The 57,183-nt window shown below is 69.2% G+C and carries 52 protein-coding genes and 1 pseudogene (1 of these 53 only partly in view); 39 read left to right on the top strand and 14 right to left on the bottom strand.

Translation table 11 applies throughout. The annotated features are described in order from the left end of the window. Nucleotides 1–1,233, top strand: the 3' portion of a protein-coding gene (gene ffh, locus ABD357_RS42680; protein WP_344397009.1) for a signal recognition particle protein. The gene continues 321 nt to the left of window position 1, outside the view; 1,233 of the gene's 1,554 nt are visible here — the last part of the coding sequence; the start codon falls outside the window, past its left edge; its stop codon occupies nt 1,231–1,233. 79 nt (nt 1,234–1,312) lie between these two features. Here the strand turns inward: ffh and ABD357_RS42675 are convergent, their stop codons facing one another. Beyond that, the gene (locus ABD357_RS42675) at nt 1,313–2,197 is read right to left on the bottom strand and encodes an SAM-dependent methyltransferase (protein ID WP_344397008.1); all 885 of its coding nucleotides are present in this window, start codon (nt 2,195–2,197) and stop codon (nt 1,313–1,315) included. A gap of 232 nt (nt 2,198–2,429) precedes the next feature. Between ABD357_RS42675 and proS the strand changes: the two genes are divergently transcribed. The 18 genes from proS (at nt 2,430) to ABD357_RS42585 (ending at nt 17,343) form a co-directional block, all read left to right on the top strand. Continuing rightward, complete coding sequence (gene proS, locus ABD357_RS42670; RefSeq protein ID WP_344397006.1) at nt 2,430–3,845, top strand: proline--tRNA ligase; 1,416 nt, start codon at nt 2,430–2,432, stop codon at nt 3,843–3,845. A gap of 250 nt (nt 3,846–4,095) precedes the next feature. Further along, the gene (locus tag ABD357_RS42665; protein ID WP_344397005.1) at nt 4,096–4,692 is read left to right on the top strand and encodes a hypothetical protein; all 597 of its coding nucleotides are present in this window, start codon (nt 4,096–4,098) and stop codon (nt 4,690–4,692) included. 226 nt (nt 4,693–4,918) lie between these two features. Next, nucleotides 4,919–5,347, top strand: a complete 429-nt coding sequence (rpsP, locus tag ABD357_RS42660; protein ID WP_344397004.1) for a 30S ribosomal protein S16 — start codon at nt 4,919–4,921, stop codon at nt 5,345–5,347. Nucleotides 5,348–5,349: 2 nt separating this feature from the next. Then, on the top strand, nt 5,350–5,589 hold the full coding sequence (locus ABD357_RS42655) for an RNA-binding protein (protein ID WP_014176063.1): 240 nt from the start codon (nt 5,350–5,352) through the stop codon (nt 5,587–5,589). Nucleotides 5,590–5,671: 82 nt separating this feature from the next. Then, complete coding sequence (rimM, locus tag ABD357_RS42650) at nt 5,672–6,262, top strand: ribosome maturation factor RimM (RefSeq protein WP_344397003.1); 591 nt, start codon at nt 5,672–5,674, stop codon at nt 6,260–6,262. Then, complete coding sequence (gene trmD, locus ABD357_RS42645; RefSeq protein ID WP_344397001.1) at nt 6,262–7,095, top strand: tRNA (guanosine(37)-N1)-methyltransferase TrmD; 834 nt, start codon at nt 6,262–6,264, stop codon at nt 7,093–7,095. The genes rimM and trmD overlap by 1 nt, the downstream gene beginning before the upstream one ends. Nucleotides 7,096–7,229: 134 nt before the next feature. Next, entirely contained in the window at nt 7,230–7,580 is a 351-nt protein-coding gene (gene rplS, locus ABD357_RS42640; RefSeq protein ID WP_019760519.1) for a 50S ribosomal protein L19, read from the top strand. Between the two features lie 44 nt (nt 7,581–7,624). Beyond that, nucleotides 7,625–8,365 (top strand): signal peptidase I, encoded by a 741-nt coding sequence (lepB, locus tag ABD357_RS42635; RefSeq protein ID WP_344396999.1) that lies wholly within the window; start codon nt 7,625–7,627, stop codon nt 8,363–8,365. After that, entirely contained in the window at nt 8,358–9,419 is a 1,062-nt protein-coding gene (lepB, locus tag ABD357_RS42630; protein WP_344396998.1) for a signal peptidase I, read from the top strand. Before lepB (ABD357_RS42635) ends, lepB (ABD357_RS42630) begins: the two co-directional genes overlap by 8 nt. Continuing rightward, on the top strand, nt 9,328–10,299 hold the full coding sequence (lepB, locus tag ABD357_RS42625) for a signal peptidase I (protein ID WP_344396996.1): 972 nt from the start codon (nt 9,328–9,330) through the stop codon (nt 10,297–10,299). The genes lepB (ABD357_RS42630) and lepB (ABD357_RS42625) overlap by 92 nt, the downstream gene beginning before the upstream one ends. Nucleotides 10,300–10,379: 80 nt before the next feature. Further along, the gene (gene lepB, locus ABD357_RS42620) at nt 10,380–11,126 is read left to right on the top strand and encodes a signal peptidase I (protein WP_344396995.1); all 747 of its coding nucleotides are present in this window, start codon (nt 10,380–10,382) and stop codon (nt 11,124–11,126) included. Between the two features lies 1 nt (nt 11,127). Further along, nucleotides 11,128–11,658 (top strand): NUDIX hydrolase, encoded by a 531-nt coding sequence (locus ABD357_RS42615; RefSeq protein WP_425585254.1) that lies wholly within the window; start codon nt 11,128–11,130, stop codon nt 11,656–11,658. Nucleotides 11,659–11,713: 55 nt separating this feature from the next. Next, the gene (locus ABD357_RS42610; protein ID WP_003993268.1) at nt 11,714–12,022 is read left to right on the top strand and encodes a DUF2469 domain-containing protein; all 309 of its coding nucleotides are present in this window, start codon (nt 11,714–11,716) and stop codon (nt 12,020–12,022) included. A gap of 152 nt (nt 12,023–12,174) precedes the next feature. Beyond that, nucleotides 12,175–12,546, top strand: a complete 372-nt coding sequence (locus ABD357_RS42605; RefSeq protein ID WP_344396994.1) for a YraN family protein — start codon at nt 12,175–12,177, stop codon at nt 12,544–12,546. Beyond that, nucleotides 12,546–14,180 carry a YifB family Mg chelatase-like AAA ATPase gene (locus tag ABD357_RS42600; RefSeq protein ID WP_344396993.1) on the top strand — a complete coding sequence of 545 codons (1,635 nt, stop codon included), beginning with the start codon at nt 12,546–12,548 and terminating at the stop codon, nt 14,178–14,180. The genes ABD357_RS42605 and ABD357_RS42600 overlap by 1 nt, the downstream gene beginning before the upstream one ends. Nucleotides 14,181–14,196: 16 nt before the next feature. Further along, complete coding sequence (gene dprA, locus ABD357_RS42595; RefSeq protein ID WP_425585238.1) at nt 14,197–15,387, top strand: DNA-processing protein DprA; 1,191 nt, start codon at nt 14,197–14,199, stop codon at nt 15,385–15,387. A 317-nt stretch (nt 15,388–15,704) separates the two neighbouring features. Continuing rightward, nucleotides 15,705–16,541 (top strand): RNA polymerase sigma factor WhiG, encoded by an 837-nt coding sequence (gene whiG, locus ABD357_RS42590; RefSeq protein WP_344396991.1) that lies wholly within the window; start codon nt 15,705–15,707, stop codon nt 16,539–16,541. 244 nt (nt 16,542–16,785) lie between these two features. Continuing rightward, nucleotides 16,786–17,343: a TetR/AcrR family transcriptional regulator gene (locus tag ABD357_RS42585; protein WP_344397618.1), complete on the top strand. Its 558-nt coding sequence runs from the start codon at nt 16,786–16,788 to the stop codon at nt 17,341–17,343. A 138-nt stretch (nt 17,344–17,481) separates the two neighbouring features. Here the strand turns inward: ABD357_RS42585 and ABD357_RS42580 are convergent, their stop codons facing one another. Further along, nucleotides 17,482–18,072 carry a M23 family metallopeptidase gene (locus ABD357_RS42580; RefSeq protein WP_425585252.1) on the bottom strand — a complete coding sequence of 197 codons (591 nt, stop codon included), beginning with the start codon at nt 18,070–18,072 and terminating at the stop codon, nt 17,482–17,484. Between the two features lie 360 nt (nt 18,073–18,432). Between ABD357_RS42580 and rpsB the strand changes: the two genes are divergently transcribed. The 10 genes from rpsB to ABD357_RS42530 all read left to right on the top strand — a co-directional run bounded on the left by rpsB (nt 18,433) and on the right by ABD357_RS42530 (nt 29,357). Beyond that, nucleotides 18,433–19,377, top strand: a complete 945-nt coding sequence (gene rpsB / locus ABD357_RS42575; RefSeq protein ID WP_344396987.1) for a 30S ribosomal protein S2 — start codon at nt 18,433–18,435, stop codon at nt 19,375–19,377. A 190-nt stretch (nt 19,378–19,567) separates the two neighbouring features. Further along, complete coding sequence (tsf, locus tag ABD357_RS42570) at nt 19,568–20,404, top strand: translation elongation factor Ts (protein ID WP_344396986.1); 837 nt, start codon at nt 19,568–19,570, stop codon at nt 20,402–20,404. Between the two features lie 188 nt (nt 20,405–20,592). Beyond that, nucleotides 20,593–21,363 (top strand): UMP kinase, encoded by a 771-nt coding sequence (gene pyrH, locus ABD357_RS42565; RefSeq protein WP_328768351.1) that lies wholly within the window; start codon nt 20,593–20,595, stop codon nt 21,361–21,363. A gap of 155 nt (nt 21,364–21,518) precedes the next feature. Beyond that, nucleotides 21,519–22,076: a ribosome recycling factor gene (gene frr, locus ABD357_RS42560; RefSeq protein ID WP_033321128.1), complete on the top strand. Its 558-nt coding sequence runs from the start codon at nt 21,519–21,521 to the stop codon at nt 22,074–22,076. Continuing rightward, nucleotides 22,076–23,209: a phosphatidate cytidylyltransferase gene (locus ABD357_RS42555; protein WP_344396985.1), complete on the top strand. Its 1,134-nt coding sequence runs from the start codon at nt 22,076–22,078 to the stop codon at nt 23,207–23,209. The genes frr and ABD357_RS42555 overlap by 1 nt, the downstream gene beginning before the upstream one ends. 101 nt (nt 23,210–23,310) lie before the next feature. After that, nucleotides 23,311–24,417, top strand: a complete 1,107-nt coding sequence (gene rlmN, locus ABD357_RS42550) for a dual-specificity RNA methyltransferase RlmN (protein WP_344396982.1) — start codon at nt 23,311–23,313, stop codon at nt 24,415–24,417. A 294-nt stretch (nt 24,418–24,711) separates the two neighbouring features. Beyond that, complete coding sequence (locus ABD357_RS42545; protein ID WP_344396981.1) at nt 24,712–25,797, top strand: thiamine ABC transporter substrate-binding protein; 1,086 nt, start codon at nt 24,712–24,714, stop codon at nt 25,795–25,797. Beyond that, the gene (locus ABD357_RS42540; protein WP_344396980.1) at nt 25,773–27,455 is read left to right on the top strand and encodes an ABC transporter permease; all 1,683 of its coding nucleotides are present in this window, start codon (nt 25,773–25,775) and stop codon (nt 27,453–27,455) included. Before ABD357_RS42545 ends, ABD357_RS42540 begins: the two co-directional genes overlap by 25 nt. Nucleotides 27,456–27,511: 56 nt before the next feature. Then, a complete protein-coding gene (locus ABD357_RS42535; RefSeq protein WP_344397616.1) occupies nt 27,512–28,543 on the top strand; it encodes an ABC transporter ATP-binding protein in 1,032 nt (343 codons plus the stop codon). A 10-nt stretch (nt 28,544–28,553) separates the two neighbouring features. Then, the gene (locus ABD357_RS42530; protein WP_344396979.1) at nt 28,554–29,357 is read left to right on the top strand and encodes a maleylpyruvate isomerase family mycothiol-dependent enzyme; all 804 of its coding nucleotides are present in this window, start codon (nt 28,554–28,556) and stop codon (nt 29,355–29,357) included. Nucleotides 29,358–29,389: 32 nt separating this feature from the next. Here the strand turns inward: ABD357_RS42530 and ABD357_RS42525 are convergent, their stop codons facing one another. The 6 genes from ABD357_RS42525 to ABD357_RS42500 form a co-directional block, all read right to left on the bottom strand. Next, nucleotides 29,390–30,523, bottom strand: coding sequence for an LOG family protein (locus ABD357_RS42525; protein WP_344396977.1), 1,134 nt, complete (start codon nt 30,521–30,523; stop codon nt 29,390–29,392). Nucleotides 30,524–30,571: 48 nt separating this feature from the next. Beyond that, complete coding sequence (locus ABD357_RS42520) at nt 30,572–30,979, bottom strand: VOC family protein (RefSeq protein ID WP_344396976.1); 408 nt, start codon at nt 30,977–30,979, stop codon at nt 30,572–30,574. Between the two features lie 102 nt (nt 30,980–31,081). Beyond that, a complete protein-coding gene (locus ABD357_RS42515) occupies nt 31,082–32,332 on the bottom strand; it encodes a hypothetical protein (RefSeq protein ID WP_344396975.1) in 1,251 nt (416 codons plus the stop codon). Beyond that, complete coding sequence (locus ABD357_RS42510) at nt 32,314–33,057, bottom strand: ABC transporter ATP-binding protein (protein WP_344396973.1); 744 nt, start codon at nt 33,055–33,057, stop codon at nt 32,314–32,316. The genes ABD357_RS42515 and ABD357_RS42510 overlap by 19 nt, the downstream gene beginning before the upstream one ends. A 284-nt stretch (nt 33,058–33,341) precedes the next feature. Beyond that, a complete protein-coding gene (locus ABD357_RS42505; protein ID WP_344396972.1) occupies nt 33,342–34,721 on the bottom strand; it encodes an aspartate aminotransferase family protein in 1,380 nt (459 codons plus the stop codon). Next, complete coding sequence (locus tag ABD357_RS42500; RefSeq protein WP_344396971.1) at nt 34,706–35,227, bottom strand: Lrp/AsnC family transcriptional regulator; 522 nt, start codon at nt 35,225–35,227, stop codon at nt 34,706–34,708. The genes ABD357_RS42505 and ABD357_RS42500 overlap by 16 nt, the downstream gene beginning before the upstream one ends. A gap of 161 nt (nt 35,228–35,388) precedes the next feature. On the opposite strand from ABD357_RS42500, the gene ABD357_RS42495 reads away from it, so the two are divergent. Beyond that, nucleotides 35,389–36,825 (top strand): gamma-aminobutyraldehyde dehydrogenase, encoded by a 1,437-nt coding sequence (locus ABD357_RS42495; protein ID WP_344396970.1) that lies wholly within the window; start codon nt 35,389–35,391, stop codon nt 36,823–36,825. 65 nt (nt 36,826–36,890) lie between these two features. Here the strand turns inward: ABD357_RS42495 and ABD357_RS42490 are convergent, their stop codons facing one another. Then, nucleotides 36,891–38,045 (bottom strand): serine hydrolase domain-containing protein, encoded by a 1,155-nt coding sequence (locus tag ABD357_RS42490; RefSeq protein WP_344396969.1) that lies wholly within the window; start codon nt 38,043–38,045, stop codon nt 36,891–36,893. A gap of 276 nt (nt 38,046–38,321) precedes the next feature. Between ABD357_RS42490 and ABD357_RS42485 the strand changes: the two genes are divergently transcribed. After that, on the top strand, nt 38,322–39,605 hold the full coding sequence (locus ABD357_RS42485; RefSeq protein ID WP_344396968.1) for an alginate lyase family protein: 1,284 nt from the start codon (nt 38,322–38,324) through the stop codon (nt 39,603–39,605). Nucleotides 39,606–39,628: 23 nt separating this feature from the next. Continuing rightward, nucleotides 39,629–41,302, top strand: a complete 1,674-nt coding sequence (locus ABD357_RS42480; protein WP_344396966.1) for an RNA polymerase sigma factor — start codon at nt 39,629–39,631, stop codon at nt 41,300–41,302. Between the two features lie 13 nt (nt 41,303–41,315). Here the strand turns inward: ABD357_RS42480 and ABD357_RS42475 are convergent, their stop codons facing one another. Both ABD357_RS42475 and ABD357_RS42470 read right to left on the bottom strand, forming a co-directional pair. Next, entirely contained in the window at nt 41,316–41,996 is a 681-nt protein-coding gene (locus ABD357_RS42475; RefSeq protein ID WP_344396964.1) for a glycerophosphodiester phosphodiesterase, read from the bottom strand. Between the two features lie 18 nt (nt 41,997–42,014). Further along, nucleotides 42,015–43,203: pseudogene (locus ABD357_RS42470) on the bottom strand (adenosine deaminase). A 346-nt stretch (nt 43,204–43,549) separates the two neighbouring features. On the opposite strand from ABD357_RS42470, the gene ABD357_RS42465 reads away from it, so the two are divergent. The 6 genes from ABD357_RS42465 to ABD357_RS42440 all read left to right on the top strand — a co-directional run bounded on the left by ABD357_RS42465 (nt 43,550) and on the right by ABD357_RS42440 (nt 50,340). Further along, a complete protein-coding gene (locus tag ABD357_RS42465; RefSeq protein ID WP_344396962.1) occupies nt 43,550–44,212 on the top strand; it encodes a DUF4190 domain-containing protein in 663 nt (220 codons plus the stop codon). A 611-nt stretch (nt 44,213–44,823) separates the two neighbouring features. Next, nucleotides 44,824–46,017 (top strand): polyamine ABC transporter substrate-binding protein, encoded by a 1,194-nt coding sequence (locus ABD357_RS42460; protein ID WP_344396961.1) that lies wholly within the window; start codon nt 44,824–44,826, stop codon nt 46,015–46,017. Between the two features lie 5 nt (nt 46,018–46,022). Further along, nucleotides 46,023–47,186: an ABC transporter ATP-binding protein gene (locus ABD357_RS42455; protein ID WP_344396959.1), complete on the top strand. Its 1,164-nt coding sequence runs from the start codon at nt 46,023–46,025 to the stop codon at nt 47,184–47,186. Next, on the top strand, nt 47,183–48,109 hold the full coding sequence (locus tag ABD357_RS42450; RefSeq protein ID WP_344396957.1) for an ABC transporter permease: 927 nt from the start codon (nt 47,183–47,185) through the stop codon (nt 48,107–48,109). Before ABD357_RS42455 ends, ABD357_RS42450 begins: the two co-directional genes overlap by 4 nt. Further along, entirely contained in the window at nt 48,110–48,910 is an 801-nt protein-coding gene (locus ABD357_RS42445; RefSeq protein WP_344396955.1) for an ABC transporter permease, read from the top strand. 26 nt (nt 48,911–48,936) lie between these two features. Continuing rightward, nucleotides 48,937–50,340, top strand: a complete 1,404-nt coding sequence (locus ABD357_RS42440; protein ID WP_344397614.1) for an NAD(P)/FAD-dependent oxidoreductase — start codon at nt 48,937–48,939, stop codon at nt 50,338–50,340. Between the two features lie 11 nt (nt 50,341–50,351). Here the strand turns inward: ABD357_RS42440 and ABD357_RS42435 are convergent, their stop codons facing one another. From ABD357_RS42435 to ABD357_RS42425, 3 genes are all read right to left on the bottom strand, one after another. Further along, nucleotides 50,352–51,032 (bottom strand): phosphatase PAP2 family protein, encoded by a 681-nt coding sequence (locus tag ABD357_RS42435; RefSeq protein ID WP_344396954.1) that lies wholly within the window; start codon nt 51,030–51,032, stop codon nt 50,352–50,354. A gap of 352 nt (nt 51,033–51,384) precedes the next feature. After that, entirely contained in the window at nt 51,385–53,067 is a 1,683-nt protein-coding gene (locus tag ABD357_RS42430) for a PucR family transcriptional regulator (RefSeq protein ID WP_344396953.1), read from the bottom strand. Nucleotides 53,068–53,235: 168 nt separating this feature from the next. Continuing rightward, nucleotides 53,236–55,347, bottom strand: a complete 2,112-nt coding sequence (locus ABD357_RS42425) for an ATP-binding protein (RefSeq protein ID WP_344396952.1) — start codon at nt 55,345–55,347, stop codon at nt 53,236–53,238. A gap of 287 nt (nt 55,348–55,634) precedes the next feature. On the opposite strand from ABD357_RS42425, the gene gabT reads away from it, so the two are divergent. After that, nucleotides 55,635–56,984: a 4-aminobutyrate--2-oxoglutarate transaminase gene (gene gabT, locus ABD357_RS42420; protein ID WP_344396951.1), complete on the top strand. Its 1,350-nt coding sequence runs from the start codon at nt 55,635–55,637 to the stop codon at nt 56,982–56,984. Nucleotides 56,985–57,183 lie beyond the last annotated feature (199 nt).

Genomic DNA, 57,183 nt, shown 5'->3' with positions numbered 1-57,183 from the left:
CTGCAGGGTGCCGGTAAGACGACCCTGGCCGGAAAGCTCGGCAAGTGGCTCCAGAGCCAGGGCCACGCCCCCGTGCTCGTCGCCTGCGACCTCCAGCGCCCGAACGCCGTGAACCAGCTGAGCGTCGTCGCCGAGCGCGCGGGCGTCGGCATCTTCGCGCCCGAGCCGGGCAACGGCGTGGGCGACCCGGTGCAGGTCGCCAAGGACTCCATCGAGTACGCGAAGCAGAAGCTGCACGACGTCGTCATCGTCGACACCGCCGGCCGCCTCGGTATCGACACCGAGATGATGCAGCAGGCCGCCGACATCCGTGACGCGGTCTCGCCGGACGAGGTCCTCTTCGTCGTCGACGCGATGATCGGTCAGGACGCGGTCAACACCGCGGAGGCCTTCCGTGACGGCGTCGGCTTCGACGGGGTGGTCCTGTCGAAGCTCGACGGCGACGCCCGCGGTGGTGCGGCGCTGTCGATCGCGCATGTCACCGGCCGCCAGATCATGTTCGCCTCGAACGGCGAGAAGCTGGACGACTTCGACGCGTTCCACCCGGACCGCATGGCGTCCCGCATTCTCGGCATGGGCGACATGCTCACGCTGATCGAGAAGGCCGAGCAGACCTTCTCGCAGCAAGAGGCCGAGAAGATGGCCTCCAAGCTGGCGTCCAGCAAGGGCAAGGACTTCACGCTCGACGACTTCCTGGACCAGATGGAGCAGGTCAGGAAGATGGGTTCCATCTCCAAGCTGCTCGGCATGCTCCCCGGCATGGGCCAGATCAAGGACCAGATCAACAACCTCGACGAGCGCGACGTCGACCGTACGGCCGCGATCATCAAGTCGATGACTCCGGCCGAGCGCCAGGAGCCGACGATCATCAACGGCTCGCGGCGCGCCCGTATCGCCAAGGGTTCCGGTGTCGAGGTCAGTGCGGTCAAGGGCCTGGTCGAGCGGTTCTTCGAGGCCCGCAAGATGATGTCCCGCATGGCCCAGGGTGGCGGTATGCCGGGCATGCCCGGGATGCCGGGCACGGGAGGCGGCGCCGGCCGGACGAAGAAGCAGGCCAAGAAGGCCAAGGGCAAGCAGCGCTCCGGCAACCCGATGAAGCGCAAACAGCAGGAGCAGGAGGCCGCCGCCCGCCGGGAGGCCGCGAGCCAGGCCGGGGGCGCCCTGGGCCTGCCGGGCGGTCAGCAGCCGCAGGACTTCGAACTGCCCGACGAGTTCAAGAAGTTCATGCGCTGACGGCTTTTCCGTACGCCTTTTCTCGTACGTCGCTGGGGGCGTCCTTCTCCGGGAGGGCGCCCCCAGCGACGTATCGGGTCTAGGGCGTACGCGCGATGAGGTACCGGAACACATTCGGCATCCACACCGTGCCGTCGTGCCGCTGATGCGGATGGAGCGCTTCCGTCAGCTCCTTGTCGACCTGGGCCTGGTCGGTCGCGGCGGCGGCCGCGTCGAAGAGCCCGGTGGACAGCAGTCCGCGAACGGCGTTGTCCATGTCGGCGTACCCGAAGGGGCATGCCACCCGTCCGGAGCCGTCGGGCCGCAGGCCGGCGCGCTGGGCGACCTCCTCCAGGTCGTCGCGGCGGGCCGGACGCCAGCTGCCCGTGCTGCGCAGGGGGTCCGCCAGTTTGGTGGCGACCCGCAGCACGGACGAGGTCGTGCAGCGTTCCGGCGGGCCCCAGCCGACGAGAACCACCGGGGTGCCGCGGGCGGCGAGCGGTGTTGCGGCCTCCAGGAGTTCACCGAGTCCCTCTGAGTCGCCGGCCATGCAGCCGATCGGTTCGAAGGCCGTCACCAGGTTGTACGTGGGGGTCTCCGCGTCGGCGGCATCTGCGCCGTCTGCGGCGTCTTCAGGGGTCCCGTCGACCAGCCGTACGTCTCGTAAGCCGGCACGCGCGCGCGTACCCCACGCTTCGGGCAGCAGACGTTCCCGCGCGAGGGCCAGCCGTTCGGGTGTGCACGAGTCGACACCGGTGACCGTGGCGCCCCGTGACGCCGCCATCAGGAGCGCGAGGCCGGATCCGCAGCCGAGGCCGAGCAGGTTGGTCGAGTGGCCTACTTCGAGTCGTTCGTAGACGGCTTCGTAGAGCGGGACGAGCATCCGTTCCTGGATCTCGGCCCAGTCACGCGCGCGTGAGCACGGGTCCACGCGGGACGTGGGTCCTGCGTGAGGCAGGTGCTGCCGCACGAGCGTAGGTGTCATAAAGCGCCCCAATCCACCGAGAGTTGCTGCTGTGCCCCGTTTCCTTTGCCCCCGTGCAATGCGCTCTTACTCCCCCCGTATGCCAGGAAACTCCGCGCTCGTCGTGGCGTCCAGGGGTTGCGGGCCTCTGCTTGAGTGCCACCTGTGTGCGCCTCAATGCGCCCTGGCCGCTTCGCGTGCGGAGGAATAATTCATTCACGATCGGGACAGTGGCCGCCCTACCCTTCGCACCATGGCAAAGGCACCTGTTCTCACTCCCCGGGCGGATGATTTCCCCCGCTGGTACCAGGATCTGATCACCAAGGCCGAGCTGGCCGACAACGGTCCGGTGCGCGGCACCATGGTGATCCGACCGTACGGGTACGGGCTGTGGGAGCGGATGCAGCAGGACATGGACGCCCGCATCAAGGAGACGGGCACCCAGAACGCGTACTTCCCGCTCCTGATCCCGCAGTCGTACCTCGCCAGGGAAGCCGATCACGTCGACGGTTTCGCGCCCGAGCTGGCAGTGGTCACCCATGGCGGCGGCAAGGAGCTCGAGGAGCCCGCCGTCGTACGCCCCACCTCAGAGATGATCATCAACGCTTCCTTCTCGAAGTGGGTGCAGAGCTACCGCGATCTGCCGCTGCTGATCAACCAGTGGGGGAACGTGGTGCGCTGGGAGCTGCGCCCGCGCCTGTTCCTGCGGACCACCGAGTTCCTGTGGCAGGAGGGGCACACCGCGCACGCTACGTACGAGGAGGCGCGTGACTTCGCGGCCCGCATCCAGCGCCACGTCTACGCGGACTTCATGGAGAACACCCTCGCGATGGATGTCGTCCTGGGCCGCAAGACCGTCAAGGAGCGTTTCGCGGGCGCCATCAACACCCTCACGCTCGAGGGCATGATGGGCGACGGCAAGGCCCTCCAGCTGGGCACCAGCCATGAGCTCGGCCAGAACTTCGCGAAGGCGTTCAACACCCGCTTCCTGTCGAAGGAAGGCACGCAGGAGCTGGTCTGGCAGACCTCCTGGGGATCGACGACCCGCATGGTCGGCGCCCTGGTGATGATGCACGGCGACGACGACGGACTGCGGATCCCGCCCCGTCTCGCCGCCGTCCAGGCCGTTGTTCTCGCCGTGAAGGGCGATGACGCGGTTCTGGCCAAGGTCCGGGAGATGGGCGACCGGCTGAAGGCAGGGGGTGTACGCGTCCAGGTGGACGACCGCACGGACGTGCCGTTCGGCCGCCGCGCCGTGGACTGGGAGCTCAAGGGCGTACCCGTACGTATCGAGGTCGGCCCCCGTGACCTGGAGAGCGGCACCGCGATGCTGGTCCGGCGGATTCCCGGTGCCAAGGAGCCGGTGGCGATCGACTCTCTCCCTGGCCTGCTTCCCGCTGTCCTGGACCAGGACCAGATGCTGCTTCTGCGGCAGTCGCGCGAGCGCCGCGAGTCCCGTACGGCTGAGGTGTCGACGATCGAGGAGGCCGTCGAGGCGGCGGCGTCGGGTGGCTGGGCGCGGATCCCGTGGGCCGCACTTGGTGCGGAAGGTGAGGCCAAGCTGGCCGAGCACGCGGTGACCGTACGGTGTCTGGTCGCGGAGGACGGGTCGGTTCCCGAGTCCGAGGACGCACCCGGTAACGTCGCCGTTGTCGCGCGCGCCTACTGAGGCCAGCCGAGAGCGGCTGAAACGCCTCTTGCGCAACTGATGACTCCAGGTGCCCCGACGTGCGGACATCGTCTACGCGTCGGGGCGTACGTATTACTACGTACCGGCTTGGTATGAGCTGTGAGGCTTCTCCGCAGATCAGCGCACCCGCCCTCGTCCGGACGTATCAGCGGCAACTGACGGGTACGTGCAAATTATTTGGGATGCCCCGGAATAGGAACACACGGGCACTCAGGCTCGTTGTCACGACGTGAGCACGACACCACCTGTTCTCGCCGCAGAGCTGGCAGGGGCGTGGGCCGACATTCAGCGGCACCACCCCGAACTGCCGGATCTTGCCGCGCCCGAGTCCCTGATCGGAGAATCGTCGTCCGCCTACGGACGCGAACTCTCCTTCGAGCGACTGCTTCACGAGGCAGTCCACGGCATCGCCGCCGCCCGAGGAGTCCGAGACACCTCGCGCGCCGGCCGATACCACAACCGCAGATTCCTCGCTATTGCCGAGGAGCTGGGCCTCGACCACCCCGAGGAGCCGCATCCCAGCAGTGGCTTCTCGCTGGTCACGCTCAGCCCCGAGGCGAAGCGGCGCTACCGCCCGACGATCGAGCGGCTGACGCGCGCCCTCAAGGCGCACACCGCCGCGACCACCACCGACACGGCTCGCAGCTTCCGGGGCCCTGCCGCCCGGCACGGCTCCTCCGGAGGAGGCGTCCGGGTCAAGGCGGTCTGCGACTGCGGGCGTAACGTCCGCGTCGTCCCGTCGGTCCTCGCCCAGGCACCCATCGTCTGCGGCGGCTGCGGGAAGCCGTTCCGCATCCCCGAGGTGGTCGGCGCCGCAGCGGGCTGAGCGGCGTCCCGCACGGGGCCGGTGACGCCCGTGGCCGTCCTGGTGACGGCCACGGCCCCGGTTCGGCATGCCCGTCCACGTATGGCAGAATGGCTGGCTGTACTCGACAGCCGCACAGGACCCCTCTCTCCTCCGGCTGACGCGTCCATCGGGCACTCGGGTACCGCAACCCCACGCGGCAATCTCGCCGTGCCCAACCACGTCAAGACCAGGAGACACCACTTCCGTGGCAGTCAAGATCAAGCTGAAGCGTCTGGGCAAGATCCGTTCGCCTCACTACCGCATCGTCGTCGCCGACTCCCGTACCCGCCGTGACGGCCGGGCCATCGAGGAGATCGGCCTGTACCACCCGGTACAGAACCCCTCGCGCATCGAGGTGAACTCGGAGCGCGCGCAGTACTGGCTGTCCGTCGGCGCCCAGCCGACCGAGCCGGTTCTCGCCATCCTGAAGAAGACCGGCGACTGGCAGAAGTACAAGGGCGAGCCCGCCCCGCCACCGCTGCTGCAGCCGGCCGAGAAGGCTGCGCGTCCGTCGTTCGAGGCCCTGGGCGGCGACGACGAGGGCAAGGGTGAGGCCATCACCCAGAAGAAGAAGGCTGAGAAGAAGGACGAGGCCAAGGCCGAGTCGTCTTCGTCTGAGTCGACCGAGGCCTGAGCATGCTCGAGGAGGCTCTCGAGCACCTCGTGAAGGGCATCGTGGACAACCCCGACGATGTGCAGGTCGCCTCGCGCAACCTGCGCCGTGGGCGCGTCCTCGAGGTCCGGGTGCACCCCGACGACCTCGGCAAGGTGATCGGTCGCAACGGCCGCACCGCACGCGCACTGCGCACCGTCGTGGGCGCCATCGGCGGCCGTGGTGTCCGCGTCGACCTGGTCGACGTGGATCAGGTTCGCTGACGTATACGCAACACCGGCTCGGGCCGGGGAGGGCCACTGGGCCGTCCCCGGCCCGTAGTCGTACGACAGGAGATCAAGCACTGTGCAGCTGGTAGTCGCTCGCGTCGGCCGCGCCCACGGCATCAAGGGCGAGGTCACCGTCGAGGTACGCACCGACGAGCCGGAGCTGCGGCTCGCGCCCGGCGCCGTACTGGCCACGGACCCCGCCTCGGCCGGCCCGCTGACCATCGAGACGGGCCGTGTGCACAGCGGTCGGCTGCTGCTGCGCTTCGAGGGCGTACGCGACCGGAACGCCGCCGAGGCGCTGCGCAACACCCTGCTGATCGCCGAGGTCGACCCGGACGCGACGCCCGAGGAGCCGGACGAGTACTACGACCACCAGCTGATGGACCTGGACGTCGTCACGAAGGACGGCGCCGAGGTCGGACGGATCACGGAGATCTCGCATCTGCCCTCGCAGGACCTCTTCGTGGTGGAACGGCCCGACGGCAGCGAGGCGCTTATCCCCTTCGTCGCGGAGATCGTCGTGGAGATCGACCTGGAGGAGCAGCGGGCGGTCATCGACCCGCCGCCGGGCCTGATTGACGACCAGGCGGCCCGCGACGAAGTCGCTGATGGACACAGCGTCTCCTCCAGGGACGCCGAAAACGCGTCCTCCGGAGAAGAGGCGTAATGCGGCTCGACGTCGTCACGATCTTCCCCGAGTACCTGGAGCCCCTGAACGTCTCCCTGGTCGGCAAGGCACGCGCGCGTGGACAGCTGAATGTGCACGTGCATGATCTGCGGCAGTGGACGTACGACCGGCACAGCACCGTCGACGACACCCCCTACGGCGGCGGCCCCGGCATGGTCATGAAGACCGAGCCCTGGGGCGACGCCCTGGACTCCGTGCTCGCGGACGGCTACGAGACCGGCTCCCACGAGCCCGCCCTGGTCGTCCCCACGCCCAGCGGGCGGCCTTTCACCCAGGAACTCGCCGTCGAACTCTCCGAGCGGCCCTGGCTGCTGTTCGCACCCGCTCGCTACGAGGGCATCGACCGCCGCGTCATCGACGAGTACGCGACCCGGATGCCCGTCCACGAGGTGTCCATCGGCGACTACGTCCTGGCCGGCGGCGAGGCGGCCGTACTCGTGATCACAGAGGCCGTGGCGCGGCTGCTGCCCGGCGTCCTGGGCAACGCCGAGTCACACAGGGACGACTCCTTCGCACCCGGCGCCATGGCGAGCCTCCTGGAGGGGCCCGTCTACACGAAGCCGCCCCAGTGGCGCGGCCGAGGCCTCCCGGACGTTCTGCTCAGCGGCCACCACGGGAAGATCGCCCGCTGGCGCCGCGACGAGGCCCTGCGGCGTACGACAGCCAACCGGCCCGACCTCATCGAGCGCTGCGACCCCTCGGTCTTCGACAAGAAGGACCGCGAAATGCTCTCCATCCTGGGCTGGGCGCCGGACCCGGAGGGGAAGCCCTACGGCCGATTTTGGCGCAGGCCAGAGGGCGTGGAAGAATAGACCGCTGCTGTACGTCGTCCAGCGTGCGCCCCTGCCACAGGGGGACACGACGCCCGCCCCGACACGGCAGCCCACCTCCCGGAAACCTAGTTCCCGTTGATGACCTGTGGCATCAGCGAAGAAAGCAGACGATCATGTCTCACCTGCTCGACTCCGTCGACGCCGCGTCGCTGCGCAGCGACGTCCCGGCCTTCCGCCCGGGCGACACGGTCAACGTCCACGTCCGCGTCATCGAGGGCAACCGCTCCCGTGTGCAGCAGTTCAAGGGCGTAGTCATCCGTCGCCAGGGCGCCGGTGTCCGTGAGACCTTCACGGTTCGCAAGGTCTCGTTCTCCGTCGGCGTCGAGCGCACCTTCCCGGTGCACACCCCGATCGTCGAGAAGATCGAGCTCGTCACCCGCGGTGACGTCCGTCGCGCCAAGCTGTACTACCTGCGCGACCTGCGCGGCAAGGCCGCGAAGATCAAGGAGAAGCGCGAGAGCTGAGCTCGCGCCGGGGTTCACATCGGGCCCGGATAGCATCTGGCCCGATGGACGCCGAAGCACAGTCGACGGAGCGCGACCGCTCCTCCCGCCCTTCCGAAACCGAGGAGATCTCGGCCACAGAGGGGACGGAAGGACGGTCGCGTTTCTCATTGGTGTCCTGGACCGCCGACTGGCTTCCCGGTGGTCGCATCAGCCTCACTCTGCTCTTCTGCTTGGTTTTTCTGCTGCTTTTGAGTCGGTTTGTGATGCAGCCGTTCCAAATTCCCAGTGGTTCGATGGAGCCAGGATTGAGGATCGGGGACCGCGTTCTCGTAAATAGGTTGGCGTACCGTTTTGGTGCCGAGCCGAACCGCGGCGACGTCGTCGTGTTCGACGGCACCGGCCATTTCGGTACCGCCGACTACATCAAACGAGTCGTCGGTGTGGGGGGAGACCATGTGGTCTGCTGCGACAGGCAGGGGAGGATCGAGGTGAACGGCCGGTCGGTCGACGAATCGACGTTTCTGTACCCGGGGAACAAGCCGTCCGAAGTGCCCTTCGACGTCGTTGTGCCGGACGGCACCCTGTTCGTCCTCGGAGACCACCGCGGCGACTCCAGCGACTCCCGCGACCATCTGGGCTCACCGGGCGGAGGCATGGTCCCCGTCGGTGACGTGATCGGCAGAGCCGACTGGATCGCCTGGCCCACGGAACACTGGACCCGCCTGGACCCCGCCGATGTCTACGCGCGCGTGCCCGACCCGGAGGCGAACGAGCTGAACACAACGGTCGGTGCGCATGGGTAACCGAGGACGACCGCGCGGAAGCCACCGCGTCGACACCCGGCTGCCCACCGGATACCGGCCCACCAGTGGCCGCGTAGGCCCCGGCCGGGCCGAGCGGCGCAAGCTCGCCCGCAAGGTCAAGCGGCGCAGGCAACGCTCGGCGATCAAGGAGATACCGCTCCTCATAGGTGTCGCCCTGCTCATAGCCCTCGTCCTGAAGACCTTCCTCGTCCAGGCCTTCGTGATCCCGTCGGGCTCCATGGAGCAGACGATCCGGATCGGCGACCGCGTCCTGGTCGACAAGCTCACCCCGTGGTTCGGCTCCAAGCCCACACGCGGCGACGTCGTCGTCTTCAAGGACCCCGGGGGATGGCTCGAGGACGAGCAGCCGATCGCGAAGAACGAGGATCCCATCGTCGTCAAGCAGGTCAAGCAGGTGCTGACCTTCATCGGCCTGCTGCCCTCCGAGAACGAACGGGACCTGATCAAGCGGGTCGTCGCGGTCGGCGGTGACACCGTCAAGTGCTGCGACGCCCAGGGACGCGTCACCGTCAACGGCATGCCTCTCAATGAGGCTTACATCCATCCCGGCAACAAACCCTCCTCGATCCCGTTCGAGGTGAAGGTGCCCGCGGGCCGTCTGTGGGTCATGGGCGACCACCGGGACAACTCCGCCGACTCCCGTTTCCACCGCACCGAGGCCTACAAAGGCACCGTTTCCGAGGAGGAGGTCGTCGGCCGCGCCATGGTCATCGCCTGGCCCATCGGCCACTGGCGAGGCCTGGAAGAACAGGACACCTATGTGTCCGTGCCCGACGCGCCCGGCGGGTCGACCACCGCCCTCGGCGCGTCGCATAGGCTGGCCAATGCGGATCGATACGGATTGATCCCGCTCCCGAGCCCTGCGGAACTCCCGCTCGTTATGGGAGTGGTGGGCCTGCGCCGCATCGGGCGCGGCCGGTGGCACGGAGTGAGGAGTGGATGTGGGGGATTTGGCGGTCGGAGCACGGTCCGGACACGAGGGTCCGGAGGACAAACCGGAGCGACCCGAGAAGACGGCCCCCCCGGCCACTGAAGACGTCGTGCTCTCCGGGGGTGTCTCCGGTTCCGGAGCCGGAGCCGGAGCCGGAGACGGCGATGACGGGGACGAACAGGGCGGCGGGGACACCCCGAAGCCGAAGAAGCAGCGGTCCTTCTGGAAGGAGCTCCCGCTCCTGATCGGTATCGCGCTGGTCCTCGCGCTGCTGATCAAGACCTTCCTGGTGCAGGCGTTCTCGATCCCCTCGGACTCGATGCAGAACACCCTTCAGCAGGGTGACCGAGTCCTGGTCGACAAGCTCACCCCGTGGTTCGGCTCCGAGCCCGAGCGCGGCGAGGTCGTCGTCTTCCACGATCCCGACGGCTGGCTGGCGGGCGAACCGGCCCCGAATCCGAACGCGGTCCAGACGGCCCTCAGCTGGATCGGCCTGATGCCGTCCGCCGACGAGAAGGACCTCATCAAACGGGTCGTCGCGGTCGCCGGGGACACCGTCGAGTGCAAGGGCACCGGGCCGCTGAGGGTCAACGGCAAGGAGCTGGACGAGCCTTACGTGTACCCAGGGAACACGCCGTGCAGCAACGACGACTCGGGCGGCCAGTTCAAGAAGACGGTACCCCCGGGCAAAATCTGGGTCATGGGTGACCACCGGCAGAACTCGCTGGACTCCCGCTACCACCAGCAGGACGACAACGACGGCTTCGTCCCTGTGGACAACGTCGTGGGCCGCGCCATCGTGGTCGCCTGGCCGCCCACCCGCTGGTCCACGCTGCCGGTGCCGGAAACCTTCGACCAGGGACTCAGTGCCGCGGCTCCCGGCGCACTCGGCCTCGCGGGCGCGGTGCCCCTGGTGTTGTGGCGCAGGCGCCGGATCACCGCCGAAAACACCGGGGTTTCTGGGCGGGGTACCGCCAGGTAGGGTGCCGTCCCAGATCGCCGATCTTCCGGGGCCACAACGAGCGCCCCGGGGTCGATTCTCCGGGTTGGGGGAGCACTGGGATGAGCCAGTCACGTCGTACGGACGAGGGCCAGGGACGGCTCGGCAGCGTGCTGTCGGGGCTGGCCGTGGCCCTCGGCTGTGTGCTCTTCCTCGGAGGGTTCGCGTGGGGCGCTGTCGTCTACCAGCCCTACACCGTGCCGACGGCCTCGATGTCGCCCACCATCGCGGCCGGCGACCGGATCCTCGCCGAGCGGATCGACGGCAGTGAGGTGCAGCGCGGCGACGTCGTCGTCTTCAAGCAGGCCAGCTGGGGCAACGTCCCCATGGTCAAGCGGGTCGTCGCGGTCGGCGGCGACACGGTCGCCTGCTGCACGGACGGAAAGCTGACCGTCAACGGCAAGCAGATCGACGAATCGTATCTGGCCAAGGGCTCCGAGGCCCGGGCGAGCAAGATCCCGACCGTCACGGTTCCCGAGGGCCGGCTCTTCCTGCTCGGTGACGAGCGCAGCGGCTCCCTCGACTCGACCGCCCATCTCACGGAGGCCGGCAACGGTTCGGTGCCGCGCGGCTCGGTGGACGCGCGGGTCGATGCGGTCGTGTGGCCCATGAACGGGATTCTGGACCGTGCCACCGGCTTCGAGACTCTGGGCGGCATTTCCCAGCCCGGGCCCCTGAGGCTGGTCCTCGCCGTGATCGTGGCGGGCGCGGCGCTCGTCCTCGGCGGGGCCGCGTACGGGCCGATCGCCAAGCGGGCGGCGCGGCGGCGGAGCGGTACGCCGGCCAAGGAGCGGGCCCTTGCCGGCTGAGGTGCCTCAGGGTCTCGGTGAGCTGCCGCCCGAGGGACGGGAGGGGCTCGGTGAGCTGCGGAGAGTCGCGCGGGTGGTGCTTCTCGATCCGCGGGACCGCATCCTGCTGCTGCACGGCCACGAGCCCGGGGATCCGTCGGACAACTGGTGGTTCACTCCGGGCGGCGGCGTGGAAGGCGAGGAGACGCGCGAGGAAGCCGCATTGCGGGAACTCGCGGAGGAGACCGGCATCACCGACGTCGAGCTCGGTCCGGTGCTGTGGCGGCGGACGTGCTCCTTCCCGTTCGCGGGGCGCCGCTGGGACCAGGACGAGTGGTACTACCTGGCCCGTACGAGTCAGACGGCGACCGAGGCCCTGGGCCTGACCGAGCTGGAACGGCGCAGTGTCGCCGGAGCACGCTGGTGGACGTGCCAGGAACTACTCCAGGCACATGAGACGGTGTATCCGACCAGACTCGCCGGGCTGCTGCGCAGGCTGCTCGACGAGGGGCCCCCGGCCAGGCCCGAGATCCTGGACACCGAAATCGTCTAGGGGCTCGCGGGACTGGCGCACAATAGGGGGGACGAAGGCTGAAGGGGAACATGCCATGAGCGCCGAGGACCTCGAGAAGTACGAGACCGAGATGGAGCTGAAGCTCTACCGGGAGTACCGCGATGTCGTCGGTCTGTTCAAATACGTGATCGAGACCGAGCGGCGCTTCTACCTCACCAACGACTATGAGATGCAGGTCCACTCGGTTCAGGGTGAGGTGTTTTTCGAGGTGTCCATGGCGGATGCCTGGGTGTGGGACATGTACCGGCCTGCTCGTTTCGTGAAGCAGGTCCGGGTACTCACGTTCAAGGACGTGAACATTGAGGAGCTGAACAAGAGCGACCTGGAGCTGCCGAGCGGCTGACCCGGAGCTGTCGGCGGCCGCTGACCTGGAGGCACCGGCGGCCGCTGATCACCCGCAGGAGTGGCGGCTTTGTCCACAAGTCCAGGGGTGTCCACCAAGATCCAATAGCTTGCTGAGCTGCCCTCATCGTTGGCGCCGGAGGTGGTGCCGACATGAACGCACGCAATGCACGCGGCGCGCTCGGCCAGTACGGCGAAGACCTGGCCGCGCGGCGGCTGGGCGAGGCCGGGATGACGGTCCTGGAGCGCAACTGGCGCTGTGGCAGGACCGGTGAGATCGACATCGTGGCCCGGGACGGCGATGCGGTGGTCGTCTGCGAGGTCAAGACCCGCCGGGCCGGTGCCTTCGAGCACCCGATGGCCGCCATTACGCCCCTCAAGGCGGCGCGACTGCGAGGCCTGGCCGAGCGCTGGGTGCAGGAACACGGAGGGGCGCCACCCGGCGGCGTACGGATCGATGTCGTCGGCGTCCTCCTCCCCGACCGCGGCGCGCCCGTCGTCGAGCATGTTCGGGGGGTGGCCTGATGGGTTTCGCCCGTACCTGCTCGGTGGCGCTGGTCGGCGTGGAGGGCGTCGTCGTCGAGGTCCAGGCGGACCTGGAGCCGGGGATCGCGGCGTTCACGCTGGTGGGGCTGCCTGACAAGAGCCTGACCGAGAGCCGTGACCGAGTCAGGGCGGCCGTGGTCAACTCCGGCGGCGAGTGGCCCCAGAAGAAGCTCACGGTGGGACTCAGCCCGGCGTCGGTGCCGAAGGGCGGCAGTGGGTTCGATCTTGCGGTCGCTTGCGCCGTACTGGGAGCCTCCGAGCGGATCGACCCACGGGTTCTCACCGACATCGTGATGATCGGGGAGCTGGGCCTGGACGGCCGGGTGCGGCCGGTACGGGGCGTGCTGCCCGCGGTACTGGCGGCGGCGGACGCCGGATACGAACAAGTGGTGGTGCCCGAGTGCGCCGCTGCCGAGGCTTCGTTGGTGCCCGGCGTCTCGGTGCTCGGCGTCCGCAGCCTGCGCCAGCTGATCGCCGTCCTCACGGACGAGCCCGTGCCCGAAGAGGAAGCGGACGAACAGGGGCGCCCCGACCCGCTCCTCGCGGGTCTGCGCATGCCGGGTACACACGCCGCATCCGGCATGCACAGCATGGGCGCCGCCCAGCACGATCATGACCATGACCTCGCCGATGTCGTCGGCCAGACCTCGGCGCGGACGGCGGTGGAGATCGCCGCGGCCGGCGGACACCATCTGTTCCTGGAAGGCCCGCCAGGTGCAGGCAAGACGATGCTCGCCGAGCGGCTGCCTGCCATCCTGCCGCGGCTGGGCAGGGAGGATTCCCTTGAGGTCACGGCGGTCCACTCCGTCGCGGGCCTGCTCCCTCCGGGGAATCCGCTCATCGACCTCCCGCCCTACTGCGCGCCCCACCACTCGGCGACGATGCAGTCCCTGGTCGGTGGCGGCCAGGGAATCGCACGACCCGGCGCGGTGTCGCTGTCACACCGCGGGGTTCTTTTTCTGGACGAAACCCCAGAATTCAGCAGCCGGGCGCTGGACGCGCTGCGCCAGCCTTTGGAGGCCGGACACATCGTGATCGCGCGCACCGCAGGTGTCGTGCGCTTCCCGGCGAGATTCCTGATGGTGCTCGCGGCGAATCCATGCCCCTGTGGCCGCTTCTCGCAGCTGCCGCAGGCGGGTAGCTCGTGCGAGTGCTCTACTCCGATGATCCGCCGGTACCAGGCCAGGCTCTCCGGTCCGCTGCTCGACCGGGTCGACCTGAGGGTCGAGGTGGACCGCGTCACGCGCTCGGCGTTGATCGACGCAGGCATGCGGGGCGAATCCACCTCGACAGTCGCCGAGCGGGTACGAGCGGCCAGGGAGCGCGCGGTCGCCCGCCTGACAGACACACCTTGGCGGACGAACAGCGAGGTCCCCGGAAGCGAACTACGCAGCCGGTGGTACGCGTCGATCGGTGCCATGGACGAAGCCGAACGGTGCCTGGAGCGCGGCCTCCTCACCGCCCGCGGCCTAGATCGCGTCCTGCGCGTGGCCTGGACCGTCGCGGACCTCGTCGGCCACGACCGGCCCGAGGCCACGGACGTCGCCCTCGCCCTGCAACTGCGCACAGGGGTGCCGCGGGGAGTGCCCATGGCGATCGGAGCCATGTCGTGAGCGGGGTGATGAGCGCGTGAGCGCGGACAACGAGGGCAGGAGCGGGGACGGCGACCGGGTGATCAGGGGCGAAGAGAGGCTCCACCGGGTTTTCCTCGCCCGCGTCATCGAGCCCGGGGACGAGGTCTGCGGGCGCTGGCTCCGGCGGCTCGGACCCGACGAGGTGGTGCGCCGCCTCTTCGGACAAGGGGAACAGCTGCCGGGGGTGACGGACAAACGGTGGGCGGGCCTGCGGGCCAGGGCACAGCGGGCGGATCCGGAGCGGGACCTGGCGGCGGCGCGGGATGTCGGGATGCGGTTCGTGTGTCCAGGGGACCCCGAGTGGTCGGCGCAACTCGACGACCTGGGGGACGCACGGCCCATCGGACTGTGGGTGCGAGGGCGGCCCAACCTGCGGATATGGGCGCTGCGGTCCGTCGCGGTCGTGGGCGCCCGGGCCTGCACCGAGTACGGCGCCCATATGGCGGCCATCCTCGGCGCGGGGCTCGCGGAGCGGGGCTGGGTCGTGGTGTCAGGGGGCGCGTACGGAGTCGACGGCGCGGCGCATCGCGGTGCGCTCGGGGCCGGCGGAGCCACCGTCGCCGTGCTCGCCTGCGGGGTCGACCAGCCGTACCCGCGCGGACACACCCAGTTGATCACCAGGATCGCGGAACAGGGCCTGGTCGTCGGCGAGTTGCCACCCGGTGATCACCCGACAGCGAGCAGATTCATCCTCCGCAACAGGGTCATCGCGGCGCTGACCCGCGGCACGGTGGTCGTCGAGGCGGCCTACCGCAGCGGGGCCCTGGTGACCGCGCGTGCCGCACAGCGGTTGGGGCGCTACACGATAGGAGTGCCGGGCCCCGCCACCAGTGGGCTCTCGGCCGGTGTGCACGAACTGCTGCGCGGAGACGCGGTACTCGTCACCGACGCCGCCGAGATCGCCGAGCTGGTCGGCGACATGGGCGACCTGGCGCCGGACCGGCGCGGGCCGGTGCTGCCGCGGGACCTCCTGGACCCGGACGCCCGCCGAGTGCTTGCCGCCCTGCCCGCCCGAGGGACCGCGCCGGCCGAGGAGATCGCCAGAGGTGCCGGGACGACGCCGGACGACGCGGTCGGCAGGCTGTACGAACTCCGGTCACTTGGCTACGTCGAACGACACGGCGACGGCTGGAAGTTGACACGCGAGGCGATGATCCCCGTCCACCCGGATCGGGGGCGATGCTGACCCAGCGTGTTCCTCCGTCCGGGCGACACCCCGATGTCCCTGGCAGTTCCCGCAGTTGGTGCCTCCCGGTGGTCACGTACGGCGACGGACGTGACCCTGGGGGCGCCCAGCGGAACGTATCTGCGCATAGTGGATCCCCCGCTCTTCGCTCACTGCGACTCTCCAGTCACGCTACGCTCACGAGGATTCCGACTCAGACAAGCAACCAGGCAACCCAGACGAACAACTCAGCCGAGCAATCCAGACAAGCACCTCGACTTCGACCGACAGCTCACTCAGGCACCGCCTGTTCACGGCAGAACGGCACAAGACGACGAATGCCCCAGCACACCTCCGGGTCAGACAGGGCGGCTGTTCCCCCCGCTGCCCGCGGCGACGTGCGGCCGCCCGCGCCCTCGACGCTCGACGAGTTGTGGAGGTCGTACAAGGCGACGGGCGACGAGCGGCTGCGCGAGCAGCTGATCCTCCACTACTCGCCGCTGGTGAAATACGTCGCGGGCCGGGTGAGTGTGGGGCTGCCGCCCAATGTGGAGCAGGCGGACTTCGTCTCCTCCGGGGTGTTCGGTCTGATCGACGCGATCGAGAAGTTCGACATCGACAGGGAGATCAAGTTCGAGACGTACGCGATCACCCGGATCCGGGGCGCGATGATCGACGAACTGCGGGCGCTGGACTGGATTCCGCGGTCCGTGCGGCAGAAGGCGCGCAACGTCGAGCGAGCCTATGCGACACTGGAGGCCCGGCTGCGGCGCAGTCCGTCGGAGGGTGAGGTGGCCGACGAACTGGGCATCGGGGTGGACGAACTCCACGCCGTATTCAGCCAGTTGTCGCTGGCAAACGTGGTGGCTCTCGAGGAACTGCTGCACGTCGGCGGCGAGAGCGGTGACCGGCTGAGCCTGATGGACACGCTCGAGGACACCGCGGCCGACAACCCGGTGGAGGTCGCAGAGGACCGCGAGCTGCGGCGATTTCTCGCCCGGGCCATCAACACGCTGCCCGAGCGCGAGAAGACTGTGGTCACGCTGTACTACTACGAGGGCCTCACGCTCGCCGAGATCGGCAACGTACTCGGGGTGACCGAGAGTCGGGTCAGCCAGATCCACACGAAGTCGGTGCTCCAACTGCGGGCGAAGCTGGCGAGCTTCGGACGCTGACGGCTGCTGACCGCTGCTGTTCGCTGCTGTTCGCTGCTGACGGTGGCTGACAGCCGTCGGCCTCCGCCGGCCTCCGTCGGCGTGGCTGAATCGCGGCCCCTGCTCCTCTCCGCTCCCTTCGGTCGGGGCGGCCTGGGCCATCCCCGGCCGAGGAGTCCTGATCAGACCCCGTCATGCGGAGTGACTCCCGGCGCGGGTGGTCCATCCGTACAGTGGAGGCGTGCCAAGGATTCGAGCGGCCTCCGTGGCCGAGCACCGGTCGATGCAGCGAGCCGCCCTGTTGGACGCGGCACGATCATTGCTGTCGCAGGGTGGGACTGAGGCGCTGACGTTCCCCGCGCTTGCCGAGCGCACGGGACTCGCGCGGTCTTCCGTCTATGAGTACTTCCGGTCGCGGGCGGCCGTGGTCGAAGAACTCTGCGCGGTCGACTTCCCGGTATGGGCGGCCGAGGTCGAGGCGGCGATGTCGCAGGCCGAGACGCCCGAGGGCAAGGTCGAGGCGTATGTCCGCCAGCAGCTCGCCCTGGTCGGCGACCGGCGGCACCGGGCCGTCGTCGCCATCTCCGCGAGCGAACTCGACGCGGGCGCGCGCGAAAAGATCCGCGCCGCGCACGGCGGCCTCGTCGCCATGATCGTGGAAGCGCTCGGGGACATGGGCCACGACCAGCCCCGCATGGCCGCCATGCTCCTCCAGGGCATCGTGGACGCTGCCGTACGGCGCATCGAGCTGGGCGCGGCCGAGGATCCGGACGCCATCACCGATGCCGCTGTGGCGATGGCGTTGCGGGGGGTGCGGGGCTGAGGCCCTTCTTGGTTGGTTGGAGGCTGAGTTCGCTTGATTGGAGGGTGAGTTGGCTCTTCCGGGCTTCCCACCCTCCCCCTCCGCCTCTGCGGCAGTACGGTCGACTGGACGCGACGCCAAGCCACGCCGCACTGCTCCCTACGTCGGTGGTCCCTCCGGTACGCCGATGACCGGCAGCAGGCGTGAAGGGCCGCGGCGGAGTAGACCCGGAGGTAGCAGGGAGAGCGGGTCCAGGTAGGTGTCGGCTCGAAGTAGGCCCCAGTGCAGGCAGGATGCCTGGCAGTGGGAGCCCGTGGGTTCCACGACACCGACGATGTCGCCCGGTGCTACCTCGTCTCCCTTCTTCGCTGTCGCGCGCACCGGTTCGTATGTGATGCGCAAGGGGGGATCGCCGGTGCTGCCGAGCTCGATCGAGACGACTCCGCGGCCCGCGACCCTGCCCGCGAAGGAGACATGGCCTGGGGCGATGGCGCGGACGGGCGTGCCCGGTGGCGCCGCGAGGTCCACGCCGCGGTGACCCCGGCCGTACTCCGTCGCCGGCGGATCCCAGCTGCGGGTCACCGGCGGGCGTACTCCCACCGGCCAGGCGCGTCCGACAGCCGGGACCGGGGCATCGGCTCCCGGCACCGCCGGGACCGGCGACCCATCGGCTCCCGGCGCTGGCGGACCGTCCGCGCCTTCGGGGACCGCTGCCTCGGCCGCGGGTAAGGCGATGCCGAGGGCGATCATCGTCAGGCCCAACAGCACGGCCGACCACGTACGAAGACACCGCTGACATCGTCGAACTCGTTGACATCGATCTGCTCGCATGCGAGAACGCTCCCGCGATCCGCGGGCAAAAGTGGATCATGGCCAGGATCTGTGGAGTACTGGGCGGTTGTGGACAGCGGCGTCACCCGGTGCCTCGCGTGTCCCGTACACTTCTGGTGGCGATCCGGGTCACCGGGTCGACTTCGCACGCCCCGACACCGGGCCACCAAAAGCCGGTGTCAGCGCCCCTCGGTCCCTAGTGGCAGGCGCATTGCGGGCGTCAGGCGCGAGTGCCGTCCGGCACTCGCGGCACAACCGAGAACACCAAGGAGTACGGCCATGGCCGTCGTCACGATGCGGGAGCTGCTGGAAAGCGGCGTCCACTTCGGTCACCAGACCCGCCGTTGGAACCCGAAGATGAAGCGATTCATCTTCACCGAGCGCAACGGCATCTACATCATCGACCTGCTCCAGTCGCTGTCGTACATCGACCGCGCCTACGAGTTCGTCAAGGAGACCGTCGCCCACGGCGGCACGGTCATGTTCGTCGGCACGAAGAAGCAGGCGCAGGAGGCCATCGCCGAGCAGGCCACCCGCGTCGGCATGCCTTACGTCAACCAGCGCTGGCTGGGCGGCATGCTCACCAACTTCTCGACCGTCTACAAGCGCCTGCAGCGCCTGAAGGAGCTCGAGCAGATCGACTTCGAGGATGTGGCCGCCTCCGGCCTCACCAAGAAGGAGCTGCTGGTCCTCTCCCGCGAGAAGGCCAAGCTGGAGAAGACCCTCGGCGGTATCCGCGAGATGCAGAAGGTGCCCAGCGCCGTCTGGATCGTGGACACCAAGAAGGAGCACATCGCGGTCGGCGAGGCCCGGAAGCTCAACATCCCGGTCGTCGCCATCCTCGACACCAACTGCGACCCCGACGAGGTCGACTACAAGATCCCGGGCAACGACGACGCGATCCGCTCCGTCACCCTGCTCACCCGAGTGATCGCCGACGCCGTCGCCGAGGGCCTCATCGCCCGCTCCGGTGCCGCCGCCGAGGCCAAGGGTGAGAAGGCCGCCGGCGAGCCTCTCGCCGAGTGGGAGCGCGACCTGCTCGAGGGTGGCGAGAAGAAGGCCGAGGAGGCCACCGCCACCACCGAGGCGCCGGCCCCCGCCGCTGCTGAGGCCCCTGCCGCTGCTGAGGCCCCCGCCGAGGCTGCTGCCGAAGCCCCCGCCGAGGCTGCCGCTGAGGCCCCCGCCGCCGAGGCCGAGAAGCCGGCTGAGGCCGAGCAGGCCTGACCCCGGCGTCGCAGGCCTTGACCCCCGCGTCGTAGGCCTGGCTCCAGCGTCACGGCTCAAGTGACGGCGGGCGGCGCCAGCGCGCCGCCCGCCGTTCACCCGTAGACCGTAGATCTTCGGTGGACGCCCGCCCGATCAGCGGCGGACGCCGACTTCGAGACTTCGAACTCCGAGAAGAGATTCACTGATCATGGCGAACTACACCGCCGCCGACGTCAAGAAGCTCCGCGAGCTCACCGGCGCCGGCATGATGGACTGCAAGAAGGCGCTCGACGAGGCCGACGGCAACGTCGACAAGGCCGTCGAGGCCCTGCGCATCAAGGGCCAGAAGGGCGTCGCCAAGCGCGAGGGCCGCTCCGCCGAGAACGGCGCCGTCGTCTCCCTGATCGCCGACGACAACACCTCCGGTGTCCTCGTCGAGCTCAAGTGCGAGACGGACTTCGTCGCCAAGGGCGAGAAGTTCCAGGCCGCCGCGAACGCGCTCGCCGCGCACGTCGCCGCCACTTCCCCGGCCGACCTCGAGGCGCTGCTCGCCTCCGAGATCGAGCCCGGCAAGACGGTTCAGGCGTACGTCGACGAGGCCAACGCCAACCTGGGCGAGAAGATCGTCCTGGACCGCTTCGCCCAGTTCTCCGGCGAGTACGTCAGCGCGTACATGCACCGCACCATGCCCGACCTGCCCCCGCAGATCGGTGTCCTCGTCGAGCTGGACAAGCCGGACGCCGAGACCGCCAAGGGCATCGCCCAGCACATCGCCGCCTTCGCGCCCAAGTACCTCTCCCGTGAGGACGTTCCGGCCGAGGTCATCGAGAGCGAGCGCCGGGTCGCCGAGGAGACCACGCGTGCCGAGGGCAAGCCCGAGGCCGCCCTGCCGAAGATCGTCGAGGGTCGCGTCAACGCCTTCTTCAAGGACGCCACGCTCCTCGGCCAGCCGTACGCGCTCGACCAGAAGAAGTCCGTCCAGAAGGTCCTGGACGAGGCCGGTGTCACCCTGAAGCGCTTCGTGCGCATCAAGGTCGGCATCTGAGTCCGTACCGCGATACACGCGCGAGCCCGCTAGGGTCGACAGCAGTCGTCCTCGCACGTGGGCACGCGCGCGTGCGTGACGGACGACAGCAGATCTGACGAGGAGGCCATTGCCGCGCATGGGATGAGAACACCCCACCGGCAATGGCCTTCTTCGCATGTGCGACACGTAAAAGAGGCGAGATCTCCATGACCACCACCAAGGCCGACAAGGACGACAAGAGCGATCACGGCAAAGGCGCGGGGCGCTTTCTGCTGAAGCTTTCCGGTGAGGCGTTCGCCGGTGGCGGGGGACTGGGCGTCGACCCCGACGTGGTGCACAAAATCGCCCGCGAGGTGGCCGCAGTTGTCCGCGGTGGTGCCCAGATCGCCGTCGTCATCGGCGGCGGCAACTTCTTCCGCGGTGCCGAGTTGCAGCAGCGCGGCATGGACCGGGCCCGCTCCGACTACATGGGCATGCTCGGTACGGTCATGAACTGCCTCGCCCTCCAGGACTTCCTGGAGAAGGAGGGCATCGACTCGCGTGTGCAGACCGCCATCACCATGGGGCAGGTCGCGGAGCCGTACATCCCGCTGCGTGCCGTACGCCATCTGGAGAAGGGCCGCGTGGTCATCTTCGGCGCCGGTATGGGAATGCCGTACTTCTCCACCGACACCACCGCCGCCCAGCGCGCCCTGGAGATCGACGCCGAAGCCCTGCTGATGGGCAAGAACGGTGTGGACGGGGTCTACGACTCCGACCCGAAGACCAACTCCGAGGCCGTCAAGTTCGACTCGCTCAGCTACGGCGAGGTCATCACCCGCGACCTGAAGGTCGCCGACATGACAGCCATCACGCTCTGCCGGGACAACAAGCTGCCCATCCTGGTCTTCGAGCTTCTGGCGGAGGGCAATATCGCGCGCGCCGTCAAGGGTGAGAAGATCGGCACTCTCGTGGGTGATCAGGGCAGCCGGGCCTGACAGGGGCAGTCCCTGCCAGGAGGACGGACCCTGACCGGGGGATGGACAATGTCCTGCCGGTCGGGAACCGTGCAGTAATAAGACGCGACGCAGCCGGCTGCCGACCCCGACCAGGAACAGCTGCCGGGCCTACTCAAGACACGCAGGAGCAAGTGGTGATCGAAGAGACCCTCCTCGAGGCCGAGGAGAAGATGGAGAAGGCCGTCGTGGTCGCCAAGGAGGACTTCGCCGCGATCCGCACCGGTCGTGCGCACCCGGCGATGTTCAACAAGATCGTGGCCGACTACTACGGCGCACTGACGCCGATCAACCAGCTGGCCTCGTTCTCGGTGCCGGAACCGCGTATGGCCGTGGTGACCCCGTTCGACAAGAGCGCGCTGCGCAACATTGAGCAGGCGATCCGCGACTCCGACCTGGGCGTCAACCCGAGCAACGACGGCAATATCATTCGGGTGGTGTTTCCCGAGCTGACCGAGGAGCGCCGCAGGGACTACATCAAGGTCGCCAAGACCAAGGGCGAGGACGCCAAGGTCTCGATCCGGTCCGTCCGCCGAAAGGCCAAGGACGCCATCGACAAGATGATCAAGGATGGCGAGGTCGGCGAGGACGAGGGCCGCCGTGCGGAGAAGGAGCTCGACGACACCACCGCGAAGTACGTCGCCCAGGTGGACGAGCTGCTCAAGCACAAGGAATCAGAGCTGCTCGAGGTCTGATGAACGACTCTTCCTGGGGGGCGCCGCCACAAGCCGGGTACTGGGGGCCGCCCGACCAGGGGCCTGCCCAGGGCGCTGCCCCGGCGGGTCCCGCGTACGACGCGCACAACGCCCAGCAGACTCGCCCCATGCCCATCGTGCCCGACGTACCCGCGCATGGCGGAGACCAGGATGACGACCGGGGGGCCGCCTCGGCGGGTGGCCCCCTGTTCCGCGACGAGACGCCGCCGCACCGGGCTCCGTCGCAGCACCAGCCCCAGCCCCAGCAGCAGGAGCCCATGTCCAGCGCCCCACAGCCGGCGTCCGCACCGCAGAAGAAGAACGCGGGCCGCGACCTGGGTGCTGCCATAGGGGTCGGCGTCGCGCTCGGTGCGGTGATCGTCGTGTCGCTGTTCGTCGTCAAGGCCGTCTTCGTCGGCGTCATAGTTGTCGCCGTCGTGGTCGGCCTGTGGGAACTGACCTCGCGGCTCCAGGAGCGCAAGAGCATCAAGGCGCCTCTTGTGCCGCTCGCGCTCGGCGGTGCGGCGATGGTCGTCGCCGGATACGTGCGGGGGGCCGAGGGCGCCTGGGTGGCGATGGCGCTCACCGCTCTCGCCGTACTCGTCTGGCGCATGACGGAACCACCCGAGGGCTACCTCAAGGACGTCACAGCGGGCGTTTTCGCGGCCTTCTACATCCCGTTCCTGGCCACGTTCGTGGCGATGATGCTCACCGCCGACGACGGCGCGCGGCGGGTCCTCACGTTTCTGGCGCTGGCCGTGGTGAGTGACACGGGCGCGTACGCCATCGGCTGGCGCTTCGGCAAGCACAAGCTCGCCCCGCGCATCAGCCCCGGCAAGACCCGCGAGGGCCTGCTCGGCGCGGTCACCTTCGCCATGGCGGCCGGCGCACTGTTCATGCAGTTCCTGATCGAGGACGGCACCTGGTGGCAGGGCCTGCTCATGGGCTTCGCGGTGGCGGTCACCGCCACCCTCGGCGACCTCGGCGAGTCCATGATCAAGCGGGACCTGGGCATCAAGGACATGGGGACGCTACTGCCGGGGCACGGCGGCATCATGGACCGACTGGATTCGCTGCTGCCTACGGCGCCAGTGGTCTGGCTGCTGATGGTGATCTTCGTCGGCTCCGGGTGACCTTTGTGCAGCGCCGCTTTTACCTGCACGTTCATACGTGAGGGGCTCGTTGTCCACAGGTGGCGAGCCCCTCTTCGTATGTCTGCGACACTTGTATGGCCATGCCTAAGCCCGGAGAACTCGTATTCGTCGCCCCCCGCGGAGCCAAGAAGCCGCCGCGGCACCTTGCCGATCTCTCGCCCGCCGAGCGCAAGGAAGCCGTTGCCGCGATCGGTGAGAAGCCGTTTCGTGCCAAGCAGCTCTCGCAGCACTACTTCGCGCGGTACGCGCACGATCCGGAGCAGTGGACCGACATCCCCGCCGGTTCGCGCGGCAAGCTTCAAGAGGCGCTGCTGCCCGAGCTGATGACGGTCGTGCGGCATCTGTCGACCGACCAGGACACGACCCGTAAGACCCTGTGGCGAATGTTCGACGGGACGCTCGTCGAGTCCGTGCTGATGCGCTACCCGGACCGGGTCACCATGTGCATCAGCTCGCAGGCGGGCTGCGGCATGAACTGCCCCTTCTGCGCCACCGGACAGGCCGGGCTCGACCGGAATCTGTCGACCGCCGAGATCGTGCACCAGATCGTCGACGGCATGCGGGCCCTCAGGGACGGCGAGATCCCCGGTGGGCCGGCGCGGCTCAGCAACATCGTCTTCATGGGCATGGGAGAGCCCCTCGCCAACTACAAGCGCGTCGTCGGGGCGATACGGGCACTCACCGACCCCGAGCCGGACGGCCTCGGGCTGTCGCAGCGCGGCATCACCGTATCGACCGTCGGACTGGTCCCCGCCATCCACCGCTTTGCCGACGAGGGCTTCAAGTGCCGGCTCGCCATCTCGCTGCACGCCCCGGACGACGAACTGCGCGACACCCTCGTACCCGTCAACACCCGCTGGAAGGTGCGAGAAGTCCTCGACGCCGGATGGGAGTACGTAGCCAGGTCCGGGCGCCGGCTGTCCATCGAGTACGCGCTGATCCGGGACATCAACGACCAGGCGTGGCGCGGCGACCGGCTCGGGCGGCTGCTCAAGGGCAAGCCCGTGCACGTCAACCTGATCCCGCTGAACCCGACGCCCGGCTCCAAGTGGACCGCCTCGCGGCCCGAGGACGAGAAGGCGTTCGTCGAGGCGATCGCCGCGCACGGGGTGCCGGTCACCGTCCGGGACACCCGTGGACAGGAGATCGACGGGGCCTGCGGGCAGCTTGCGGCCACCGAGCGCTGACAGGAGTCAGGGCACGGGCTGATCACAGCGTCCGCCGAGCGGTGGGAACGGGTGGATCAGGCGGTACTCTGACCTTCGTACACACCTTCATACCTGCAAAATCCGACAGGGGAGCGCCACAGCGCTGAGAGTGCGGCACGGCCGCAGACCCTCTGAACCTCGCCCAGGTCATTCTGGGTAGGAAGTTCGGTCTTCACTCGAGCCAGCTGTTGCGCCCTGCCCGGGAGCCTCGGGAGTTCTCCGAGAGTGCCGGGCAGGGCCGCGTCTCTTCTGGTCATCCCCAGGAGGGATCCAGTGAGCACCACCAAGAAGTTCGTGGCCGTGGCCGTCGGGCTCGGTCTGGTCACGCTGTCCGCTTGCACGTCGTCCGGCTCCGGGGACGGGGAAGGGGCCTCGGAGTCCAAGACCGTCACCCTCGTCAGCCATGACTCGTGGGCCGCGTCCAAGAGCGTGATCAGCGACTTCGAGAAGCAGTCCGGCTACCGGGTGAAGGTCCTCAAGGACGGGGACGCAGGCCAGGCCCTCAACAAGGCGATCCTCACCAAGGACAACCCGCAGGGCGATGTCCTCTTCGGCGTCGACAACACCCTGCTGTCCCGGGCGTTCGACAACGACCTGTTCCAGTCGTACGAGGCCAAGGACTCCGATCTGCTGCCCCCGGAGTACCGGATCGACCAGCAGAAGAAGCGGGTCACGCCCATCGACTTCGGCGACATCTGCGTCAACTACGACAAGGCCTACTTCGAAGAGAAGGCCCTGACCCCGCCGGAGTCCTTCGACGACCTCGTCAAGCCCGAGTACAAGGACCTCCTCGTCACCGAGAACGCCTCCACCTCCTCGCCCGGCCTCGGCTTCCTGCTGGGCACCGCGGCAAAATACGGCGACGACGGTTGGCAGGACTACTGGAAGAAGCTCAAGGCCAACGGCGTGAAGGTCGTCGACGGCTGGGAGCAGGCCTACAACGAGGAGTTCTCCGGGTCCGCCGGCGGCAAGAAGGCGAAGGGGGACCGGCCACTCGTCGTCTCCTACGCCTCCTCTCCGCCCGCCGAGGTCGTCTTCGCCGACCCCAAGCCGGACACCGCACCGACCGGCGTCGCCTACGGCACCTGCTTCCGGCAGATCGAGTACGCGGGACTGCTCAGCAACGCCAAGAACGCCAAGGGCGGCAAGGCCCTCATCGACTTCCTCATCTCGAAGAAGTTCCAGGCCGACATGCCGCTCAACATGTTCGTGTACCCGATGCGCGAGGACGCGCAGATCCCCGAGGAGTTCACGAAGTACGGCGCCCCGGCGGAGGACTCCGAGGTCATGGCGCCCAAGGAGATCGCCAAGAACCGTGACCAGTGGGTCAAGTCGTGGACGTCGCTCGTACTGAAGTAAGGGCCGGACGCCCCAGGACACCGGCTCCCGGGAAGAGCGCGGCGCGGTTCGCCCTGTTGGTCGTGCCCGTCGTGTTCTTCGCGCTCTTCTTCGCCTACCCCGTCGCCGCGATCGTGGCCCGTGGCCTCAAGGTCGACGGGGCCTGGCAGTTGGGGCGGGTCGGTGAGGTGCTCGCCCAGTCCGACATCCGGCATGTCCTGTGGTTCACGACCTGGCAGGCGCTTGTCTCGACCGCTCTCACACTGCTGATCGCGCTCCCCGGCGCATACGTCTTCGCGCGCTTCGATTTCAGGGGCAAGCAGGTGCTGCGGGCTGTCATCACCGTCCCGTTCGTGCTGCCGACGGTCGTCGTCGGGACTGCCTTCCTGGCGTTGGTCGGGCGCGGTGGACTCCTCGACGAGCTGTGGGGTGTACGCCTCGACACCACCGTCTGGGCCATCCTGCTCGCGCACGTCTTCTTCAACTACGCCGTCGTCGTACGCACGGTCGGCGGCCTCTGGTCGCAACTCGACCCGCGTCAGGAGGAGGCCGCGCGGGTCCTCGGCGCCTCACGGCTCGCTGCCTGGCGCAAGGTCACGCTGCCCGCGCTGGGCCCGGCCGTGGCCGCCGCCGCGCTGATGGTCTTCCTCTTCACCTTCACCTCCTTCGGTGTGGTGCAGATCCTCGGCGGTCCCACCTTCGCCACCCTCGAAGTCGAGATCTACCGGCAGACCTCGGAGATCTTCGACCTCTCCACGGCTGCGGTGCTCACCATGATCCAGTTCGTGGCCGTGGGGGCGGTTCTCGCGGTCCACGCGTGGACGGTACGCCGCCGGGAGACGGCTCTGCGCCTGGTCGACGCCTCCGTGACCGCGCGACGGCCGCGCGGCGCCGGGCAGTGGACGCTGCTCGCCGCCGTCCTCGGCACCGCCGCTGTACTGCTCGTACTGCCACTGGCGGTGCTGGTCCAACGCTCGCTGGACATCCCCGGATTCGCGTACTACAAGGCGCTGACCAGCGATGAGAGCGGCGTCTTCCTCGTTCCGCCCATCGATGCCGTCGGCAATTCACTCCGGTACGCCCTCGCCGCCACCGCCCTCGCCCTGCTGATCGGCGGTCTCGCGGCCGCCGCGCTCACCCGCCGTGACGCCGGCCGTCTCGTACGGGGCTTCGACGCGTTGCTCATGCTCCCGCTCGGCGTGTCCGCGGTGACCGTCGGCTTCGGTTTCCTGATCGCGCTCGACGAGCCGCCGCTGGACCTGAGGAGCAGCTGGATCCTGGTGCCGCTCGCCCAGGCGCTGGTCGGCGTCCCCTTCGTCGTACGCACCATGCTGCCCGTCCTGAGGGCCGTGGACGTACGGCTGCGTGAGGCGGCGGCCGTGCTCGGAGCATCGCCATGGCGGGTGTGGCGCGAGGTCGATCTGCCGATGGTGCGCCGGGCCCTGCTGATCGCGGCCGGGTTCGCCTTCGCCGTGTCGCTCGGCGAGTTCGGCGCGACGGTCTTCATCGCCCGGCCCGACAACCCGACCCTGCCGGTCGCCGTGGCCCGGCTCCTCGGGCGCGCCGGCGAGCTCAACTACGGCCAGGCGATGGCCCTTTCGACGATCTTGATGGTGGTGTGCGCGGTGGCGCTGCTCCTGCTCGAACGCATCCGCACCGACCGGACGGGGGAGTTCTGACGATGCTCAAGCGCGATGCGATCCACAAGCGGGACGCGAAGCTCATGCAGGAACCGATGCTCACGCTCGATGAAGCGACCGTACGGTTCGGGAGGCGACCCGCCCTCGATGCCGTCGGCCTCGACGTCGCCGAGCACGAGATCGTGTGTGTGCTCGGGCCCAGCGGCAGCGGCAAGTCGACGCTGCTGCGGGTGGTCGCGGGGCTGCAGCCGCTCGACTCCGGGTGGGTGTTCCTGGACGGCCGCGATCTCGGCGGTGTCCCCGCGCACAAGCGGGGTGTCGGCCTGATGTTCCAGGACCACCAGCTCTTCCCACAGCGCGATGTGGGCGGCAACGTGGCCTTCGGCTTGCGCATGCACGGCGCGTCGAAGGCACAACAGGACGTACGGGTACGGGAGTTGTTGGAGCTCGTCGGCCTGCCGGGTGCCGCATCCAGGGCCGTCGCCTCCCTCTCCGGGGGCGAGCAGCAGCGCGTGGCCCTCGCCCGCGCGCTCGCCCCGCGCCCCCGGCTGCTCATGCTCGACGAACCGCTCGGCCAGCTCGACCGCTCCCTGCGCGAGCGGCTCGTGGTCGAACTCCGCGAACTCTTCGGCGAGTTGGGCACCACCGTGCTCGCGGTCACCCACGACCAGGGCGAGGCGTTCGCGCTCGCCGACCGGGTCGTGGTGATGCGCGACGGGCGGATCGCCCAGTCCGGTACGCCACTTGAGGTGTGGCAGCGGCCGGCGGACGAGTTCGTGGCCCGCTTCCTCGGCTTCGAGAACGTGGCCGACGCGAGTGTCAGCGGGGAGGCCGCGGACACGCCGTGGGGCAAGGTCCCGGTGCCCGACGGTGCCCCCCAGGGCGAGGTCACGCTGCTGATCAGGCCCGCGGGCGTACGGCTCGTGCCGTCGGCGGAGGGACTGCGCTGCACGGTCGCGGCGCGCACGTTCCGCGGCACGCATGTCTCCGTACATCTGCAGCCGGAGGGCGCGCCGCGCCTGGAGGCGGCGTGCGCACTGCGGGATGCGCCGGAGCCCGGGGACGAGGTCGGGGTGGCCTTCGACTCGGCGGAAATTGTCGTGCTGGACCAGGAGCCGGAGACCTAGGGTGCCGGGCATGACGCTACTCGGAGTCGACCTCGGGTATGACCGCTACTGCGACGAAATCGTCGCGCAGACCGAGTTGTTGAGGAAGCACTTGAACGGCGCCGATCTCGCCGTGACCGTGCCGACCTGTCCGGACTGGACGCTTCGGGAACTCGCCGTGCACGTGGGCGGCGCACACCGCTGGGTCGAGCACATCGTGCGGACGAGGGCGACCGAGGAGGTCCCGGAAGCGCAGGTGTCCGGCTTTGCGGGGCCCGAGGGCGACGACCCCGCCTCCCTCGACGCCTGGCTGGCCGAGGGCGCAGAGAAGACCTCCGCGACCCTTCGCGCCGCCGGGCCCGAAGCCGCCGCCTGGACCTGGTCCTGGGAGCGGACAGCCGGTTTCTGGGCGCGGCGTATGACGCTGGAGACGGTGATCCACCGGGCGGACGCGGCGATCGCGGCGAGTGCGCGATACGAGGTCGCGCCGGAGCTGGCCGCCGACGCGATCGACGAGTGGCTGCAGATCGTCAAGTACGCGCAGCACGTGATGCCGCAACACGCGGCGAGTGAGCTGCGCGGGCCGCGCCGCAGCATCCACCTCCACGCGACCGACACCCCGGCCGAGTTGAACGCCGAGTGGTTCATCGTGCTCACCGAGGACGGTGTGACCTGGCGCCGCGGCCACGAGAAGGCGACGGTCGCGCTGCGCGGGCCGCTCACCGAGGTGCTGCTCGCCTTCTATCGCCGACTCCCGCTGGACGGCGGGCAGTTGGAGGTCCTGGGCGAACCGGGGCTGCTGGGGTTCTGGCTGGAGCGGGCCACGTTCGAATGACAGGTGCGGCCCGCCCTGGCCCGCCCTCGGCTTCAGCCGACGGTTGTCCGAGCCAGCCGGACCAATGCCTCCGGTGCTTCCTCGACGTGGTCCACGAGGGCGATCCGTGGCTCCATCGAGCGGTTCCTGGCCAGCGCCTGGAGCAGCGGCCAGACCGGCAGCCGCTCCGTCCAGTGGACGCGGTCGACCAGGACCATGGGGGTGGGCTCGCCGCGCGACTCGTAGTAGTTCGGCGTCGCGTTGTCGAAGACCTCCTGTACGGTTCCGGCGGCGCCCGGCAGGAAGACGACGCCCGCGTTCGAGCGGGCCAGCAGGCCGTCCTCGCGGGTCGCGTTGGCGAAGTACTTGGCGATGTGGGAGGCGAAGGCGTTCGGCGGCTCATGGCCGTAGAACCAGGTGGGGATCCCGACCGAGTGGTTGCCCTTCGGCCAGCGCTCGCGCACCTCGAAGGCGCACCGTGCCCAGTCGGTGATCGAGGGCGTGAACGAGGGTGCTTTACCGAGGAGTTGGCAGGCATCCTCCAGCATCGCGTCGTCGTACGGCGCCGCGTAAGCGCCCAGGTTCGCGGCCTCCATGGCTCCCGGGCCGCCGCCCGTCGCCACTGTGAAACCGGCCCGTGCCAGCGCGCCCCCGAGCCGCGCGGCGCGCTCGTACCCCTGAGTGCCGCGGGCCATCGCGTGGCCGCCCATCACGCCCACCACCCGTGTCCCGCGCAGGAGTTCGTCGAGGGCGTCGGAGACGGAGTCGTCGTGGACGGAGCGCAGCATCGACGCGTAGACGTCGCCATCGGCCTTGGTCCGCTGGAACCAGGCGTAGGCGAGGGCGTCCGGCGTCTGCTCGTAGCCCTTGTCGAGCGAGGCGAACAGCTCGCCGGGCGTGTAGACATGACCGCGGTACGGGTCGAACGGCAGGTCCGGGACCGGCGGGAAGACCAGGGCGCCGGCGGCGCGGACCTTCGCCGCCGCCTCCTCCCGCATCGGGCAGCCGAGGAAGACGGCGCCCGCGGTGTCGGTGGTGAGCAACTCCCGCGTACGGTCCGTCAGATCAACGGCCTGGACGCGGAATCCGGCGAGAGTGCCGCGAGCGGAGACGATCGCGTCGAACTCTTCGAGGGTCTCGATCTCGTTGTCTTGGTGGTGGGCCGCATGGGCGGGCATAGTCTGCACCCGCCCATGCTAGGAGTGGCCGCGTAAGCAACGCGTTGCGCCTGGACCTCAGCCCTCGACGGCCGCCGGGTCCATCCACATGATCTCCCAGGTGTGGCCGTCCGGGTCGTCGAAGGCGCGGCCGTACATGAAGCCGTGGTCCTGCGTCTCGCCCGACGGCGACCCGCCCGCCGCAAGCGCCCTCTCGACCAGCTCGTCGACCTTCTCGCGGCTCTCGGCGCTCAGACACAGCAGCACCTCGCTGGTCTTCGTCGAGTCCGCGATCTCCTTGTTCGTGAAGTCCGCGTAGCGCTGCTTCGTCATGATCATCGCGACGATCGTGTCGCTGATGACGATGCTCGCGCAGTTCTCGTCGGAGAACTGCTTGTTGATCTCGTAGCCGAGCTCCGTGAAGAACTTCTTCGAGGCGTCGAGGTCGTTGACGGCTAGGTTCACGAAGATCATCTGCTGGTACATGGCGGTCTCTCCCGTTTTGTGCGCTGAAGTGTTGTTCGCAGGGTTAGACCAGAGCCTCGCCGAAAACTCATCGGCTGTCCCGAACTTTTTTCGTACGGAGGATCAGTCGGTCAGCGGCACTGCCGCCAGCCCTGCGATCGCCCAGGTCAGCGGGCCGAGTACGGCGAGCAGCGCGCCCGCGCGGAGTGCGGCGGCGCCGCGCAGCAGGGTGGCGGGCGCGCCGAGCCCGAGCAGTGCCGCCGTGGTGTCGGTACGGTCCTGCCTGGCCTCGACCGCGGCCGTCAGCAGCGTCCCGACGGCGCAGCCCGCCACGAGCAGCACGCCCAGCACGGTGAGCGGCCCGATCTCGGGGCGCGCGTCGGCATACAGCGCGGCCATGGCGTACGCCCCCGATGTCACCGCGCACACCACGCCGAGCGGTCGGCCGATGCGCCCCGCCTCCTCCATGAGGATGCGCCCGGCCAGCAGCCGCACCGCGCCCGGCCGCACCGCCAGGAGCAGCCGGCCGCTCAGGTGGGTCAGCGCGGGCCCCGCCATCGCCAGGCCCAGCGTGGTGAGTGCCCAGCCGAGGAGCACACCGGCGGAGCCGCCCGCGTGAAGGCCGGGCAGGGCGGGACCGGACGCGGGGCCGCTGCGACTCGCGTACGTCTCGACGGCGAGCCCGGCCGCGAGCACCGCCACGCCCCAGGGCAGGCCGGTGGGAGTGGGGGTGGGAGCGGGGTACGGGTGCTCCGGCGGGCCCGGGTCGTCGGGGTGGGCGTCGCTGCGCGCGGAGCCGCCGGCTTCGGTGGTGCCTGCCTGTCCGCCGCTCCCGTAGGTCGTACGGGCGCCGGACTGCCTGCCTCCGCGTGGGCGCAGGGACAGCGCGCTCCCCAGCGACGCGGCGATCGGCACCAGCGCCAGCAGCGTGAGCGTGGCCGCGAGGGGCAACGGCCGGTTTCCGGCGAGCAGTTCGGCTGCCTCGCCGTCGAAGGGCAGACCGCTCAGATCGCCGCGCAGATGGAGCACGCAGAACAGTGCGACGAGCGAACCGAGCGTGCAGGACACCGCGGTGGAGATCGCCGCCAGCAGCATCAGCCGGCCCGGTCCCAGGCCGATCGCGAAGAGTCCGGGCCGAGGACGGGTGGCCGGGTCGGTACGGGCCACCGCCACCGCGAACTGCACGGTGGCGGCGAGCGGGGCGAGACACCACGCGAGCCGGATGACCGCGCCCGAGGAATCGTGAGGGTGCCCCATCGCGAACCCAAGGGCGCACAGGAGCAGGAAGCCCGTGCCCGCCGACGCCACCGCGACCAGCAATCGGCGCAGTTGCACGGCGGGCCGGGCACCCCGGGCTAGGCGGAGAGCGAGCACGCGGCCCGGCCTTCCGACTCGGTCTCGGCGGCCTCGGGCAGATGGACGGTGTTCACGCGTCGGCCGTCGAGCAGCGACACCCTGCGGTCGGCGAGGGCCGCGGTGTCCGCGTCGTGCGTGGCCAGCACGACCGTGATGCCGTGCGAACGGGCCGCCGTCGTGAGCGTACGCAGGACATTGGCGCGGTCGACGCGGTGCAGTGGCGCGGTCGGCTCGTCGGCGAAGAGCACGGTGGGCGCGGGGACCAGCGCGCGGGCGATGGCGACGCGCTGGCGCTCGGCCTGGAGCAGGGCGTACGGGCGCCGACGGGCACAACCGCCGATGTCGAGGCGCTCCAGCCACTCCAGGGCGGTGGTCTTGGCCTGGCGACGTCCTACGCCGCGCAGCATCAGCGGCAGCGCGGCGTTCTCCCAGGCGTTCAGCTCGGGAACCAGGACGGGCGCCGGGTCGATCCAGCCGAAGCGGTCGCGGCGCAGACGTTCGCGGGCGTGCGGGCCCATGGTGTGCACGGGCGTGCTGTTGAACCAGACCTCCCCCTGCTGCGGCAGGAGTTGTCCGGACAGGCACCTCAGCAGCGTGGTCTTGCCGCTGCCGCGCGGGCCGCCGACGGCGAGGATCTCGCCCACGCGAACCCCGAGCGAGACGCCGCTGAGCGCGGGGGAGCCGTTGTGCTTGACATGCAGAGCACGTGCCCAGAGCACGTCGTTGTCCGGCGGAGCCACCATGGGCGTACACCTCGGTTCGGATCAGAAATGCCGCGGAATCCCCCCGGACTGGGAGGAAGTCCCCCCGTCCGGGGGAACGAAGGCGGAGCCGATCGGTCACTGGGCACGCTAGGGAGTCGGGGCCGGGAGGCCGGACGTACGCGGCCCCGGTGCCGCCCATTCTCACTCGAACGGGCGGCACCGGGGCCGGTGTTGATCATCCATGCGGAAGATCAGAGCATACGGAAGATCACAGCATGCGGAAGAACGGAGGTGGGCTCAGGGCTGGGGCTCGGAGCTGGGGTTCAGAGCTGGGTCCACGCCTCCGTCAGCACCTGGCGGACGATTCCCTCGATCTCGTCGAACGTCGACTGGTCCGAGATCAGCGGCGGCGCGAGCTGCACCACCGGGTCACCGCGGTCGTCTGCGCGGCAGTACAGGCCGTACTCGAAGAGCTTCTTGGAGACGAAGCCGTACAGGATGCGCTCCGACTCCTCGTCCGTGAAGCTCTCCTTGGTGGCCTTGTCCTTCACCAGCTCGATGCCGTAGAAGAAGCCGTTGCCGCGGACGTCGCCGACGATCGGCAGGTCGTGCAGCTTCTGCAGGGTCGTCAGGAACGCGTTCTCGTTGTCGAGCACATGCTGGTTGAGCTTCTCGCGCTCGAACAGGTCGAGGTTGGCGAGAGCCACCGCGGCCGACACGGGGTGGCCGCCGAAGGTGTAGCCGTGCAGGAAGGTGTTGTCGCCCTTGTAGAACGGCTCGGCGAGGCGGTCCGAGACGATGCAGGCGCCTATGGGGGAGTAGCCGGAGGTCATGCCCTTGGCGCAGGTGATCATGTCCGGGACGTATCCGAACTTGTCGCAGGCGAACATCGTGCCGAGTCGGCCGAAGGCGCAGATGACCTCGTCGGAGACGAGCAGCACGTCGTACTGGTCGCAGATCTCGCGTACCCGCCGGAAGTAGCCGGGCGGCGGCGGGAAGCAGCCGCCCGCGTTCTGCACCGGCTCCAGGAAGACGGCCGCGACCGTCTCCGGGCCCTCGAAGAGGATCTGCTGCTCGATCTGGTCGGCGGCCCAGCGGCCGAAGGCTTCCGGGTCGTCGCCGTGGATCGGAGCGCGGTAGATGTTGGTGTTCGGGACCTTGTGGGCGCCGGGGACCAGTGGCTCGAAGGGAGCCTTCAGGGCGGGCAGGCCGGTGATGGACAGGGCGCCCTGCGGGGTGCCGTGGTAGGCGACCGCGCGCGAGATGACCTTGTACTTGGTCGGCTTGCCCTGGAGCTTGAAGTACTGCTTGGCGAGCTTCCAGGCGGTCTCGACCGCCTCGCCGCCGCCCGTGGTGAAGAAGACCTTGTTCAGGTCGCCGGGGGCGTGGCCCGCGAGGCGCTCGGCCAGCTCGATCGCCTTGGGATGGGCGTACGACCAGACCGGGAAGAAGGCCAGTTCCTGCGCCTGCTTGGAGGCGGTCTCGGCCAGCTCCACCCGGCCGTGTCCGGCCTGGACCACGAACAGCCCCGCGAGACCGTCGAGGTAGCGCCTGCCCTGGTCGTCGTAGATGTAGGTGCCCTCGCCCCGGACGATGGTGGGGACGGGCGCGTTCTCGTACGAGGACATGCGGGTGAAGTGCATCCACAGGTGGTCGTACGCGACTTTGCTGAGGTCCTTGCTCACGGCTATCGGGTTCCCCACATGTAGGTCTGCTTCTTGAGCTTCAGATAGACGAAGGTCTCGGTGGAGCGCACGCCGGACAGGGCCCGGATGCGTTTGTTGATGACGTCCAGCAGGTGGTCGTCGTCCTCGCAGACGATCTCGGCGAGGAGGTCGAAGGAGCCTGCGGTCATCACCACGTACTCGACTTCCGACATGTCGCTCAGTGCGTCCGCCACGGACTCGGTGTCGCCCTCGACGTTGATGCCGACCATCGCCTGCCGGCGGAAGCCCACGGTGAGCGGGTCCGTGACGGCGACGATCTGCATCACGCCCTGGTCGAGCAGCTTCTGGACGCGCTGGCGCACGGCTGCCTCGGAGAGGCCAACGGCCTTGCCGATCGCCGCGTACGGCCTCCGGCCGTCTTCCTGGAGCTGCTCGATGATGGCGAGCGAGACGTCGTCCAGCGGGGGAGTGTTGTTCCCCGACCGGGTTTCTCGGGAGCCCTTCGGCTCTGCGCTGCGACTGACCACGTGCTCACTGTGCATGAGACCTCGGCAGTTCCGCAAGGGATGATCGATGAAATCCGTTGTTTACAAGGCTGGCAGTTGCGGATTTCGCAGATCTGGGCCGATCGGGGGTGTTGAAAACGTGGAGCGTCGGACTAGGCTGTGTCTCAAGGAATGGACACCCGACAGGAGGGCCGGCAGTGAGCACTGAGCTGCGTCGTCTGCGCAACTACATCGACGGAGAGTTCCGCGATGCCGCCGATGGACGGACGACCGAGGTGGTCAACCCCGCGACGGGCGAGGCGTACGCCACCGCGCCGCTGTCCGGGCAGGCGGATGTCGACGCCGCGATGGCGGCCGCGGCCGCGGCCTTCCCGGCCTGGCGGGACCTGGTCCCGGCCGAGCGTCAGAAGGCCCTCCTCAAGATCGCGGACGCCTTCGAGGAGCGGGCCGAGGAGCTCATCGCCGCGGAGGTGGAGAACACCGGCAAGCCGATCGGGCTGACCAGGTCCGAAGAGATCCCGCCCATGGTCGACCAGATCCGCTTCTTCGCGGGTGCCGCCCGGATGCTCGAGGGCCGCGCGGCCGGGGAGTACATGGACGGCATGACCTCCATCATCCGCCGCGAGCCCGTCGGAGTCTGCGCGCAGGTCGCGCCCTGGAACTACCCGATGATGATGGCCGTGTGGAAGTTCGCCCCGGCGCTCGCCGCGGGCAACACGGTGGTGCTGAAGCCGTCCGACACCACCCCGGCCTCGACGGTCCTGATCGCCGACATCATCGGCTCCATCGTCCCGAAGGGCGTCTTCAACGTCATCTGCGGCGACCGTGACACCGGCCGTCTGATGGTCGAGCACCCGACCCCGGCGATGGCTTCGATCACCGGTTCGGTACGGGCCGGCATGCAGGTCGCCGAGTCCGCCTCGAAGGACGTCAAGCGGGTTCATCTGGAGCTGGGCGGCAAGGCGCCGGTCGTCGTCTTCGAGGACACCGACATCGCCAAGGCCGTCGAGGACATCTCGGTCGCGGGCTTCTTCAACGCGGGCCAGGACTGTACGGCCGCCACCCGTGTCCTCGTCCAGGAGTCCATCCACGACGAGTTCGTGGCCGCGCTCGCCAAGGCCGCCGCCGACACGAAGACGGGGCAGCCGGACGACGAGGACGTGCTGTACGGGCCGCTGAACAATCCGAACCAGCTCAAGCAGGTCAGCGGCTTCATCGAGCGGCTGCCCGCCCACGCGCGCGTGGAGACCGGCGGCAAGCGCGTCGGCGACAAGGGCTTCTTCTACGCCCCGACTGTCGTCTCCGGCGTCAAGCAGGACGACGAGATCATCCAGAAGGAGGTTTTCGGGCCGGTCATCACCGTCCAGTCCTTCACGGACGAGACGCAGGCCGTCGAGTGGGCCAACGGCGTCGAGTACGCCCTCGCCTCCTCGGTCTGGACGAAGGACCACGCGCGCGCGATGCGTATGTCGAAGTCTCTGGACTTCGGCTGCGTATGGATCAACACGCACATCCCGCTGGTCGCGGAGATGCCGCACGGCGGCTTCAAGAAGTCGGGTTACGGCAAGGACCTGTCGTCGTACGGCTTCGACGACTACACGCGGATCAAGCATGTGATGACGTCGCTGGGCTGACCCAGGACGGACCCGGACCGGGTGGTGCGGGCCTGCTCGGACGGAGCGGGCCCGCACTTTCGTGCTCAGGAAGCGAAGGCGGCGCGGAGGATCCGCTCCTCCACCGGGTTCATGGCCACGGCCTTCGCGTCGGTCGCGTTGATCGAGAGGACGAGGGATCGGGTCAGGTCGGGGGTCGTGGCGATCACCGTGCGGTAGCCGGGGCGGGAGCCGGACTTGAGCCAGAGGGTGAGGCCGTGCTTGCTGTAGTACTGCAGGCCCGCGCTCATGGTCGCCTCGCCCTCCTCGACCTTCGGCAGTGTCAGCATCTCCTTCTTCAGCAGGGGCCGCGGGACCACCTTTCCGCGGAACAGGCCGAGGAGCAGGCGCTCCAGGTCCGCCGTCGTGGAGATCATGTCGCCTGCCGCCCAGCGGTCCGACATGTTCCACTCCGTGGCGTCCACGAGGCGGCCGGTGGTGAGTTTCTGGTAGCCGCGGTTGTGAGGGCCGTGGATGCGGGGGTCGGATCCACAGGGGAAGGATGTGTGCCGCATGCCGAGCGGCTTGAAGATCCGTAAGGCCGCCTGGTGTTCGTACGAGTCGTCCGTGACCTTCTCGATGAGCATGCCCAGCACCGTGTAATCGATGTTGGCGTACACCTGCCGCTTGCCCGGATCGAACGCGGGCCCCTTGGCGACGGACGAGGCCACGACCTCCTCGGGCGTCAACGTCTTGTAGCGGTTGTCGAAGCCCTCACCGTCTACGCCGCCCAGTGAAATGCCCGGTTGCAGGCCACTGGTGAAGGTCAGCAACTGCCGTACGGTGATGGGGTCGAAGTCGTCCGAGAGCAGGCCGGGAAGGTACGTCTGGACGTGCCCGTCCAGGTCCACCTCCCCCTCGGCCGCGAGTTGGAGGACGACGGCCGCCGTGACCACCTTGGTCGTGGAGCCGGCCCGGAAGCGTCCGTGTTCCAGAACGGCACGACCGGTGGTGAGGTCGCGTACTCCGGCGCTGCCGTGCCAGCTGCCGCCCTTGCCGCCGACCCGTACGAGCGCGGCCGTCGCGTCCTTGTCCGGCAAGTCCAAGTCGGCGATCGCGGCACGCAGGGCCTCGGCGTTGGGGCCGTCGGCCTTCCGTACGACCGTTGTGGCGGGGGAGGCGGCAGCCGCCCCGGCCAGGGGACCGGCTGCAAGGCCCAGGACGACGAGAGCGGCGCAGGCGGTACGGACACGGGCGTGCATCAGGCGACTCCTCGAGGTGGTGGATCTTCATCCTCCGCGCGTACGCCGCCTGTGCGGATCATCACCGGGGATGGCACCGCCCCTGGGTCGGCCCCCAGTCAACTGACGTGCCGGTCAAGGGTGTTGTCAGGGCCATCCCTTAAGGGCCTCAGCCGTATCCGTGAAAAAAATTGTTATCGCTGAGAGGCCTTCTCCGTCTCCTGTACACATGCGGCACACAAGCCCCACCTGACACCACAGGCCGCGCCCAGACTCGTTGTCGTACAGGAGCTCTTCATGGCAGAGCACAACAGGCACCGCATCAGCCGCCGCGGCATGTTCCAGATCGCGGGGGGTGTCGCCGCCGCGGGCGCGGTGGGCGGCATGGCGGTCTCGCTGAGCGGCCGCGACTCGGCCGGTGCCGCGCAGACCGATGCGCCTGACTCGTCGCCGAGTACCTCCAGTACAGCCGCCCCCAAAGCGGCCTTCGCGCATCCCGGGATGCTGCACAACGCCGGCGACCTCAACCGCGCCAAGATGCGCGTGGCCGCGAAGGCGGAGCCCTGGCTGGCGGGCTGGCAGCGGCTGACCGCCAACCGGCACTCCGCGAGCACCTGGAAGCCCAACGCCCGGGACACGATCATCCGCGGCGGCGCGGGCCAGAACTACGGCATCCTCTTCAACGACATCCACGCCGCTTACCAGAACGCCCTGCGCTGGAAGATCGCGGGCACGAAGGAGAACGCCGAGGCGGCCGTCGCGATCCTCAACGCCTGGTCGGGCACGCTCACCACGCTCACCGGGAACGCCGACCGGTTCCTGGCGTCCGGCATCTACGGCTACCAGTTCGCGAACGCCGCCGAACTCGTGCGCGACTACCCGGGCTTCGACCTGCCCCGCTTCAAGAAGATGCTGCTCAACGTCTTCTACCCGCTGAGCGACGACTTCCTGAAGCGCCACAACGGCGCCTTCATCACCAACTACTGGGCGAACTGGGACCTCTGCAACATCGCCGCGATCATGGCGATCGGCATCCTGTGCGACGACACCGCCAAGTTCGACCGCGCCGTGGAGTACTTCAAGAACGGCGAGGGCAACGGCTCCATCAAGCACGCCGTCCCCTTCGTGTACGAGGACCAGGGCCTGGCCCAGTGGCAGGAGTCCGGCCGCGACCAGGGCCACACCGTGATGGGCATCGGCCTGATGGGCTCGGTCTGCGAGATGGCGTGGAACCAGGGCGTCGACCTCTACGGCTACGACAACAACCGCCTGATGAAGGCCGCCGAGTACGTCGCCAAGTACAACCTGGGCGGAGATGTCCCCTTCACCAAGTACACCTGGGGCACCGGAACGCGGGGAGACCGCCGCGAGCAGGCCGTGATCTCCAACATAGGCCGGGGCCAGATTCGCCCGGTTTGGGAGCTCTTGCACAACCACTACGCCCGGCGCCGCCGAATCTCAGTCCCCCACGTCACGGCGATGGCTGAGAAAGTACGTGCCGAAGGAGGCGGAGGAGACTACGGAGCCAACAGTGGCGGCTTCGACCAACTGGGCTTCGGGACACTCCTCTACAGCAAGTGACACGTGTGCGGGAAGGGACGTACGTGGACGGTCGGCAGTGGCGTACGACCATCGCGGCAGCGCAGGCCGGTGACCGGCGCGCCCTCGACGAGCTGGTCAAGGGCTGGCTGCCGCTGGTCTACAACATCGTCGGCCGAGCACTGAACGGTCACGCGGACGTCGACGACGTCGTGCAGGAGACCATGCTCCGGGCCGTGGACAACCTCGGCTCGCTGCGCGATCCGGACAGTTTCCGCTCCTGGCTGGTCGCCATCGCGATGCGGCAGATACGGGACCGGGCGCGGCGCCGCACGTCCGAGTCGCTGGCCGAGAACGCCGCGCACGACGCCGCCGACTTCGCCGAACTGACCGTACTGCGGCTTCAGTTGGAGGGGCAGCGACGCGAGGTTGCGGAGGCGGTGCGCTGGCTCGACGACGAGGACCGGCAGCTCCTTTCGCTGTGGTGGCTGGAGGTCGCGGGCGAGCTCACCCGGCGCGAGCTGGCGTCGGCCCTCGGCATCAGCCGGCAGCACACCGCCGTGCGCGTCCAGCGGATGAAGGCCCGCCTGGAGACCGCGCGGGGCATCGTGCGAGCACTCGACTCGTCCTGCCCTGATCTGCGCGATGTCACCGCCCGCTGGGACGGGCAGCCCGACTCGGTGTGGCGCAAGCGTCTGGCCCGCCACATACGGGACTGCCTCCACTGTTCCGGACGCCGCGAGAAGGTCGTACCGGCCGAACGCCTGCTGGTCGGGCTCGCGCTCGTCCCCGTCCCGGTCGGCTTCACGCTCTCTCTGGTCTTCGGCGGCAAGACGGCGGTCGCCGCGACGACGGCCGCCACGACCGTCGGCTGGTCCGCCAAGATCGTCGGCGCTTTCACCAAGCCGGCGGTGGCCATGACGGCCGGGGCGACGATGGTCGCGGGCGGCGCCTACGTCGTCACACAGGCGCCGGACGAGCCGCGCCCGCCCGTCGCGGCCCCCACGGCGCAGAGCACGGTCCGCCCGAGACCGTCGCCCACGCCCACGCCCACGCCGACGCCTTCGCCCACCCCCTCACCGACGAGGAGGGCCAGCCTGTACGGCACGGTCGTCGACACCGTGGACCAGGCCCCCGCCCCGAACGCGCGTCCCGCCGAGCTGCCGCGCCGCCCCGAGTCCGGCATCACCAGCACCGGCGGCGCCCGGCCCGTGATGGAGCACCGCGGCGACAGCATGACGCTCAGCGGCCAGGGCTACGTACTGGTGCGCTGGCAGCTCTCGCCGGACGACCGCCCCGGCGGCCTGGTCATGCCGACCTGGACCGGCCTGCGGGGCAAGCTCTTCCACGTCGCGTCCGGCGGCGGCCGCCGCATGGACGACCGCAACGGGGACGACTCCCGCCCCGGCTACGTCACCGGCATGGGCGGCCCGGAAATCGGCTACACCGTCCTGCCGGAAGGCACCCAGCAGATGTGGCAGAACGAGTACTTCTACGTCGACGGCACGGTCACCCTCCACGTGAACGAACGCGGCGCCGCCTACGACCTGGCCGTCTTCCCGACGGACTGGGAAGCGGTGAACAAGGACATCACCACCGGCCCCGATCAGGGCGTCATCCGCTACGGCCTCACCCGAGACAACGGCAAGGACACCGCTCCGGTGCCCCAGTACGTCACCCGCTCGAGGCCCACCGATCCGGCGACGGTGCCACAGCGCTCCAAGGTGAGGACGACCTAGGGGGCTTCGCTGTTCACCCGCGGAGGGAACACAGCGTGTCGATGCGATTCGTCGTGATCGAGTCGGCTCCCGCGTCGAGCAGGCGGCGCATGGAGCGGCGGGTGTCGGGGGTCCAGGCCGACAGGAGGTAGCCGTCGCGGTGCACGCGGGCGGCGAGGTCGCGGTCGACCAGGCTGAAACGGTAGTTGAGCCAGCGCGGGCGTATCGCTTCGAGGAGGACGGGGCGCGGCGGCGCCAGCGTGGTCCAGGTGAGCGCGATCTCCGCGGCGGGGTCGGCCGCGCGGACGGCGAGCATGGTCTCGGCGCCGGCGCTGTAGTACACGCGCTCGTCGGCGCCGAGATCGCGGATCACCTCGACGATCCGTCGTACGGCCCGTGGATTCGCGGAGCCCGGCAGATCGACCATGAAGCGGCCGTGGTCGGTCGCCTTCAGGGCCTCCTCCAGGGTGGGAATGCCACCGGAGGTGAGCCCGTGCACCTCGTCCGCGGAGAGCGAGAGCAGCGGGCGGTCGTGTTCCCACAACCGCTTCAGCGTCGCGTCATGCAGCAGCACCGGCACATCGTCGCGGGTCAGCCGGACATCGAACTCGACGGCGTCCGCGCCCCGATGGAGCGCGGAACGCAGCGAGTCGATCGTGTTCTCGCGGATGCGGTAGGGGTCGCCGCGATGGGCCACGGCAGTCACGGTGCGCATGGGCCCATTGTGCTGGGTTCAGTTCGCGAGCCATGCCCCGGTGTAGGTGTCGATCTCCCCGGCCAGCTTCGCCTTGCCGGCCGGGTCGAGGAACGACGCCTCGACGGCGCTCTTGGCGAGCGCGGCGAGCCCCTGTTCGTCGAGGTCCAGGAGGCGGGCGGCCACCGCGTACTCGTTGTTGAGGTCCGTGCCGAACATCGGCGGATCGTCGGAGTTGATCGTCACGAGCACCCCGGCCCGTACGAACTCCTTGATCGGGTGCTCGTCGAGCGCCCGGACGGCGCGCGTGGCGATGTTGGAGGTCGGGCAGACCTCCAGGGCGATGCGGTGCTCGGCGAGGTGCGCGAGGAGCTTCGGATCCTGGGCGGAACTTGTGCCGTGTCCGATGCGCTCGGCGCGCAGCTCGGTCAGTGCGTCCCAGACGGTCCCCGGCCCGGTCGTCTCACCCGCATGCGGCACGGAACGCAACCCGGCCGCGATCGCGCGGTCGAAATACGGCTTGAACTGCGGCCGGGCCACGCCGACTTCGGGCCCGCCGAGCCCGAACGAGACAAGGCCCTCCGGGCGCAGCTTGTCCGTGGTGGCGAGCCGGGTGGTCTCCTCGGCGGCGTCGAGGCCCGCCTCTCCCGGAATGTCGAAGCACCAGCGCAGCACGGTCCCGAAGTCGGCCTCGGCTGCCTTGCGGGCGTCCTCGATCGCGTCCATGAACGCGCCCTCGTCGATGCCGCGACGGGTCGAGGAGAACGGCGTGACGGTCAGCTCGGCGTACCTGACCTGCTGCCGCCCCATGTCGCGGGCGATCTCGTACGTGAGCAGGTGTACGTCCTCCGGGGTGCGGATGAGGTCCACGACGGACAGGTACACCTCGATGAAGTGGGCGAAGTCCGTGAACGTGAAGTAGTCGACGAGCGCCTCGGGGTCGGTCGGCACCTTGGAGTCGGGGTGACGGGCGGCCAGTTCGGAAACGATACGGGGGGAGGCGGAGCCGACGTGGTGTACGTGGAGTTCGGCCTTGGGCAGCCCGGCGATGAAGTCGTGCAGGTCGCGCGGGACGGGCCCGGTGGGCACGGCGGGCGGGACGCTCGGGTCGCGGTGGTCGGTCACGGGTTCCTCCCCGGGAACGGCGCCTGCCTGTGTCCGGCGGGCGCGGGTGATCGGCTGATCGGTGGTGCGGGATGATGCGGGGATCATCGTAGGCCGGGGCCATGGGCCCGTGGTCCGGCCGTAGCATGACGGAACGTACGACAGAGGGGACTCCGCGCATGTCCGACGCCGCGCAGCCGCCGGGTACGCCGGGGGACGTCGACCCGAACCCATGGGCTCCGCCCGAACAACGGACTCCGACGGCCGGAGCCCCGAGCTCTGGTCCGCAGGACGCGGCTCCCCAGCCGGGGGTTCCTCTGGACAAGGCGGGCGCCGAGCCGAATCCGTGGGGTGCGCCTGACGCGGCTGCGTCGCGACCGGGCGCGGGTTCAGGTCCGGCAGCGGGGGCGTCCGTGCCGCCCGACGGTGCCGGGGGCTCCGGGCAGCGGGGCGGGTCCGGCTCGCCTTCTGTGCATGACCAGCCGACGGTCACCTCGATACCGGGCACGGGTACGCCGCCTTCGGCGGGTGCCCAGCCCTGGGCCAGTCCTGTGGCTCCGCCGGGTGCGTCTGCCTACGGCAATTCGTACGCGGGCCCGGGCGGTGCGCCCCCGAATCCGTCGAATCCGTCCGGCAACCCCTTCGCCGCCCCGGGCGGTGGCCCCGGCGAACCCGTTCCTCCGCCTCCCATCTCCCCGGACGGGCCGGGCCGGGCGACCTATGGATATGGCTACGGCTACCAGGGCCAGCCCTACTACCCGGCCACCCCCGGCCGCGGTCCCGGTTACGGCTGGCCCGGGATGCCGATGGCGCCGAGCAACGGGATGGGCACGGCGGGGCTTGTGCTGGGGATCGTATCTGCGGTTGGTTTCTGCCTCTGGCCGGTGGCCATCATCCTCGGCATTCTCGCGGTGATCTTCGGTGCGATCGGGCGCGGTAAGGCGCGGCGCGGTGAGGCCACCAACGCCGGGCAGGCGCTGGCCGGGATCATCTGCGGTGTCGCGGGCACGGCGCTGGGCGTGACCATGCTCGTGCTGCTCATCATCGCTCCCGGGCTGCTCTCCGACAGCGAGACGGACTACTCGGGCCCGGGCGACGACGGCTTCAACACGTCCCTCGTCGTCTCCCGTTAGGGCTCCCGCCGGGCGGGGAGGCGTTCTTTTCCCCAGCCCCGCCCCTTCCCGAAACTGGGGGCTGCGCCCCCAGGCCCCCGCCAGGGGGTGGGGTGACACTGCGTGTCGCGGCTGCGGGTGCGTTGTGGCTGGTCGCGCCCACGCGGCGGAGCCGCATATCGACACAGCCCCGCGCCCCTGAAAAAGCCAAAGCCTGCGACTTCCCGCGCCCGGAGAAAGCACGCACCCCCCCGGAAGAGCACGCGCCCGGGCAAGCCCGTACCCCCAACTACCCGCAGCTTCCCACCGGCGGGAGGGGTCGTGGGCCGGTGCGTCCTATGCCCGTCGCTCAGGTTCTGTCTCAGGTCACCTTCGCTGTGTACCGACACCGGGTCGTACGCCCGGCCTGCGACGGGCTGACGCACCGGCACCCGGCCCCGCACCCGAAAACGAACCCACCCGCCCAACCGCCGGAGGCAACCCGCTGAGCAACAGATTCCGTCGCTTAATCAAATGGCAACAACGGAATCACTTGTTGGACAGGTCCTCCTCTGTCAGGATCAGCCATCAAATCGAGCTGGAGCCACGCCACCCCCACCCCGGAGGGGATCGCGACGGCGGAGGAGATCGACATGGACCATCAACGAAACGGCCGGACCTCCCTCAGCCGCCGCTCGCTACTGCGCGTCACCGCCGGCGGTGCCCTCGCCCTCGGCGGCGCCGCGACGCTGAGCGCCTGCGGCATCCCGGCGGCGAAGAAAACCGCCGGTGTCGACTCCGACGACCACTCGGCCAAGGAGAAGCGGATCAGCTTCTCCAACTGGACCGAGTACATGGACGTCGACGACAGCGAGAAGCGTCACCCCACCCTCGACGCGTTCACCAAGCGCACCGGCATCAAGGTCAAGTACACCGAGGACATCAACGACAACGTCGAGTTCTTCGGCAAGATCAAGCCACAGCTGGCGGCGGGCCAGGACACCGGCCGCGACCTCATCTGCGTCACCGACTGGCTGGCCGCCCGGCTCATCCGCTTCGGGTGGGTCCAGAAACTGGACCCGTCCAACCTGCCGCACGCGTACGCCAACCTCTCCCAGCAGTTCCGTAACCCCGACTGGGACCCGGGACGCGCGTACTCCTATCCCTGGACCGGCATCTCCACGGTCATCGCGTACAACAAGAAGGCACTCGACGGCGTCGAGGTGAAGTCCGTCTCCGACATGCTCGACAACCCGAAGCTCAAGGGACGTATCGGCTTCCTGTCGGAGATGCGCGACAGCATCGGCATGACGTTGCTGGACCTGGGCAAGGACCCGGCGAAGTTCACCGACGACGACTACGACGCGGCGATCGCCCGCCTCCAGAAGGCCGTCGACAAGGGCCAGATCCGCCGCTTCACCGGCAACGACTACACGGCCGACCTCACCAAGGGCGACCTTGCGGCCTGTATCGCCTGGGCCGGTGATGTCGTCCAGCTCAAGGCGGACAGCCCGGACGTGGACTTCGTCATCCCGGACAGCGGCTACATGACATCGACCGACAACCTGCTGGTCCCCAACAAGGCCCGCCACAAGACCAACGCCGAACGCCTCATCGACTACTACTACGAGCCAGGCCCGGCCGCCCAACTCGCCGCGTACATCAACTACGTGTGCCCCGTGGACGGTGTGAAAGCCGAACTCGCGAAGATCGACGAGGACGCGGCGAACAACCCGCTGATCATTCCCGACGCGGCCATGGCCGCCAAGTCGCGCTCCTTCCGCTCACTGAGCACGAAGGAAGAGACGGCCTACGAAGAGAAGTTCGCAAAGCTCACAGGGGCGTGACCACCATGACGAACGACACCGGCGGCGATGTCCGCCTCTCCGGAATCAGCAAGACGTACGGCTCCTTCACCGCCGTGCACCCGCTCGACCTGACCGTCCCCCAGGGATCGTTCTTCGCCCTCCTCGGGGCGTCGGGCTGCGGCAAGACCACCACCCTGCGGATGATCGCCGGACTGGAGGAACCCACGTCGGGCACCGTCGCACTCGGCGACCAGGACGTGACGAACCTGCCGCCGTACAAGCGGCCGGTGAACACCGTCTTCCAGTCGTACGCCCTCTTCCCTCACCTCGACATCTTCGAGAACGTCGCCTTCGGTCTGCGCCGGCGCGGCGTCAAGTCGGTGAAGAAACAGGTCGAGGAGATGCTGGAGCTCGTCCAACTCGGCGAGCAGGCCCGCAAGAAGCCGCACCAGCTCTCCGGCGGCCAGCAGCAGCGCGTCGCCGTCGCCCGCGCGCTGATCAACCACCCCAAGGTGCTGCTCCTCGACGAACCCCTCGGCGCCCTCGACCTCAAGCTGCGCCGCCAGATGCAGCTCGAACTCAAACGCATCCAGACCGAGGTGGGCATCACGTTCATCCACGTCACGCACGACCAGGAGGAGGCCATGACGATGGCCGACACGGTCGCCGTGATGAACTCGGGCCGGGTCGAGCAGCTCGGATCGCCCGCCGACCTCTACGAGAACCCCAATACGACCTTCGTCGCCAACTTCCTCGGCACCTCCAACCTCATCGAGGCCGAGGTCGACACCACGAGCGGCGACGAGATCGTGCTCAGGGCGGGCGGCGGCAAGCTCTCCCTGCCGGCCGCGCGCTGTTCGGCGCCCACCACGACCGGCGGCAAGGTCCTCGTCGGCATCCGCCCCGAGAAGATCTCCCTCACGCACGCCGACGACGCGGGCTCGATCCCCGAAGGCCGCAACCGCATCACAGGGACGATCGCCGACACCAGTTTCATCGGCGTCTCCACGCAGTACGTCATCGACAGCCCCGTATGCCCCGAGTTCGAGGTCTACGCCCAGAACATCGACCGCGACGCACGGCTCGTCCCCGGCACCGAGGTCGTCCTGCACTGGAGCCCGGCGCACACCTTCGGCCTGGACGCGACGCAATCCATAGTCGCGGGCGTCGCGGGCGTGGAGACGGTCTCGGATGAGGCCTCGGCATGACGACCCTCACCGAGGCGCCACCGCCTCTCGCCCCAGCTCCTCAGAAGAAGCCCCCGCGCAGAAGAGGCCGCCTCACCCCCTACTGGCTGCTCCTCCCCGGCATCCTCTGGCTGCTGGTCTTCTTCGCGCTGCCGATGGTCTACCAGGCCTCCACGTCCGTGCAGACGGGCTCCCTGGAGGAGGGCTACAAGGTCACCTGGCACTTCGCGGCCTACTGGGACGCGGTGTCCGAGTACTGGCCGCAGTTCCTGCGCTCGGTGCTCTACGCCGGCACCGCCACCGTCCTGTGTCTGCTGCTCGGCTATCCGCTCGCGTATCTGATCGCGTTCCGCGCGGGCCGCTGGCGCAATCTGATCCTGATCCTGGTCATCGCGCCGTTCTTCACCAGCTTCCTGATCCGTACGCTCGCCTGGAAGACGATCCTCGCGGACGGCGGCCCGGTCGTCGGCGCCCTCAACTCGCTGCACCTGCTCGATGTCACGAGCTGGCTCGGCATCACGGCCGGAGACCGCGTACTTGCCACGCCGCTCGCGGTGGTCTGCGGACTCACGTACAACTTCCTGCCGTTCATGATCCTGCCGCTCTACACCTCGCTCGAACGCATCGACGGACGCCTCCACGAGGCGGCCGACGACCTGTACGCAAAGCCGTTCACGACCTTCCGCAAGGTGACCTTCCCGCTGTCCATGCCGGGTGTCGTCTCCGGCACGCTCCTCACGTTCATCCCCGCCAGTGGTGATTACGTCAATGCCGATCTGCTCGGCTCCACGGACACCCGCATGGTCGGAAACGTGATCCAGGGCCAGTTCCTGCGGGTTCTCGACTATCCGACGGCCGCGGCTCTTTCGTTCATTCTCATGGCCGCGATCCTCGTCATCGTCACGCTCTACATCCGCAAGTCGGGGACGGAGGATCTGGTCTAAATGCCCCTCGTACGCTGGCTCAAGCGCCGTCTCGTCGTCATTGCGGGCCTGTTGACGCTCGGATATCTGCTCCTGCCGAACGCCGTCGTCACGGTCTTCTCCTTCAACAACCCGAAGGGCCGCTTCAATTACGAGTGGCAGCAGTTCTCCACGGAGGCGTGGACCGATCCGTGCGGGGTCGCCGATCTGTGCGGTTCGCTCGCGCTCAGCCTGCAGATCGCGGCCTGGGCGACGCTCGGCGCCACAGTGCTCGGCACGCTGATCGCCTTCGCACTGGTCCGCTACCGCTTCCGTGCGCGGGGCGCCGTGAACTCGCTGATCTTCCTTCCCATGGCGATGCCCGAGGTCGTGATGGCCGCCTCCCTGCTGACCCTCTTCCTCAACATGGGGGCTCAGCTGGGTTTCTGGACAGTCCTGATCGCCCACATCATGTTCTGCCTCAGCTTCGTCGTGACAGCCGTCAAGGCGCGCGTCATGTCGATGGACCCGAAGCTGGAAGAAGCCGCACGCGACCTGTACGCCGGGCCGGTCCAGACCTTCGTCCGGGTCACCCTGCCCATCGCGGCCCCCGGAATCGTCGCGGGCGCGCTGCTCGCCTTCGCGCTCTCCTTCGACGATTTCATCATCACCAACTTCAACGCGGGCGCGACCGTCACCTTCCCCATGTTCGTGTGGGGCTCGGCGCAACGCGGCACACCGGTCCAGATCAATGTCATCGGTACGGGCATGTTCATCGTCGCCGTACTGATCGTGCTGGCCGGAATGGTCATCAGCGGTCGCCGGAACAGGCAAAAGGCATGACCACACAAGGCATCACCACACAAGGCATGACCCGTTGGACGAAGTCACTCTCCGACGCCCAGCCCGTCTCCTACTGGCTGGACGACCCCGCAAAGCCCCACCCCGAACCCGCCCTCACCACCGCCGAGACCTGCGATCTGCTCGTCGTCGGCGGCGGCTACAGCGGACTGTGGACGGCGCTGCTCGCCAAGGAACGCGACCCCCAGCGGGACGTCGTGCTCGTCGAAGCCCGCGAGGCGGGCTGGGCCGCCTCCGGACGCAACGGCGGCTTCTGCGCCGCCTCGCTCACGCACGGCCCGGCCAACGGCCTCAGCCGCTGGCCGGACGAGATCCACACCCTCCAGGAGCTGGGGGCGCGCAACCTCGACGCGATCGAGGCCACCGTCGCCCGCTACTGCATCGACTGCGACTTCGAGCGCAGCGGCGAGATCGATGTTGCCACCGAGCCGTACCAGGCCGCCGAACTCCGTGACTGGTACGGGGAGCTGGAGCGTCACGGACTCGCGGACGGCATCGAGTACCTGGACGCCGACGCCGTGCGGCAACAAGTCGACTCACCGACATTCCTCGCCGGCCTCCACGACCGCCACGGCGTAGCGCTCCTGAACCCCGCCAGACTCGCCTGGGGCCTCAAACGCGCCTGCGTCGAGCTGGGCGTCCGCGTGTACGAGCACACTCCCGCGCTCGTCCTGAAGGCACACGGCGCCGGTATGGCCGTACGCACTCCGTACGGCAGCGTCCGCGCCCGGCACGTCGCCCTCGGCACGAACATCTTCCCCAACCTGGTCAGACGCGTCCGCTCGTACACCGTCCCGGTCTACGACTACGCCCTGATGACCGAGCCGCTCACCGACGCCCAACTCGCCTCCCTCGGCTGGAAGAACCGCCAGGGCCTCGGCGACAGCGCCAACCAGTTCCACTACTTCCGGCTGTCGGCCGACAACCGTGTCCTGTGGGGTGGCTACGACGCGGTCTATCCGTACGGCGGCCGGGTCCGCGCCGAGTACGACGACCGCCCGGAGACGTACTCCAAGCTGGCCGGGCACTTCTTCGCCTGTTTCCCGCAGCTGGAGGGCGTCCGCTTCACCCACGCGTGGGGCGGCGCGATCGACACCTGCTCCCGCTTCTCGGCCTTCTTCGGTACGGCACATCAGGGGCGGGTCGCGTACGCGGCGGGCTACACGGGACTCGGCGTCGGGGCGACCCGCTTCGGCGCGGACGTGATGCTCGACCTGCTGGCGGGGGAGCGCACGGAACGTACGTCCCTGGCCATGGTCCGCAAGAAGCCGCTCCCCTTCCCGCCGGAGCCCTTCGCCTGGACCGGCATCACCCTCACCAAGTGGTCGCTGGCACGGGCGGACGCGCACGGCGGCCGGCGCAATCTGTGGCTGAAGACGCTGGACAGACTGGGCCTCGGCTTCGACAGCTGAGGTATGGGCTTCTAGCGGGCCCGAGAGCTGCGGGAGTTCAGGAACACCGTGAGCGCAATCAGGAGCATCGCGCTCAGGACCAGGCTCGCCACCACGTCCAGCGGCCAGTGGTAGCCGCGCCGGACCAGACCGAAGCCGACGGCGACGACCAACACCAGGCAGCCGATGGCGAGTTCACGACGGACGTACGAGCCGCGCAGCCAGGGCAGCAGCAGCAGGACGGCCGCTCCGTAGGCGACGGCGGCCGTCGCCGTGTGGCCCGAGGGGTAGTAGCCGTCGCCCGCCATGCCGGGCGGACCTGTGCGCCCCACGGCCTCCTTCAGCGGGACGACCAGCGCAGGTACGGCTGCCATGGTGACCAGGGCCGCGAGCGTCGGCAGCCACCAGCGGGGCGTACCGGCGCGACGCGCACGCCAGGCGACGTACGCGAGCGCCACGACCAGGACCGGGACGGCGACCGTGAAGTTACCGAGATCCGCGAGCAGTTCGGCGAAGCCGTCCGGCAGCGGACCGTCCGCGATCGCCCGGCCGAGGCGCTCGTCGGCGCGGCGCAGCGGGGTGTCGACGGCGACCTGCCAGGTGAGGAACGCGAAGAGCAGGGCCAGAGCGGCCAGAACCGCCAGAGAAAAGGTCGGCCGCCCCGGAACAGGGGGGGTAGTTCCGAGGCGGCCGTAAAGACCGGGTCGTCGCACGCCCCGGGGGGTCTGGGGCGAGCGACTGTCCGACCGGTGAGGAGACCCTCCGGAGCCGGAGGCTCCAGTTGTGTGCGCGAGGGCACGACCAGGGCGAAGCTGGGGAGGCCCCGACCCTGTATCGCCCACAGTCCCCTGTGGGCGGGGTGTATCTCTCATCTGGGTAGAACCTACGACAGAGGATCGGCGTCCGACAGACCGATTCGCCTCCCGCCATGCACCTCGCACACGTTCTTCACATGGTGCGTGCGAAGAAGCCCCGGCGTTCACGCCGGGGAGGAATCGCATCTCGAACCGGTGACGCGGAGCGCCATCGCGTCCGGTGGTCGCGCACACCCGCGAACCCAACCGCCTACCCGCCGGACGCCGACGTCTTCAGGGCCAGCCAAAGCTCCATCCGCGTATCCGGATCGTCCAGTGACCGCCCCAGGATCTCCTCGACCCGCCGCATCCGATAGCGCAACGTATGCCGATGCACACCAAGATCCGCCGCAGCCGCATCCCACTGCCCATGCCGCGACAACCAGGCCCGCAAGGAAGCAACCAAGTCCCCCCGCCCCGTCGCGTCATGCTCATGCAACGCCCGCAACAAGCCGTCCGCAAACGCCCGCACGGCGTCATCCGCGAGCAACGGCACCACAGACCCGGCGGCCAGTTCCTCGTGCTCGACCAGCACCCGCCCCCGCCGCCGGGCAACGGACAGCGCCTGTTCGGCTTGCTTATAGGCAGCCGCGGCGGCAATGGGTCCGGCAGGAGCCGACAGTCCGACCACCAGCTCGTCCTCGTCCACGCCCTGCTCCACCGCACCCCGTTCGGCCGGCAGCGCCTCCGCGTACTGGGCGCAGGACGCAACCACCGCACCCCCGTCCGCAGCCAGCACCACCAGCCGCTCCCCGTCGGGCACGACCAGCACGGCCTCCCCCGACCGAGCAGCCGCGGCTTCGACAACCTCCGCGAACCCACCCACCGGGTCGCCCCCGGCTTCTGCCGCCACCGCATCAGCTCCCGAAGCCGAGGGCGAAGTTGAAGCCGACGTCGAGAACAAGCCCCCGCCCACGCCCCGGCCTCGCGTACCCGGCACCCCGGACTCCGCGAGGATCACGCGATACGGAGCATCGAGCAGTTCCCCGTACAGATCTCCGGCGGCGGCCCGCGCATGGTCCGGCTGCCCCGCCAGCAGCATGCGCAGCACGGCCGCCCCGATCCGCTGCTCCGCGGCATGCAACGACCGCGACCGCTCCGTCGTGAGCGTCAGCAGAGCGATCGCGGAATGCACGGCGTAGCGCTCGGCCGTACCCGGTGCCGCGGCGGTACCCACGGCCAGCGCCCCCAGAGGCCGCCGCCCCGTCCCCAACGAGTGCAGTTCGACGCGGTCCTCGTCCTCGCCGTCCTCGGAGGACCCTCCGACGACGGAACTGGCGGGCACGGGCCGCTCCCACAGCCGTTTCACGTCGGCGGTGAGCAGAGCCGCCCGCCGCTCCGCCCAGTCGGGCGCCGTCGCGACGACGGCACCGGTCGCGTCGTACAGGGCGGCCCAGCCGTCGATCTGTGAGGCGAGCGCGGCCAGCAGGCCCTCGGGTCCCTCGCTCAAGGCCCGCTTGGTCAGCTCGCGTTGGGCGGCGAAGCCGGCGGTCACGGCGCGGTACTGATCGGCGGCGATCGCGGCGGAGACAGCTTTGCTGATGGCGAGGAAGGGGGTACGCCGGGGGACTTCGAGGAGGGGCAGACCCTCGCTCTCCGCGGCGTCGACCAGCGCCTTCGGCACCTCCTCGTAGTGGACCCCGACAGCGAACCCGAGCCCCGCGACTCCCGCCCCCGCGAGCCTCTTCACATAGCGCCGCATGGCCTCGGGGTCCTCCGCGTTCAGCTGGAGCGCGGTGATCAGGAGCAGCTCCCCGCCCTCCATATACGGGACGGGGTCGGCGAGTTCGCTGGCATGGGCCCAGCGGACGGGCCGGTCGATGTGCTCCTCGCCCGCACGCACGGTGAGTCTGAGCGCCGAGTGCTGGACGAGCGAGGCGAGCGTCGGGGGCATGGGACCTTCAGGTCTTCCTGGCGAGGCCTTCACCGAAGCGGCGGAAGTGCCGTGACTGGCAGAGGGTGTGATCTTTTGGCCGCCACGTATGAACGACCTGTGTCGATTCTGCCTCACTGTACGGTGACCGCGTCACCTTATGTCCAGATGTCCTGCCACCTGTCGGACTCAGCCGCGAAGATCCACCAGCAATGGCGGCGCATGCTCCCCGCGCACACTCGTGAGCGACAGCACCGCATGCCCCGGCGGAACCGCATGCGCCAGCTCGGACGCGGACCACCGCTCACGCTCGACCTGGCGGACGGTGACCGCCCGGGCCGTGGGCGCGCGTCCCGTGATCACTCGGCGCAGCGCGTGGGCGGTCTTGCCGAGCGGGGTCTCGGCGATGATCTGCCGGTCGGTGACGTCCGTCGCCTCGGTCCACTCCTTGCCCCACACCTCGGCGAAATCCTGCCCGTCCCAGGGCGTGAGCCCGGACAACGCCACCCGGCAGCCGATCGCCCCGAGCAACGGCGACCTGAGCGGCCGCGGCGCATCGTCGAGCGTACGCAGGGTCATGACCACCCCGGCGTTGGCGGACCGCAGCCGCTGCACTCCTCGTACCGCCTCGGGCGTGATGACCCCCGTCGCGTCGTCCAGCACCAGACACGCGAACAACGACCGGTCCTCGCGTACCGCCACACTCGCCGTGAACTGCGCGAGCACCAGCCGGGCCAGGATCCGCGAGGCGTCGGCGTGCCCGCGTTCGGGCAGGTCGATGCGTACCCGCACGGGGTGGTCCAGGGCTCGCAGGGAGAAGGGCCGGGACCGACCGGACGTATCGAAGAACCCGGCGAAGGCGGGCCGGTCCAGCAGCGCCACTCGATCGGCCAGCGCTCCGCCGACATCTCCCGGATGCCCCAACTGCCGCTCACGCGCGTCGAGTTCGCGCAGCAGCGACTCCTGTCCGGCCTCTGTGAGTGCCTTGCGCAGCGCGCCGAGCGGGCCGGGCGCGCCATCGAGAAGCTGCCGCAGTTCGGGCACGGAGGGAAAGCGCCCGTGAACGGCGCGATACGGCCCGAGCAGCTGGGCGAGCACGGTGGTGGACCGGCGGCTGTCTCCGCCGGGGTGCGGATCGGTGAGGTCGCCGACGAGTGCCTCGGCGAGTACGGCCGCCGCCTCGTCGGGGTCGGTGGTGCCGCCGTACAGGTCGAGGTCGTAGACGGACTCGGGGTTTCCGACCCGTACGACGACGTCGTACGCGTCCACGGGCCCGAGCCCGGCGCCCGCGGCCCCGACCACGACGACGGCGGCCCGTCCGGCGAGCGCGTGCAGGCACAGCGACTCGGCGAGCGGCCGTACGACACCGTCGGTCTTGCCGGATCCGGCCGGGCCGACGGCGAGCAGGGAGGTGCCGAGGAGTTCGGGACCTAGGCCGAGTCCGGTGCCGCGGTAGGCGTACGGATTGCGCGCGTCGTCGGCGGTCGTACCGAGCCGGACCTGCCCGGTGACGAGGTCGTGCTGGGCGAGTCGCCCAGGAAGATCACGCTCGCCGGAAGGGTGCAGACAGGCGGCGGCGCCGTCCTTGAGCACCGCGCCGGTGAAGGTGGCGAGACTGTGCCGGCCGCTGCGTACGCCCTGCCAGGCGCGGGTGATGCGGGCGTGGTCGACGTCGCGCATCAGCCCGGAGCGGGCCTCGGCGGCGAGCCGTTCGGCGGCGTCGGTGGCTCCGGCGTCGCGGAGCCCGGGCCACTCGGCGGGGTCCCGCTGCGGTGGCGGCGCGACGGGCCGCTCCATCTGCCGTCGCAGGCGCGAGGTCACGAACCGGCGCCATACCTCGCCCCACCGGCCGAGACGCCCGACGCTGACCATGATCATCAGGGCCACGACGGTGTACCAGGTATAGCTGAGAACCACGCGACTGTACGAGCCAGGCCCTGCCCAGGAGTCGGGAATCATCGCGTAGAGAGGCACCAGCCACCAGCCGCCCAGGTAGCCGTTCCACAGCAGCGACCAGATCAGCCATCCCACGAGAAAGGCGATCAGCGCGCCGCTGAGCAGCTGCCGGTTCGAGACGGCCTCCGGCTCCTCGTCCGGCCGCGGCCGGTGCCCGAACCGCCACACCCCCGGCGCCGCCTCGGGCCGTGGCGCCCGCAGCCAGGCCAGAAAGGCGGAGCCGTCCGGCATCGGCGGCGCGCCCGGCGCCTGCGCGGGCCGTGGCGGTACCTGAGGCGGCCCCGCCGGGCGCGGCACGCGATCGGCGTGTGTGCCCCGTGCGTCCTGCGTGCCGTCGCTGTCCATCGCCCTTGTCCCCTGACCAGCCGTTCGATCCACCATCAGCGAGCCAATCTAATGCCCCCGCAGGGGGAGTTCACCGCTTACCGGGCCGGGCCAGGGCTTGACTCCCCGGCCACCGCCATGTCCACCACGGACAACCCGACAGGCCAACAGCGCCCACATGGAGCATGCCCACTCCCCACGCCCGGCCCTAGCCTGCGAGGAAAGAAGGAGAAAGAAGCGGACTGTCCGAAAAGACCCCGCCGCACAGTCCTCGCCAGACCCCGCCGCAAGACCCCAGGGAGCCCCACATGAGCGCACTTCCGCAGGAGCGCCGCGTCATCACCGCCATCCCCGGCCCGAAGTCGCAGGAGTTGCAGGCCCGCCGTACCGCCGTGGTCGCGGCCGGTGTGGGGTCCGTGCTGCCCGTGTTCGCCGCGCGCGCGGACGGCGGGATCATCGAGGACGTCGACGGGAACCGGCTGATCGACTTCGGCTCCGGCATCGCCGTGACCGGCGTCGGTGCGAGCGCCGAGGCCGTCGTACGCCGGGCGTCCGCACAGCTCGCCGACTTCACCCACACCTGTTTCATGGTCACGCCGTACGAGGGCTATGTGGCCGTCGCCGAGGCACTGGCCGAGCTGACCCCCGGCGACCACGCCAAGAAGTCGGCCCTCTTCAACTCGGGCGCCGAGGCCGTCGAGAACGCCGTCAAGATCGCCCGCGCCTACACCAAGCGCCAGGCAGTCGTCGTCTTCGACCACGGCTATCACGGCCGTACGAACCTGACGATGGCGCTGACCTCGAAGAACATGCCGTACAAGCATGGCTTCGGCCCGTTCGCTCCGGAGATCTACCGCATGCCGATGGCGTACGGCTACCGCTGGCCGACCGGCCCCGAGAACTGCGGCCCCGAGGCCGCCGCACAGGCCATCGACCAGATCAGCAAGCAGGTGGGCGCCGAGAACGTGGCCGCGATCGTCATCGAGCCACTCCTCGGCGAGGGCGGCTTCATCGAGCCGGCGAAGGGCTTCCTGCCGGCGCTCAGCGAGTTCGCCCGGGACAACGGCATCGTCTTCGTCGCGGACGAAATCCAGTCAGGTTTCTGCCGCACCGGTCAGTGGTTCGCATGTGAGGACGAGGGCATCGTCCCGGACCTGATCACCACGGCGAAGGGCATCGCGGGCGGTCTGCCGCTGGCCGCCGTCACGGGCCGCGCCGAGATCATGGACGCCGCGCACGTGGGCGGCCTGGGCGGCACCTACGGCGGCAACCCCGTCGCCTGCGCGGGCGCCCTCGGCTCGATCGAGACGATGAAGGAGCTCGACCTGAGCGCCAGGGCGCGACACATCGAGACGGTCATGAAAGCGCGTCTGGGTGCCATGCAGGAGAAGTACGACGTCATCGGCGACGTTCGCGGACGCGGCGCCATGCTGGCCATCGAGCTCGTCAAGACTGATTCTCCTGAAAGCGTGGCCACCAAGGAGCCGAACCCGGAGGCAACCGCCGCGCTCGCCAAGGCCTGCCACCAGGAGGGCCTGCTGGTCCTGACTTGTGGCACTTACGGCAACGTGCTGCGCTTCCTGCCGCCCATGGTCATCGGCGAGGATCTGCTGAACGAGGGCCTCGACATCCTGGAGCAGGCTTTCGCCCGCATCTGAACTCCGCAAGAAGCAGGGCATGTCACCTTCTCGGTCGCGAACGGCCGCGTTTGTGTACTCGGTCGTTCACACCTTGTCGCGCTCCCGACTGCCCCCTACGACAGGGCGGTCACGGGTCGCATCTCCCTGCAATCCGGCCTGTTCAGGCTGGTGCGGGGACGGGTGTGGTGACGAACACCCACGCCGAGCGTGCGCGGTC

The sequence above is a fragment of the Streptomyces vastus genome, assembly GCF_039532825.1.
In the GTDB taxonomy this organism is placed as follows: Bacteria; Actinomycetota; Actinomycetes; order Streptomycetales; family Streptomycetaceae; genus Streptomyces; species Streptomyces vastus.
Note: the sequence above shows the minus strand (reverse complement) of the source record. Positions and strands in the feature narration are given on the sequence as shown.

What these genes read in the sequence shown, in the direction of transcription:
- ABD357_RS42675 (WP_344397008.1), bottom strand. Translation starts at nt 2,197, where the DNA reads ATGACACCTACGCTCGTGCGGCAGCACCTGCCTCACGCAGGACCCACG.
- proS (WP_344397006.1), top strand. Translation starts at nt 2,430, where the DNA reads ATGGCAAAGGCACCTGTTCTCACTCCCCGGGCGGATGATTTCCCCCGC.
- ABD357_RS42655 (WP_014176063.1), top strand. Translation starts at nt 5,350, where the DNA reads ATGCTCGAGGAGGCTCTCGAGCACCTCGTGAAGGGCATCGTGGACAAC.
- trmD (WP_344397001.1), top strand. Translation starts at nt 6,262, where the DNA reads ATGCGGCTCGACGTCGTCACGATCTTCCCCGAGTACCTGGAGCCCCTG.
- rplS (WP_019760519.1), top strand. Translation starts at nt 7,230, where the DNA reads ATGTCTCACCTGCTCGACTCCGTCGACGCCGCGTCGCTGCGCAGCGAC.
- lepB (WP_344396999.1), top strand. Translation starts at nt 7,625, where the DNA reads ATGGACGCCGAAGCACAGTCGACGGAGCGCGACCGCTCCTCCCGCCCT.
- lepB (WP_344396998.1), top strand. Translation starts at nt 8,358, where the DNA reads ATGGGTAACCGAGGACGACCGCGCGGAAGCCACCGCGTCGACACCCGG.
- lepB (WP_344396995.1), top strand. Translation starts at nt 10,380, where the DNA reads ATGAGCCAGTCACGTCGTACGGACGAGGGCCAGGGACGGCTCGGCAGC.
- ABD357_RS42610 (WP_003993268.1), top strand. Translation starts at nt 11,714, where the DNA reads ATGAGCGCCGAGGACCTCGAGAAGTACGAGACCGAGATGGAGCTGAAG.
- ABD357_RS42605 (WP_344396994.1), top strand. Translation starts at nt 12,175, where the DNA reads ATGAACGCACGCAATGCACGCGGCGCGCTCGGCCAGTACGGCGAAGAC.
- ABD357_RS42600 (WP_344396993.1), top strand. Translation starts at nt 12,546, where the DNA reads ATGGGTTTCGCCCGTACCTGCTCGGTGGCGCTGGTCGGCGTGGAGGGC.
- whiG (WP_344396991.1), top strand. Translation starts at nt 15,705, where the DNA reads ATGCCCCAGCACACCTCCGGGTCAGACAGGGCGGCTGTTCCCCCCGCT.
- ABD357_RS42580 (WP_425585252.1), bottom strand. Translation starts at nt 18,072, where the DNA reads ATGATCGCCCTCGGCATCGCCTTACCCGCGGCCGAGGCAGCGGTCCCC.
- rpsB (WP_344396987.1), top strand. Translation starts at nt 18,433, where the DNA reads ATGGCCGTCGTCACGATGCGGGAGCTGCTGGAAAGCGGCGTCCACTTC.
- tsf (WP_344396986.1), top strand. Translation starts at nt 19,568, where the DNA reads ATGGCGAACTACACCGCCGCCGACGTCAAGAAGCTCCGCGAGCTCACC.
- pyrH (WP_328768351.1), top strand. Translation starts at nt 20,593, where the DNA reads ATGACCACCACCAAGGCCGACAAGGACGACAAGAGCGATCACGGCAAA.
- ABD357_RS42555 (WP_344396985.1), top strand. Translation starts at nt 22,076, where the DNA reads ATGAACGACTCTTCCTGGGGGGCGCCGCCACAAGCCGGGTACTGGGGG.
- rlmN (WP_344396982.1), top strand. Translation starts at nt 23,311, where the DNA reads ATGCCTAAGCCCGGAGAACTCGTATTCGTCGCCCCCCGCGGAGCCAAG.
- ABD357_RS42535 (WP_344397616.1), top strand. Translation starts at nt 27,512, where the DNA reads ATGCTCACGCTCGATGAAGCGACCGTACGGTTCGGGAGGCGACCCGCC.
- ABD357_RS42530 (WP_344396979.1), top strand. Translation starts at nt 28,554, where the DNA reads ATGACGCTACTCGGAGTCGACCTCGGGTATGACCGCTACTGCGACGAA.
- ABD357_RS42520 (WP_344396976.1), bottom strand. Translation starts at nt 30,979, where the DNA reads ATGTACCAGCAGATGATCTTCGTGAACCTAGCCGTCAACGACCTCGAC.
- ABD357_RS42510 (WP_344396973.1), bottom strand. Translation starts at nt 33,057, where the DNA reads ATGGTGGCTCCGCCGGACAACGACGTGCTCTGGGCACGTGCTCTGCAT.
- ABD357_RS42500 (WP_344396971.1), bottom strand. Translation starts at nt 35,227, where the DNA reads ATGCACAGTGAGCACGTGGTCAGTCGCAGCGCAGAGCCGAAGGGCTCC.
- ABD357_RS42490 (WP_344396969.1), bottom strand. Translation starts at nt 38,045, where the DNA reads ATGCACGCCCGTGTCCGTACCGCCTGCGCCGCTCTCGTCGTCCTGGGC.
- ABD357_RS42485 (WP_344396968.1), top strand. Translation starts at nt 38,322, where the DNA reads ATGGCAGAGCACAACAGGCACCGCATCAGCCGCCGCGGCATGTTCCAG.
- ABD357_RS42475 (WP_344396964.1), bottom strand. Translation starts at nt 41,996, where the DNA reads ATGCGCACCGTGACTGCCGTGGCCCATCGCGGCGACCCCTACCGCATC.
- ABD357_RS42460 (WP_344396961.1), top strand. Translation starts at nt 44,824, where the DNA reads ATGGACCATCAACGAAACGGCCGGACCTCCCTCAGCCGCCGCTCGCTA.
- ABD357_RS42455 (WP_344396959.1), top strand. Translation starts at nt 46,023, where the DNA reads ATGACGAACGACACCGGCGGCGATGTCCGCCTCTCCGGAATCAGCAAG.
- ABD357_RS42450 (WP_344396957.1), top strand. Translation starts at nt 47,183, where the DNA reads ATGACGACCCTCACCGAGGCGCCACCGCCTCTCGCCCCAGCTCCTCAG.
- ABD357_RS42445 (WP_344396955.1), top strand. Translation starts at nt 48,110, where the DNA reads ATGCCCCTCGTACGCTGGCTCAAGCGCCGTCTCGTCGTCATTGCGGGC.
- ABD357_RS42440 (WP_344397614.1), top strand. Translation starts at nt 48,937, where the DNA reads ATGACCCGTTGGACGAAGTCACTCTCCGACGCCCAGCCCGTCTCCTAC.
- ABD357_RS42430 (WP_344396953.1), bottom strand. Translation starts at nt 53,067, where the DNA reads ATGCCCCCGACGCTCGCCTCGCTCGTCCAGCACTCGGCGCTCAGACTC.
- ABD357_RS42425 (WP_344396952.1), bottom strand. Translation starts at nt 55,347, where the DNA reads ATGGACAGCGACGGCACGCAGGACGCACGGGGCACACACGCCGATCGC.
- gabT (WP_344396951.1), top strand. Translation starts at nt 55,635, where the DNA reads ATGAGCGCACTTCCGCAGGAGCGCCGCGTCATCACCGCCATCCCCGGC.